This is a genomic window from Pseudoalteromonas sp. B62 (assembly GCF_037162565.1).
Taxonomy (GTDB): domain Bacteria; phylum Pseudomonadota; class Gammaproteobacteria; order Enterobacterales; family Alteromonadaceae; genus Pseudoalteromonas; species Pseudoalteromonas fuliginea.
Genome location: NZ_JARLVB010000002.1, coordinates 3,055,375 through 3,113,045, shown reverse-complemented (window position 1 = coordinate 3,113,045; position 57,671 = coordinate 3,055,375). Strand labels below are relative to the sequence as shown.

General features: G+C 39.4%; 47 protein-coding genes and 6 pseudogenes (2 of these 53 only partly in view). 29 read left to right on the top strand and 24 right to left on the bottom strand.

Annotated elements, in window-relative coordinates:
• The 3 genes in view from kdsB to tcdA are tightly spaced (each overlapping or abutting the next) and all read left to right on the top strand, a layout consistent with a single transcriptional unit that may run on beyond the window.
• Positions 1-931, top strand: partial view of a 3-deoxy-manno-octulosonate cytidylyltransferase gene (gene kdsB, locus P4S71_RS18560; RefSeq protein WP_337151254.1) — the 3' portion only. 17 nt of this gene lie to the left of the window's left edge; the window shows 931 of its 948 coding nt (coding positions 18-948); the start codon falls outside the window, past its left edge; it ends in the stop codon at positions 929-931.
• Entirely contained in the window at positions 928-1,608 is a 681-nt protein-coding gene (locus P4S71_RS18555; RefSeq protein WP_337151253.1) for a TIGR01621 family pseudouridine synthase, read from the top strand. Before kdsB ends, P4S71_RS18555 begins: the two co-directional genes overlap by 4 nt.
• Entirely contained in the window at positions 1,609-2,427 is an 819-nt protein-coding gene (gene tcdA / locus P4S71_RS18550; protein WP_337151252.1) for a tRNA cyclic N6-threonylcarbamoyladenosine(37) synthase TcdA, read from the top strand.
• Here tcdA and P4S71_RS18545 read toward each other — a convergent pair.
• The 3 genes from P4S71_RS18545 to P4S71_RS18535 form a co-directional block, all read right to left on the bottom strand.
• A complete protein-coding gene (locus tag P4S71_RS18545) occupies positions 2,424-2,840 on the bottom strand; it encodes a SufE family protein (RefSeq protein ID WP_007375745.1) in 417 nt (138 codons plus the stop codon). The genes tcdA and P4S71_RS18545 overlap by 4 nt on opposite strands.
• Before the next feature lie 33 nt (positions 2,841-2,873).
• Positions 2,874-4,100: an aminotransferase class V-fold PLP-dependent enzyme gene (locus P4S71_RS18540; RefSeq protein WP_337151251.1), complete on the bottom strand. Its 1,227-nt coding sequence runs from the start codon at positions 4,098-4,100 to the stop codon at positions 2,874-2,876.
• A gap of 125 nt (positions 4,101-4,225) precedes the next feature.
• Entirely contained in the window at positions 4,226-5,512 is a 1,287-nt protein-coding gene (locus P4S71_RS18535) for a citrate synthase (RefSeq protein WP_007375747.1), read from the bottom strand.
• A gap of 418 nt (positions 5,513-5,930) precedes the next feature.
• Here P4S71_RS18535 and sdhC point away from each other — a divergent pair, with 418 nt between their 5' ends.
• The 8 genes from sdhC (at position 5,931) to sucD (ending at position 15,786) form a co-directional block, all read left to right on the top strand.
• Positions 5,931-6,308 (top strand): succinate dehydrogenase, cytochrome b556 subunit, encoded by a 378-nt coding sequence (gene sdhC / locus P4S71_RS18530; RefSeq protein ID WP_076914908.1) that lies wholly within the window; start codon positions 5,931-5,933, stop codon positions 6,306-6,308.
• A complete protein-coding gene (gene sdhD, locus P4S71_RS18525) occupies positions 6,299-6,646 on the top strand; it encodes a succinate dehydrogenase, hydrophobic membrane anchor protein (protein WP_007375749.1) in 348 nt (115 codons plus the stop codon). Before sdhC ends, sdhD begins: the two co-directional genes overlap by 10 nt.
• Positions 6,647-8,419, top strand: coding sequence for a succinate dehydrogenase flavoprotein subunit (sdhA, locus tag P4S71_RS18520; protein WP_007375750.1), 1,773 nt, complete (start codon positions 6,647-6,649; stop codon positions 8,417-8,419). It begins immediately after the preceding gene.
• A gap of 10 nt (positions 8,420-8,429) precedes the next feature.
• Positions 8,430-9,146 carry a succinate dehydrogenase iron-sulfur subunit gene (locus P4S71_RS18515; RefSeq protein ID WP_007375751.1) on the top strand — a complete coding sequence of 239 codons (717 nt, stop codon included), beginning with the start codon at positions 8,430-8,432 and terminating at the stop codon, positions 9,144-9,146.
• Between the two features lie 91 nt (positions 9,147-9,237).
• A complete protein-coding gene (gene sucA / locus P4S71_RS18510; RefSeq protein WP_337151250.1) occupies positions 9,238-12,057 on the top strand; it encodes a 2-oxoglutarate dehydrogenase E1 component in 2,820 nt (939 codons plus the stop codon).
• A gap of 3 nt (positions 12,058-12,060) precedes the next feature.
• A complete protein-coding gene (gene odhB, locus P4S71_RS18505) occupies positions 12,061-13,572 on the top strand; it encodes a 2-oxoglutarate dehydrogenase complex dihydrolipoyllysine-residue succinyltransferase (RefSeq protein ID WP_337151249.1) in 1,512 nt (503 codons plus the stop codon).
• A gap of 175 nt (positions 13,573-13,747) precedes the next feature.
• Positions 13,748-14,914, top strand: coding sequence for an ADP-forming succinate--CoA ligase subunit beta (gene sucC / locus P4S71_RS18500; protein ID WP_007375754.1), 1,167 nt, complete (start codon positions 13,748-13,750; stop codon positions 14,912-14,914).
• Complete coding sequence (gene sucD, locus P4S71_RS18495; protein WP_002961811.1) at positions 14,914-15,786, top strand: succinate--CoA ligase subunit alpha; 873 nt, start codon at positions 14,914-14,916, stop codon at positions 15,784-15,786. Before sucC ends, sucD begins: the two co-directional genes overlap by 1 nt.
• 58 nt (positions 15,787-15,844) lie before the next feature.
• Here sucD and P4S71_RS18490 read toward each other — a convergent pair.
• Positions 15,845-16,914: pseudogene (locus P4S71_RS18490) on the bottom strand (DUF3083 family protein).
• A gap of 218 nt (positions 16,915-17,132) precedes the next feature.
• On the opposite strand from P4S71_RS18490, the gene glnS reads away from it, so the two are divergent.
• Positions 17,133-18,791: a glutamine--tRNA ligase gene (gene glnS / locus P4S71_RS18485; protein WP_337151248.1), complete on the top strand. Its 1,659-nt coding sequence runs from the start codon at positions 17,133-17,135 to the stop codon at positions 18,789-18,791.
• Positions 18,792-19,063: 272 nt separating this feature from the next.
• On the opposite strand, the gene fur is transcribed toward glnS, so the two are convergent.
• The 5 genes from fur to P4S71_RS18460 form a co-directional block, all read right to left on the bottom strand.
• A complete protein-coding gene (fur, locus tag P4S71_RS18480) occupies positions 19,064-19,507 on the bottom strand; it encodes a ferric iron uptake transcriptional regulator (RefSeq protein WP_002962922.1) in 444 nt (147 codons plus the stop codon).
• A 186-nt stretch (positions 19,508-19,693) separates the two neighbouring features.
• A complete protein-coding gene (fldA, locus tag P4S71_RS18475) occupies positions 19,694-20,221 on the bottom strand; it encodes a flavodoxin FldA (protein WP_007375757.1) in 528 nt (175 codons plus the stop codon).
• Between the two features lie 14 nt (positions 20,222-20,235).
• Positions 20,236-20,514 (bottom strand): LexA regulated protein, encoded by a 279-nt coding sequence (ybfE, locus tag P4S71_RS18470; RefSeq protein WP_002962928.1) that lies wholly within the window; start codon positions 20,512-20,514, stop codon positions 20,236-20,238.
• Positions 20,515-20,516: 2 nt separating this feature from the next.
• Positions 20,517-20,738: a DUF2788 domain-containing protein gene (locus tag P4S71_RS18465; protein WP_002962930.1), complete on the bottom strand. Its 222-nt coding sequence runs from the start codon at positions 20,736-20,738 to the stop codon at positions 20,517-20,519.
• A 95-nt stretch (positions 20,739-20,833) separates the two neighbouring features.
• Positions 20,834-21,601, bottom strand: coding sequence for an alpha/beta fold hydrolase (locus tag P4S71_RS18460; RefSeq protein WP_337151247.1), 768 nt, complete (start codon positions 21,599-21,601; stop codon positions 20,834-20,836).
• A 220-nt stretch (positions 21,602-21,821) separates the two neighbouring features.
• On the opposite strand from P4S71_RS18460, the gene seqA reads away from it, so the two are divergent.
• From seqA to P4S71_RS18425, 7 genes and pseudogenes are all read left to right on the top strand, one after another.
• Positions 21,822-22,418 carry a replication initiation negative regulator SeqA gene (gene seqA / locus P4S71_RS18455; protein ID WP_007375759.1) on the top strand — a complete coding sequence of 199 codons (597 nt, stop codon included), beginning with the start codon at positions 21,822-21,824 and terminating at the stop codon, positions 22,416-22,418.
• A gap of 9 nt (positions 22,419-22,427) precedes the next feature.
• A complete protein-coding gene (gene pgm, locus P4S71_RS18450; RefSeq protein ID WP_337151246.1) occupies positions 22,428-24,065 on the top strand; it encodes a phosphoglucomutase (alpha-D-glucose-1,6-bisphosphate-dependent) in 1,638 nt (545 codons plus the stop codon).
• Positions 24,066-24,186: 121 nt separating this feature from the next.
• Positions 24,187-25,239, top strand: a complete 1,053-nt coding sequence (gene astE, locus P4S71_RS18445) for a succinylglutamate desuccinylase (protein WP_337151245.1) — start codon at positions 24,187-24,189, stop codon at positions 25,237-25,239.
• Between the two features lie 265 nt (positions 25,240-25,504).
• Positions 25,505-26,718 (top strand): annotated as a pseudogene (locus P4S71_RS18440) (thiamine pyrophosphate-dependent dehydrogenase E1 component subunit alpha).
• Positions 26,718-27,695: an alpha-ketoacid dehydrogenase subunit beta gene (locus tag P4S71_RS18435; protein ID WP_337151244.1), complete on the top strand. Its 978-nt coding sequence runs from the start codon at positions 26,718-26,720 to the stop codon at positions 27,693-27,695. The pseudogene P4S71_RS18440 and the gene P4S71_RS18435 overlap by 1 nt, the downstream one beginning before the upstream one ends.
• Before the next feature lie 8 nt (positions 27,696-27,703).
• Positions 27,704-29,290, top strand: coding sequence for a dihydrolipoyllysine-residue acetyltransferase (locus P4S71_RS18430; protein WP_337120404.1), 1,587 nt, complete (start codon positions 27,704-27,706; stop codon positions 29,288-29,290).
• Between the two features lie 152 nt (positions 29,291-29,442).
• Entirely contained in the window at positions 29,443-29,802 is a 360-nt protein-coding gene (locus P4S71_RS18425; RefSeq protein ID WP_033014910.1) for a DUF805 domain-containing protein, read from the top strand.
• Positions 29,803-29,871: 69 nt separating this feature from the next.
• Here the strand turns inward: P4S71_RS18425 and P4S71_RS18420 are convergent.
• Positions 29,872-31,046: pseudogene (locus P4S71_RS18420) on the bottom strand (putative manganese transporter).
• Positions 31,047-31,288: 242 nt separating this feature from the next.
• The gene (locus tag P4S71_RS18415; RefSeq protein ID WP_337151243.1) at positions 31,289-32,914 is read right to left on the bottom strand and encodes a M28 family metallopeptidase; all 1,626 of its coding nucleotides are present in this window, start codon (positions 32,912-32,914) and stop codon (positions 31,289-31,291) included.
• Between the two features lie 112 nt (positions 32,915-33,026).
• On the opposite strand from P4S71_RS18415, the pseudogene P4S71_RS18410 reads away from it, so the two are divergent.
• The 6 genes and pseudogenes from P4S71_RS18410 to P4S71_RS18385 all read left to right on the top strand — a co-directional run bounded on the left by P4S71_RS18410 (position 33,027) and on the right by P4S71_RS18385 (position 39,904).
• Positions 33,027-33,838: pseudogene (locus P4S71_RS18410) on the top strand (DUF3025 domain-containing protein).
• The gene (locus tag P4S71_RS18405; RefSeq protein ID WP_337151242.1) at positions 33,835-34,623 is read left to right on the top strand and encodes an ABC transporter ATP-binding protein; all 789 of its coding nucleotides are present in this window, start codon (positions 33,835-33,837) and stop codon (positions 34,621-34,623) included. The pseudogene P4S71_RS18410 and the gene P4S71_RS18405 overlap by 4 nt, the downstream one beginning before the upstream one ends.
• The gene (locus tag P4S71_RS18400; RefSeq protein WP_096793171.1) at positions 34,616-35,824 is read left to right on the top strand and encodes an ABC transporter permease; all 1,209 of its coding nucleotides are present in this window, start codon (positions 34,616-34,618) and stop codon (positions 35,822-35,824) included. The genes P4S71_RS18405 and P4S71_RS18400 overlap by 8 nt, the downstream gene beginning before the upstream one ends.
• Before the next feature lie 1,077 nt (positions 35,825-36,901).
• Positions 36,902-38,398 carry a PAS domain S-box protein gene (locus P4S71_RS18395; protein WP_337151241.1) on the top strand — a complete coding sequence of 499 codons (1,497 nt, stop codon included), beginning with the start codon at positions 36,902-36,904 and terminating at the stop codon, positions 38,396-38,398.
• A 37-nt stretch (positions 38,399-38,435) separates the two neighbouring features.
• A complete protein-coding gene (locus P4S71_RS18390) occupies positions 38,436-38,690 on the top strand; it encodes a sensor histidine kinase (RefSeq protein ID WP_337151240.1) in 255 nt (84 codons plus the stop codon).
• A 23-nt stretch (positions 38,691-38,713) separates the two neighbouring features.
• Positions 38,714-39,904 carry an ATP-binding protein gene (locus tag P4S71_RS18385; RefSeq protein ID WP_337151239.1) on the top strand — a complete coding sequence of 397 codons (1,191 nt, stop codon included), beginning with the start codon at positions 38,714-38,716 and terminating at the stop codon, positions 39,902-39,904.
• A 29-nt stretch (positions 39,905-39,933) separates the two neighbouring features.
• On the opposite strand, the gene P4S71_RS18380 is transcribed toward P4S71_RS18385, so the two are convergent.
• The 6 genes from P4S71_RS18380 to P4S71_RS18355 form a co-directional block, all read right to left on the bottom strand.
• Positions 39,934-40,779, bottom strand: coding sequence for a UDP-2,3-diacylglucosamine diphosphatase (locus P4S71_RS18380; protein WP_337151238.1), 846 nt, complete (start codon positions 40,777-40,779; stop codon positions 39,934-39,936).
• Positions 40,780-40,996: 217 nt separating this feature from the next.
• On the bottom strand, positions 40,997-42,721 hold the full coding sequence (locus P4S71_RS18375) for a proline--tRNA ligase (RefSeq protein ID WP_337151237.1): 1,725 nt from the start codon (positions 42,719-42,721) through the stop codon (positions 40,997-40,999).
• 89 nt (positions 42,722-42,810) lie between these two features.
• The gene (tsaA, locus tag P4S71_RS18370) at positions 42,811-43,515 is read right to left on the bottom strand and encodes a tRNA (N6-threonylcarbamoyladenosine(37)-N6)-methyltransferase TrmO (protein ID WP_007375775.1); all 705 of its coding nucleotides are present in this window, start codon (positions 43,513-43,515) and stop codon (positions 42,811-42,813) included.
• A gap of 178 nt (positions 43,516-43,693) precedes the next feature.
• Complete coding sequence (locus tag P4S71_RS18365; protein WP_337151236.1) at positions 43,694-44,263, bottom strand: outer membrane beta-barrel protein; 570 nt, start codon at positions 44,261-44,263, stop codon at positions 43,694-43,696.
• 270 nt (positions 44,264-44,533) lie between these two features.
• On the bottom strand, positions 44,534-44,998 hold the full coding sequence (locus tag P4S71_RS18360) for an acyl-CoA thioesterase (protein ID WP_007375777.1): 465 nt from the start codon (positions 44,996-44,998) through the stop codon (positions 44,534-44,536).
• 132 nt (positions 44,999-45,130) lie between these two features.
• Positions 45,131-46,777, bottom strand: a complete 1,647-nt coding sequence (locus P4S71_RS18355) for an electron transfer flavoprotein-ubiquinone oxidoreductase (RefSeq protein WP_033039053.1) — start codon at positions 46,775-46,777, stop codon at positions 45,131-45,133.
• 221 nt (positions 46,778-46,998) lie between these two features.
• Between P4S71_RS18355 and P4S71_RS18350 the strand changes: the two genes are divergently transcribed.
• Positions 46,999-47,748: an electron transfer flavoprotein subunit beta/FixA family protein gene (locus P4S71_RS18350; RefSeq protein WP_290294379.1), complete on the top strand. Its 750-nt coding sequence runs from the start codon at positions 46,999-47,001 to the stop codon at positions 47,746-47,748.
• A complete protein-coding gene (locus tag P4S71_RS18345) occupies positions 47,749-48,675 on the top strand; it encodes an electron transfer flavoprotein subunit alpha/FixB family protein (RefSeq protein WP_337151235.1) in 927 nt (308 codons plus the stop codon).
• Between the two features lie 140 nt (positions 48,676-48,815).
• Here the strand turns inward: P4S71_RS18345 and asnS are convergent.
• Positions 48,816-50,212, bottom strand: a pseudogene (gene asnS / locus P4S71_RS18340) (asparagine--tRNA ligase).
• Positions 50,213-50,509: 297 nt separating this feature from the next.
• On the opposite strand from asnS, the gene P4S71_RS18335 reads away from it, so the two are divergent.
• The gene (locus P4S71_RS18335) at positions 50,510-50,944 is read left to right on the top strand and encodes an AAA family ATPase (protein ID WP_008133749.1); all 435 of its coding nucleotides are present in this window, start codon (positions 50,510-50,512) and stop codon (positions 50,942-50,944) included.
• A gap of 4 nt (positions 50,945-50,948) precedes the next feature.
• Here the strand turns inward: P4S71_RS18335 and P4S71_RS18330 are convergent, their stop codons facing one another.
• The 6 genes and pseudogenes from P4S71_RS18330 to bioA all read right to left on the bottom strand — a co-directional run bounded on the left by P4S71_RS18330 (position 50,949) and on the right by bioA (position 57,457).
• Positions 50,949-51,578 (bottom strand): Vat family streptogramin A O-acetyltransferase, encoded by a 630-nt coding sequence (locus P4S71_RS18330; RefSeq protein ID WP_337120396.1) that lies wholly within the window; start codon positions 51,576-51,578, stop codon positions 50,949-50,951.
• A 35-nt stretch (positions 51,579-51,613) separates the two neighbouring features.
• A complete protein-coding gene (locus tag P4S71_RS18325; RefSeq protein ID WP_337151234.1) occupies positions 51,614-52,630 on the bottom strand; it encodes an ABC transporter ATP-binding protein in 1,017 nt (338 codons plus the stop codon).
• Positions 52,631-52,644: 14 nt separating this feature from the next.
• Positions 52,645-54,144 (bottom strand): ABC transporter permease, encoded by a 1,500-nt coding sequence (locus P4S71_RS18320; RefSeq protein ID WP_002961234.1) that lies wholly within the window; start codon positions 54,142-54,144, stop codon positions 52,645-52,647.
• A pseudogene (locus tag P4S71_RS18315) lies at positions 54,144-55,183 on the bottom strand (extracellular solute-binding protein). The gene P4S71_RS18320 and the pseudogene P4S71_RS18315 overlap by 1 nt, the downstream one beginning before the upstream one ends.
• Positions 55,184-55,996 carry a hypothetical protein gene (locus P4S71_RS18310; protein WP_337151233.1) on the bottom strand — a complete coding sequence of 271 codons (813 nt, stop codon included), beginning with the start codon at positions 55,994-55,996 and terminating at the stop codon, positions 55,184-55,186.
• Between the two features lie 159 nt (positions 55,997-56,155).
• Positions 56,156-57,457 (bottom strand): adenosylmethionine--8-amino-7-oxononanoate transaminase, encoded by a 1,302-nt coding sequence (gene bioA / locus P4S71_RS18305; protein WP_337151232.1) that lies wholly within the window; start codon positions 57,455-57,457, stop codon positions 56,156-56,158.
• A gap of 94 nt (positions 57,458-57,551) precedes the next feature.
• Between bioA and bioB the strand changes: the two genes are divergently transcribed.
• Positions 57,552-57,671 carry the beginning of a biotin synthase BioB gene (gene bioB, locus P4S71_RS18300; RefSeq protein ID WP_442961696.1) on the top strand. The gene runs 795 nt beyond the window's last position, so only the first 120 of its 915 coding nucleotides appear in the window; it begins with the start codon at positions 57,552-57,554; its stop codon lies beyond the right edge, outside the window.

Here is a 57,671-nt window from a genome sequence, read left to right as displayed (position 1 = left end):
ACTACTCGAGATAATTGCTTGCCCAGTAGGCAAGGGTAAATTACGTTTTGATAGAGAAAATAACGAACTAATTAGCACGGCAGCTAAACTTGCTTATCCTGTAAAAGATGATATTCCAGTATTGCTTGAAAATGAAGCGCGTGAGTTATCTTTAGAAGAGGTTGAAAAAGTGGAATTCGTAGTTGTTATACCTGCGCGTTTTGCATCAACCCGACTACCAGGAAAACCACTTGCCGATATATGCGGTAAGCCAATGGTTCAACATGTTTACGAAAAAGCATGTTTATCAGGGGCTAGCAAAGTTATTGTAGCAACCGATCATCAAAAAGTATTTGATGCAGTAAGTTTATTTACTAGCGACGTAGTAATGACTCGCGAAGATCACCAGTCTGGTACTGAACGGTTAGCAGAAGTAGTTGATTTACTTGAACTTGATAACGATACAATTGTGGTTAACGTACAAGGCGATGAGCCATTACTTGCACCAGAAAACGTATCTCAAGTTGCTGCACTATTAAGTGATTCAACAGCACCAATGGCAACGTTAAGTGTTGCTATTGAAGAGCGTGATGAAGTATTTAATCCTAATGCCGTTAAAGTGGTGAGTGATATAAATAAAAATGCCCTGTATTTCTCTCGTGCAAGTATACCGTTTGATAGAAATACAATGATGGATGATAGCACGGCTCTTAATTTATCACCGTTCCAACGCCATGTAGGTATTTATGCGTACAGAGCGGGTTTTATTAAACAATATATAGAACTGAGTGTATCACCACTTGAATTGCTTGAATCGCTTGAGCAGTTACGTGTCTTGTATCATGGTTATAAAATCAAAATAGAACAAGCTCAAATAGCTCCCCATGCAGGTGTCGATACGCCCGATGACTTAGCTAAAGTGATAGCGCATATTAAAAGTAAAAACGTGTGAGTGAGCAAGTAAGTAAGATATTAAACGTTGTTTATACACATAACGATTTTTATATTTTAGAAAAGCCAGCAGGTCTTAATTTTCATTCAGAAGAGGTGCCTGGTTTTGTTGTGTTAGCCGAACAACAATTATCGCAAAAGCTTTATGCCGTTCATCGTTTAGATAAAGTGACATCAGGGCTTATTATTTTAGCAAGAAACAAAGCCTCTGCAGCCGCCTTTACTGTTATGTTTACTGAGCATGCGATTAATAAATTTTATTTAGCGATTAGTGATGCTAAACCTAAAAAGAAGCAAGGGTGGATAAAAGGCGATATGGCTAAATCTCGCCGTGGCTCATTTAAGTTACTAACGAGTACACTTAACCCTGCAATCACCCGATTCTATTCTCTGAGTTATAAGCCAGGATTTAGAGGGTATATTTTAAAACCTTATTCAGGAAAGACGCATCAATTAAGAGTGGCACTAAAAAGTGTGGGCGCAGCTATTTTTGGCGATGCAATGTATTCAGGCACGCCTTCAAATCGTACCTATTTACATGCATATGCGTTAAGCTTTTTATGGCAAGGTGAACAAATACAGCTAACTTTATTACCCGATAGTGGTGATGAGTATTTGGCGTTAATTAAACATCAAGATTTTCAAGCATGGCAATCGCCATGGCAACTGGATTGGTAAATGAGCGAAAAAGTTACAGATATACGTTTTGGCGGGATCAAACGTCTATATGGTCATCAACAGTTTGATTGGCTTCAAGAAGCACACTTTTGTGTAGTAGGTATTGGTGGTGTAGGAAGCTGGGCGGTTGAAGCGCTCGCGCGTACTGGTGTTGGTAAAATAACATTGATTGATTTGGATGATATTTGCGCCACTAACGTAAATAGGCAAATTCATGCGTTAACGGGCACTATTGGTCAAGCTAAAGTCGATGCAATGAAAGCGCGCTGCGAGCTTATTAACCCAGAATGCCAAATTAATGTAATAGATGATTTTATTACACTTGATAATATTCAAGAACATATTCAAGGTTTTGATTATGTGATTGATTGTATTGATGCAGTTAAAGAAAAGGCGGCATTAATAGCGCATTGTAAACGTAATAAACTCCCTATAATTACAACCGGTGGTGCTGGCGGGCAAACTGATCCTAGCCAAATAACTTTTGGTGATGTAGCTAAAACTACGCAAGACCCATTACTTGCAAAAGTGCGCTATATTTTGCGCAAGCAGTATAATTTTAGTAATAACCCTAAGCGTAAGTTCAATATTGATTGTGTTTACTCAACAGAGCAATTGGTTTACCCAGGAAGCGATGGCAGTGTATGTCATGCTAAGCAAAGTGCTGATGGCTCGATGAATATGGACTGTAATAATGGTTTTGGATCTGTGACTATGATCACAGGAAGCTTCGGCTTTTTTGTTGCGGCAAAAGCTGTTCGAAAATATTTGGATAAAAAGCAGCGTCTACTTACAACGCTTGATTGTGATAGAGCTTAGAGCACTTTTTGTTGTGCCATGGTTTTTATTTTTTCAATCATGGCTTTAATTCCATTGCCACGAGAAGGGCTTAAGTGACTAATTAAGCCTAATTTTTCAAACTCTTCATACGCATCAATTTTAATTACCTGCTCTGGTGTTAAACCGTTATACAGCGCTAATATTAAGGCTAGTAAGCCTTTTACAATACGTGTATCTGAGTCACCTATAACGACTAAAGAGCTCTCTGTTAAATCAAACTCTACAAACATCCACACTTTACTTTCGCAGCCTGGTACAAGGGCATCATCAATTTTCAGCGATTCTGGTAATATAGGTAATGTTTTACCCAACAGCATTATTTCACGATATTTTTGCTGCCAAGCGGGTGCATTTTTTATAGATTCAGTGACTTTTTTAAACGTATTTGTCATGAGTTATCCTAATTAATTCTATTAAAGTGACGTTTAATCCAATAAAGCGATACATTTTTTAAGCGAATGGATAAATACATCTACATCTTCAAAGGTATTGTAAAAGGTTAAACTAGCTCTAACTGTTCCATTAACGCCTAAATGTGCCATTAAAGGTTGTGTACAATGGTGTCCGCTCCTTACTGCAACCCCATATCCGTCAAGTAAAGTTGCCAAATCGTAAGGATGTTCATTATTAAAGTTAAAACAGAGCGTACCAATATTGTCAGATAGGTTGCTATACATTGTAATACCCTCAATCATTACCAATTTTTTTGCTGCATAATTAAATAATTTTTGCTCGTAGCGCTGAATTTTACCGTGGTCTAATTCATTTAAATAGTCTAATGCAGCACTAAAGCCTAAAACGCCGGAAATATTCGGTGTGCCGGTTTCAAATTTTGCAGGTGCTGGGCGATAAGTACTGTGGGTTAAATATACTTTATCGATCATTTCACCGCCTGATTGATATATATCTAAGGCGTTTAATTCCTCATATCGACCATAAAGTACACCTAAGCCTGTTGGACCAAGCATTTTATGGCTTGAGCAGACATAAAAATCACAGTTTAATTCCCGTAAATCAGGTTTTAAATGCAGTGCACCTTGCGCACCATCGACTAAAACAACTGAATTCACCTCTTTTGCAGCTACAATTAGTGGCTTTAAATCAGTGATATTACCGAGTGTGTTCGATGCTTGTGTAATAGCTAATAAAGCAGGTTCTGTTTCTTTTATAAATTCACAGCATTCTTGTGTGTTTAGCGTGCCGTTTTTATTAAGCGGCAGCGATACTAATTTAGCACCTGTTTGTTGACTCACTATTTGCCAAGGCACTATGTTTGCATGATGCTCAAGTGGAGATATCATTATGGTATGACTTTTATCTAAACGCTTTTTTAAGCCGTTAGCGACCAAGTTTATTGCCTCTGTAGCGCCTTTTGTCCAAACAATCTCGTGGCTGAACACATTAAAATACTGAGCCATTTTATCTCGTGCTTGCTCGTATAAATTAGTAGCTTGTTCGCTGAGCGAGTGACGGCCACGGTGTACATTTGCGTTTTGAGAAGTGTAAAACTCAGTAATTGCATTAATAACTGATTGAGGCTTTTGCGAGGTTGCAGCTGAGTCTAAATAAACAAGCGGGTAGCCGTTTATAGTTTGATTTAAGGTAGGGAAGTCACTTCGAATTTTATTTATGTCAAACTCTAAAACAGTCATTAGCTTCATCAATGTAGTCATTTTAAGGCGAGAATTGTAGACACTTTTTTATTATTCTCAAGTAACAAATAATAAAAAAGGCCGCAAAGCGGCCTTTTAAAATATTCAAACAATACTAAAGCGGATTAGCGCTTATCAGTTGATACGTAGTCACGTGCAGTGTAACCAGTATAAAGCTGACGAGGGCGGCTTATCTTATGACCAGGTTGAGATAACATCTCGTCCCAGTGAGTGATCCAACCAACAGTACGTGCCATTGCAAAAATAACAGTGAACATGCTTGTTGGAATACCAATCGCTTTTAAGATAATACCTGAGTAGAAATCTACGTTAGGGTAAAGTTTCTTCTCTACGAAGTACGGGTCTTCTAGCGCGATTTTCTCAAGTTTCATTGCAATATCAAGCAATGGATCTTGGATATTAAGCTCAGCTAAAACTTCATGACACGTTTGACGCATTACTGTAGCGCGTGGGTCAAAGTTTTTGTAAACACGGTGGCCAAAGCCCATAAGGCGGAACGGGTCAGCTTTATCTTTAGCTTTTGCTACATATTCATCGATACGGTCAACAGAACCGATTTCTTCTAACATGTTTAAGCATGCTTCATTAGCGCCGCCGTGAGCAGGGCCCCAAAGAGAAGCAATACCAGCAGCAATACAAGCGTATGGGTTAGCACCAGATGAACCTGCAAGACGTACTGTAGACGTTGATGCATTTTGTTCATGGTCAGCATGAAGCATGAATATTTTATCCATTGCTTTAGCTGTTATAGGGTTAACTTTATATTCTTCAGCAGGTACAGAGAACATCATATGTAAGAAGTTTTCTGCATAACTTAAATCATTACGTGGGTATACAAACGGTTGGCCGATGTTTGTTTTATAAGCCATTGCAGCAATAGTTGGTAACTTAGCAACTAGCTTAACTGCGCTTGTTTTACGTTGTTCTGCATCAGTAATATCAAGGTCTTCATGATAAAAAGATGATAACGCACCCACTACACCACAAAGCATTGCCATTGGGTGAGCGTCAAAGCGGAAACCTTGGAAAAAGTTAGCAATCTTCTCGTCAAGCATAGTGCTTGTAGTGATTTCATTCTTAAAAACTTCGTATTGTTCTTTAGAAGGTAATTCACCATTTAACAGTAAATAACATAACTCAATGTAGTTTGAGTCGTCAGCTAATTGTTCGATTGGGTAACCGCGGTGAAGTAAAATGCCTTTACCACCATCAATGTAGGTGATTGCAGATTCACAAGAACCAGTCGACATGAAACCTGGGTCATAAGTAAAGTGACCATGTGAACCGAGCGTTCGTACGTCGATTACATCTTGGCCAGCAGTGCCTTGATAAATTGGAAGTTCGATTGGATCTAGTCCATCAATTTGGACTGTGGCTTTTTTATCTGCCATCGTTATGTATCTCCTATTAAGATATCTATTCTGATTTTTAGATTTTTAAAGTTCTGAAATCTGTTTTAAGCACATCTTTGCATTTTAACGTGAAAGAGGGTGTAAAGTCAATTTTTATAAACATTATGCATATATGTATAATAAATATTCTGTATTAATTAAATATAATACCATTGGCTAATTCGCAAACATCTATAAATAAACAAGAATTGTAAAAAGCCCTGTGGGTATATATACTAACAGTGGTTTTAAACCGCATTGTATTTGGGTAAACATTTTTTTACAGCTTAACTTTTGCTTAAATGTGAACTTTAACTGTTTTAATACGTTTACTTTGATAGTTCCACCAGTAATATTTGGTGGGTTTTTAGAAAAGCAAGTAGATGAGCTCCACTGCGAGCAAGATGGGCAAGTAACTGTGAAAAAGCAAAGACCTGTAAATCTAGATCTAACAACTATATCTATGCCGGCAACGGCTAAAGCGTCAATATTTCACCGCGTCACCGGTGTTGCATTATTTTTTGCTTTAACGTTTGTCATTTGGGCTTGGTCTGAGTCTCTCTCTTCAGCTGAAAGTTTTGAATTCGTCAAGGGTCTGTTTAACGGATTCATTGCCAAATTTATAGCTTGGGGCACTGTTTCTGTATTAGGTTATCATCTTATTGGTGGTATCCGTCATATGATTATGGATATGGGACATTGGGAAGAACTCGAATCAGGTAACCTCAGCGCTAAAGTTTCAATGGCTCTTGGTGTTGTGTTTGCCGTATTGGCAGGGGTGTGGATATGGTTTTAAATCAAGCAACTCTTAAACGTGATGGTGTACAAGATTTCGTATCTTTACGTACCACGGCATTAATAATCAGCGCTTATGCGATTTTTATTATCGGCTATTTTTTAGCGACGCCAGAAGTCACTTTCGAAGCCTGGACAGGCCTCTTCTCTAACCTAGCAATGAAAGGGTTTACATTAATTACCCTTGTGTGCGTTATGGTTCATACCCGCATTGGCCTTTGGCAAGTTCTTACAGACTATGTTAAGTGTGCGAAGTTACGTGCTGTTTTAGGTTTTATATTAAACCTAATGGCCGTTGCGTACGTAGCTATTGGTCTAATTGTATTATGGGGTGTTTAAGTGAAATATTCTGTTCGTGAATTTGACGCCGTAGTAATTGGTGCAGGTGGTGCAGGTATGCGCGCTGCTTTAGCAATTACTGAATCTGGCAAAACGTGTGCATTAATTTCTAAAGTATTTCCAACTCGCTCACACACTGTATCTGCACAAGGTGGTATTACAGTAGCGCTTGGTAATTCACACGAAGACAACTGGGAATGGCATATGTACGATACCGTTAAAGGTTCCGATTTTATCGGTGACCAAGACGCTATTGAATACATGTGTCAAACTGGCCCAGAAGCGATTACCGAATTAGAAAACATGGGTTTACCATTTTCTCGTTTTGAAAATGGCCGTGTTTACCAACGTCCTTTCGGTGGTCAATCGAAAAACTTTGGTGGTGAACAAGCCGCACGTACTGCAGCAGCTGCTGACCGTACTGGTCATGCTTTATTACACCTTCTATATCAACAAAACGTTAAAAACAAAACAAATGTATTCTCTGAATGGTATGCACTTGATTTAGTTAAAAACGATAATGGTGATGTGGTAGGGTGTACTGCAATTGAGATTGAGACAGGTGAAGTTACCTTCTTCAAATCTAAAGCTGTTGTATTAGCTACTGGTGGTGCAGGTCGTATATTCGCATCAACCACTAATGCTCACATTAACACTGGTGACGGTGTTGGTATGGCAACACGTGCTGGTATTTCTATGCAAGACATGGAAATGTGGCAGTTCCACCCAACGGGTATCGCAGGTGCTGGTACGCTAGTAACTGAAGGTTGTCGTGGTGAAGGCGGTTATCTTTTAAATAAAGATGGCGAACGCTTCATGGAACGTTACGCACCAAACGCAAAAGACTTAGCGTCTCGCGACGTTGTTGCACGTTCAATGATGACTGAAATCCGTGAAGGTCGTGGTTGTGATGGTCCTTGGGGTCCACATCTTAAGTTAAAACTTGACCACTTAGGTGAAGAAACACTTAACTTACGTCTTCCTGGCGTATGTGACCTTGCTAAAACATTTGCTCACGTTGACCCTGCAAAAGAGCCAATTCCAGTAATTCCAACGTGTCATTATATGATGGGTGGTGTTCCTACTAATGTAAATGGACAAGCGCTACAAATCGATGCTCAAGGCAACGAAACAGTAGTTCAAGGTTTATTTGCAGTAGGTGAGATTGCCTGTGTATCTGTACACGGTGCAAACCGCTTAGGTGGTAACTCATTACTTGATTTAGTTGTGTTTGGTCGTGCTGCGGGTAACTTCTTAGGTAAGTACCTAAATGACGTTGAAATATCTAAAGCTGCTTCAGAATCAGACTTAGAAGCGTCTCTTGCACGTTACAATCGTTGGGAAAATTCAACGGCTGGCCAAGGTGAAGATCCAGTTCAAATCAAAAAAGACCTACAACAATGTATGCAGCTTAACTTCTCGGTATTCCGTGAAGGTGACTCAATGGCTGCAGGTCTTCAAGAACTTAAAGAAATTCGCGAACGTCTTCAACATGCTCGTCTTGATGATAAATCATCAGACTTCAACACGCAGCGTATCGAATGTCTTGAACTAGACAACTTAATGGAAACAGCTTACTCAACTGCAGTAGCTGCAAACTTCCGTACAGAAAGCCGTGGTGCACATTCTCGCTTTGACTACCCAGATCGTGATGACGAAAACTGGTTATGTCACTCAGTATTCAATCCTGTAACGGATGAAATGAGCAAGCGTGATGTAAACTATGCGCCTAAAACGCGTGAAGCTTTCCCACCTAAAGCACGTGTTTACTAGGAGATAGACGATGGCACAAGTACAATTTTCAGTTTATCGTTATAATCCAGATGTTGACAACGCTCCTCGTATGCAAGAATACACCTTGCAAACAGAGGAAGGTCACGACATGATGGTGTTGGATGCACTTATTCTTTTAAAAGAACAAGATCCTACATTATCTTTCCGTCGTTCATGCCGTGAAGGTGTGTGTGGATCTGATGGTGTTAACATGAATGGTAAAAATGGTTTAGCATGTATTACTCCCTTATCTACGCTACAAAAAAATGGCAAAGGTAAAATCGTAGTACGTCCATTACCAGGTTTACCTGTGGTTCGTGACCTTGTTATTGACATGAGTCAGTTCTACACTCAATACGAAAAAGTAAAACCTTATTTAATTAATGATCAGCCTGCTGCAGGCGAACGCCTTCAAACCATCGAAGAGCGTGATAAATTAGATGGGCTTTATGAGTGTATTTTGTGTGCATGTTGTTCGACATCGTGTCCTTCGTTCTGGTGGAATCCAGACAAGTTCATTGGTCCAGCAGGGCTTCTTCACGCTTACCGTTTCTTGGCTGATAGCCGAGATACAGCAACTGAAGAACGTTTAGCGGATTTAGACGATGCGTTCAGTGTGTTCCGTTGCCACAGTATCATGAACTGTGTTAGCGTTTGTCCTAAGGGTCTTAACCCGACTAAAGCAATTGGGCAAATCAAATCTATGTTATTAAACCGAGCGGTTTGATTACTTAGTAAACGTAAGATGGCTAATACAGATTATTAGCCATCTTGTTATGATAACTATTAATTTCTGCGCTAAAGAAAAGGGCTTATAAATGCACGAAGGTGTGATGAAGGCATGGCTAGAATCTTCACATTTAAACGGCGGTAACGTTGCTTATGTAGAAGAGCTTTATGAAGCGTATTTAGACGATGCGACTTCTGTGCCAGAAGAATGGCGAGAAGTGTTCGAACAATTACCTAAAGTTAATGGTGTGGATGTTGAAGTAAAACATTCAGAAGTTCGAGCGCAGTTTGCACAGCTTGCCAAAAACAAGCATAGAGAAGTAGTGGTAGCTGAGGGTAGTGGCGGTGACCTTAAACAGGTTAAAGTTCTACAACTTATTAATGCTTTCCGTTTTCGTGGACACCAAAATGCAAACCTAGATCCATTAGGTATTTGGGAACGAGAACGTGTACGAGATTTAGAGCTAGATTACCACGACTTATCAGCAGCTGATTTTGACCGCGAATTTAATGTAGGATCGTTTGCCGTTGGCCGCGATACTATGCCTTTAGGTGAACTATACCAAGCACTAAAAACTACATATTGTGGTTCGATTGGCGCCGAGTATATGCACATCACATCGACAGAAGAAAAACGTTGGTTACAACAGCGTTTAGAATCTGTTCAGTCTAGGCCTAAATTCGAAAAAGAAGAAAAGCTGCGTATCCTAAAAGGATTAACGGCAGCTGATGGTCTTGAAAAATATTTAGGGGCTAAGTTCCCAGGTGCTAAGCGTTTCTCACTTGAAGGTGGCGATGCATTAGTTCCAATGTTAAAAGAGCTTATTCACCGCGCTGGTGAAAGCGGCCAACAAGAAGCTGTTATAGGTATGGCTCACCGTGGTCGTTTAAATGTGCTTGTGAACGTACTAGGTAAAAACCCATCAGAGTTGTTTGATGAGTTTGCTGGTAAACACAAAGAAACATTAAGTTCTGGTGATGTTAAATACCACATGGGTTATTCATCTGACTTTGCTACTAAAGGTGGCAATGTTCATATGGCGCTTGCGTTTAACCCGTCTCATCTTGAAATTGTAAATCCAGTAGTTATGGGCTCAGTCCGTGCTCGTTTAGATCGCTTAGGTGATAGCTCTGGTATTAAAGCGCTACCAATCACAATTCATGGTGATTCTGCGGTTACAGGTCAAGGTGTTGTACAAGAAACGTTTAACTTATCACAAACTAACGCGTTTAGTTGTGGCGGTAGTATTCGTATTGTTGTAAATAACCAAGTTGGTTTTACTACATCAAAACAAGACGACGTACGCTCTACTGATTACTGTACTGACATTGCTAAAATGGTTCAGTCACCTATCTTCCACGTTAATTCTGATGACCCTGAAGCAGTTGCATTTGTTACTCAACTTGCACTTGATTTCAGAAACCAGTTTAAGCGTGACGTAGTAATCGATTTAGTGTGTTACCGTCGCCATGGTCACAACGAAGCTGATGAGCCTAATGCTACGCAGCCTTTAATGTACCAAAAAATTAAAAAACATCCAGTTCCACGTTTAATCTATGCCGATCAACTTATTGCTGAAGGTTCTTTTTCTGAACAAGAAATAAAAGCCTTAGCCGATGAGTATCGTAACGCATTAGATGAAGGAAATTGTGTTGTTTCAGAAATTCAGCCAGAGACATCACATTCTTCAGATTGGGCAAAGTATGTTGGCCATGAATGGGATGTTGATTACGATGCCAGCGTACCTGTTGAAGAGCTTAAGGCACTTGGTGAGAAAATTGCTTCTTATCCTGAGCAATATAAAGCACAGTCACGCGTTAAAAAGATTTACGATGATCGTAAGTTAATGGCTTCTGGTGAGAAGCCTCTTGATTGGGGTATGGCAGAAACACTTGCTTATGCAACAATTGCAACTGAAGGTACTGACATCCGTTTGACGGGCCAAGATTCAGGTCGTGGAACATTCTTTCATCGTCATGCTGTTGTTCACAGTCAATCAGATGGTGCTACTTATACACCTCTACAGCACTTAAGTGAAGATCAAGGTACTTTCCAAGTATTTGACTCTGTTTTATCTGAAGAAGCTGTCGTTGCTTTTGAATATGGTTATGCAACAGCTGAGCCTACGTCATTAGTACTTTGGGAAGCGCAATTTGGTGACTTTGCCAACGGTGCACAAGTTGTATTTGACCAATTTTTAAGTTCTGGTGAGCAAAAGTGGGGCCGTTTATGTGGTCTGACAATTTTGTTACCACATGGCTACGAAGGTCAAGGTCCAGAGCATAGTTCAGCACGCTTAGAGCGTTTTCTACAACTATGTGCTGATCACAACATGCAAGTATGTGTTCCGTCTACTCCGGCACAAGTTTACGCTATGCTTCGTCGTCAATCAGTTCGACCACTTCGTCGTCCACTGATTGTTATGACGCCTAAGTCGTTACTGCGTCACCCTCTTGCTACTTCATCGCTTGAAGAGCTTTCGCACGGTGTTTTCCATAATATGATCGACGAAGTTGATGATATTAACCCTGAGAAAGTAGAACGTGTTGTATTTTGTAGTGGTAAAGTTTACTACGAGCTATTACAAGAGCGTCGCAAACTTGAACAAGATAATGTTGCTATTGTTCGTGTTGAGCAGTTATATCCGTTCCCACACGACGAAATGCAAACAATTATGGAGCGTTACCAACACGTAACTGATTTTGTATGGTGTCAAGAAGAGCCACAAAACCAAGGTGCATGGTACTGTTCACAACATCACTTTATTGATGCAATCCCACAAGGTGCTAAATTAAAATATGCAGGGCGTAAAGCGTCTGCATCACCAGCGTGTGGTTACATGTCAGTACATACTAAAGAACAACAAGCGCTCGTTGCCGACGCGCTTACTATAGAAAATAAAGGATAAGCAATGAGCACAGAAATTAAAGTTCCTGTTCTTCCTGAGTCGGTTGCAGATGCTACCGTTGCTACATGGCATGTAAGTGTTGGCGACAAAGTAACTCGTGATCAAAACTTAGTAGACATTGAAACAGATAAAGTGGTTTTAGAAGTTGTTGCACAGCATGACGGTGTAATTACAGAAATATCACAAGAAGAAGGTGCAACCGTACTTGGCGATCAAGTTATGGGTTTACTTGGTGATGCTGATGCAGCGCCAGCAAGTGAAGGTTCATCTAAAGAAGAATCAGCACCCGCTAAATCAGAAGACGCGCCAGCGCCGCAATCAGCACCAGAAGGTAAAGAAGTGGACATTAAAGTACCTGTACTTCCAGAATCAGTTGCAGACGCAACAATTGCTACATGGCATGTACAACCAGGTGACGCAGTAACACGCGACCAAAACTTGGTAGATATTGAAACAGATAAAGTTGTTCTTGAAGTAGTAGCTCAAGAAGATGGCATCATGGGTGATATCATTCACAACGAAGGCGATACTGTACTCGGCGAGCAAGTAATTGGTTCGGTTAAAGCAGGCGGTGCACCATCGGCTCCAGCTGCAAAAGCAGACGCAGCGCCAGCAGCAGATTCAAGCGAAAGTTCTGATGTGTTAACACCATCAGTTCGTCGTTTAATTGCTGAGAAAGGCCTAGACGCTTCTAAAATTAACGGCACAGGTAAAAATGGCCGTGTAACTAAAGAAGACGTTGATACATTCTTAAAAGCACCCGCACCAGCGGCTAAAAAAGCAGAAGCTTCAGCTCCTGCGGCATCGATGGGCGACCGCACTCAAAAACGTGTTCCTATGACTCGTTTACGTAAAACGATTGCTACACGCCTTCTTGAAGCTAAAAATTCAACTGCAATGTTAACAACATTCAACGAAGTGAACATGGAACCAATCATGAGCCTTCGTAAGCAGTACCAAGAAGTATTTGAAAAGCGCCATGGTATTCGTTTAGGTTTCATGTCTTTCTACGTGAAAGCGGTAACTGAAGCACTTAAACGCTTCCCTGATGTTAATGCATCAATTGATGGTGACGATATTGTTTACCATAACTATTTTGATATCAGCATTGCAGTATCTACTCCACGTGGACTAGTTACTCCGGTACTTAAAGATTGTGACAAACTATCTGTTGCTGAAATCGAAAAGGGTATTCGTGAATTAGCACTTAAAGGTCGTGATGGTAAGCTAACGCTTGCAGATATGACCGGCGGTAATTTCACTATCACTAATGGTGGCGTATTTGGTTCATTACTATCTACACCTATCATTAACTTGCCACAGTCTTCAATCTTGGGTATGCATAAAATTCAAGACCGTCCAATGGCTGTAAATGGTAAAGTTGAGATACTACCTATGATGTATTTAGCGCTTTCTTATGATCATCGCATCATTGATGGTAAAGAATCTGTTGGTTTCTTAGTAACTATTAAAGAGTTACTTGAAGATCCAACACGCTTATTGCTAGATGTTTAATCTAGTTGTATGAAATGTAAGCTGTGAATGAACATTCACAGCTTTTTTTGCGCCTTTGGTCGTACTGGGGTTTTCATGTTAAGCCTTGGGATCTATACTAGGTGCGCAATTTGGGATAGTTGTTTATTTTCAAAAATATTCAGCTCTTTTAGTATAAAAAATTGGATAAAGCATCATGAATTTGCATGAGTATCAGGCAAAACAACTTTTTGCCGAATATGGTTTACCAGTTTCTCAAGGTTTCGCTTGCGATACACCTGAAGAAGCTGCAGCAGCTGCTGAAAAAATCGGCGGTGATATGTGGGTTGTTAAAACTCAGGTTCACGCAGGTGGACGTGGTAAAGCTGGCGGTGTAAAGCTAGTAAAAACTATCGACGAAGTAAAAGCGTTTGCAGCTAACTGGTTGGGTAAAAACCTAGTTACTTACCAAACAGACGAGAAAGGCCAGCCAGTAGCTAAAATTTTAGTTGAAAGCTGTACTGACATTGCTAACGAATTGTACCTAGGTGCAGTAGTTGACCGTGCATCTCGCAAAGTAGTTTTCATGGCGTCTACTGAAGGCGGCGTTGAAATTGAAACTGTTGCAGAAGAAACACCAGAGCTTATCCACAAAGCTGAAATCGACCCGTTAGTAGGTCCTCAAGCTTACCAAGCACGTGAACTAGGCTTCAAATTGGGTCTTAACCCAGTACAAATGAAGCAGTTTGTTAAGATCTTTATGGGTCTTGGTAAAATGTTTACTGATTTTGATTTCGCACTACTTGAAATCAACCCGTTAGTAATTACAGACGAAGGTAACCTTCACTGTCTTGACGGAAAAATCGGTATTGATGGTAATGCACTTTACCGTCAACCTAAAATCCGTGAGTTCCACGATCCATCTCAAGAAGATGCACGTGAAGCACACGCAGCAAGCTTCGAGCTTAACTACGTTGCTCTAGATGGCAATGTTGGTTGTATGGTTAACGGTGCAGGCCTAGCAATGGGTACTATGGACATCGTAAACCTACACGGCGGCAAACCGGCTAACTTCCTAGATGTTGGCGGCGGCGCGACTAAAGAACGTGTTTCTGAAGCATTCAAAATCATTCTTTCTGACGACAATGTTAAAGCTGTTTTAGTTAACATCTTTGGCGGTATCGTTCGTTGTGACATGATTGCTGAAGGCATCATTGGCGCAGTTAAAGAAGTTGGCGTAAACGTACCTGTAGTTGTACGTTTAGAAGGTACTAATGCTGAACTAGGTCGTGAAGTTCTAGCTAAGTCTGACCTTAACATCATCGCTGCTGAATCACTAACAGACGCTGCTGAGAAAGTTGTTGCTGCTGCGGAGGGCAAATAATGTCTGTATTAATCAATAAAGATACAAAAGTTATCTGTCAAGGTTTCACTGGTGGCCAAGGTACTTTCCACTCTGAGCAAGCGCTTGAGTACGGTACACAAATGGTTGGTGGTGTAAGCCCTGGTAAAGGCGGTCAAACGCACCTTGGTCTTCCTGTATTCAACACAGTTCGTGATGCTGTTCAAGAAACTGGCGCAACTGCTTCAGTTATCTATGTACCAGCTCCTTTTTGTAAAGATGCAATTTTAGAAGCTATCGATGCTGGCATCGAGCTGATTGTTTGTATCACTGAAGGTATCCCTACACTTGATATGGTTGACGTTAAAGTTAAACTAGATCAAACAGGTACTCGCATGATCGGTCCTAACTGTCCAGGTGTTATTACTCCTGGTGAAACTAAGATTGGTATCATGCCTGGTCACATCCACAAACCTGGTAAAGTAGGTATTGTTTCTCGCTCTGGTACTTTAACGTACGAAGCGGTTAAGCAAACTACTGATGCTGGTTTTGGTCAGTCTACGTGTGTTGGTATTGGTGGTGATCCAATTCCAGGTACTAACTTTATCGACGTTTTAGAAATGTTCGAAAAAGATCCACAAACTGAAGCAATCGTAATGATTGGTGAAATTGGTGGTACTGCAGAAGAAGAAGCTGCAGAGTACATCAAAGCTAACGTAACTAAACCTGTAGTATCTTACATTGCTGGTGTTACTGCACCAGAAGGTAAGCGTATGGGTCACGCTGGCGCAATCATCGCAGGCGGTAAAGGTACTGCTGATGAGAAATTTGCTGCATTAGAAGCTGCGGGCGTAAAAACTGTACGTTCACTTGCTGAAATCGGTAAAGCACTTAAAGAGAAAACAGGCTGGTAATTGCTTGTTCCCTCTGAAAAGGCCCGCTTATGCGGGCCTTTTTGTTATTGGGTTAAATTTAGAATGGATAACTAATGTGCTGAAAGAAGCGCACAGACAAATCTTGTCGTTGTTTATTTATAGCAAGCTCTTCACATAAAGCGTGAACCGTTTTTTCTACTTGGTTCATGAAGCGCCCATACCCAATCTCATGCTTATCTTGGTTTGTCGCAACGACAACGAAATGGATGGTTTCTACTAGTTTAGTTTCATCATAAAAATATTTAATCTGACTTTCATTTGATTCAACATCAAAACTTAATTTCTGCAATTCTACATTGCCTTCATTTTTATCTATTTTACTGTTACGGATAATTGGTATTGCACCATTGGCAACCATTGCGCCATGCGTTAGTTTATTAATTTCACATGCGCGTTTAAAGCTATCAGCAAAGTAGTCATAAAACTTTTTAAAATCCTGATCGTTTACCATTGTTTGAAACTGTGTTTTGATTGCACGAGAAATTGGAATAGTAAAAGTCGTGTAAGTCATTTCAGCATAGTCACCCGGTATATTGCATTGCCTCGACTGATAACGAGGGTAGAGGCTTCTTAGCTTATAACCATAACTTTCTTTATTGCCTTTGTCTTTAGCAAACAAATCGTAAGTAAGATGCTGGTGATCGCGAAGTTTAAATTGAGGTTGATTTAGAAATAATTGCTCTTGTAAAAGGGTCAATACTTTTTGTACTTTATTGTGAAACAAAGCTGAATTCGCACGTAAGTCCTCACCGGTGGCTAAAAAAGTAAACGTATTTTTTTACTTTTCGTGTTTGGTGTGTAATAAAGTTTATGCGCTTCGTGATAGCGAGGATTATAAAAAAACAGCATCTGCTTATCCGTTTCTAACTGGTATGACTCATCATGAAATCGTACAACCGGTAGCTTATCGTTGGCAAGTAAATGTACATTATGAAGCTCATATTCATCACAACATGCAAATAGTTGACGCGCAATGCGCTCGTAGCAACAATCTATAGTGGTAAAACTACTGTAAAACGCTTCACTAGGTGTTATTTCAGCCAATAAATAGTGATTAGCGCGTGCGTTTGTTGGAATATATACGCGGTGTTGATTAAGTGTAGCCATCTTCGGATCCTTATAAAGTAGGTTATTCGATTACTATAATCGGTTTTGATGACTTAAATATTGCGTTAAAACAAATTTTATTCATAAACAATGGAACCTGTGGATTAAAGTTAATCAATCTCTAAAATAAACCTTAATCTATTGCTGTATGTTAGTGACTGTTTTTGTAATAATGCATTAGTTTTGTTATTACGTAATATTTAGAGGATCACACTCCTATGGCGGAAATTGAGAATCGCCCAAGTAACTTTATTAGAACCCGAATTGATGAAGACTTAGCAAGCGGGAAACATGCTACAACGCATACACGTTTTCCACCTGAACCAAATGGTTTTTTACATATTGGTCATGCAAAATCAATTTGCTTAAATTTTGGTATCGCAAAAGACTACCACGGTTTATGTAACCTACGTTTTGACGATACAAACCCTGAAAAAGAAGACATTAACTACGTAAATTCTATTAAAGAGGATGTACAGTGGCTAGGTTTTAATTGGGATGGCGATATAAAGTATTCTTCTAATTATTTTGATACTTTATATGGTTACGCAGTTGAGCTAATAAATAAAGGCTTAGCGTACGTTTGTTTTTTAACTGCAGACGAAGCGCGACAGTACCGTGGTACATTAAAAGAGCTAGGTAAAAACAGTCCATATAGAGACACGTCAGTTGAAGAAAACCTAGCGTTATTTGGAAAAATGCGTGCTGGTGAATTCAAAGAGGGTGAATGTGTTCTGCGTGCTAAAATTGATATGGCAAGCTCATTTATGGTGCTTCGCGATCCAATTATTTACCGTGTGCGTTTTGCTCACCATCATCAAACAGCTGATAAGTGGTGCATTTACCCTATGTATGACTTCACGCACTGTATTTCTGATGCGCTTGAAGGTATTACACATTCGTTATGTACATTAGAGTTCCAAGATAACCGCCGTTTATACGACTGGGTACTTGATAACATCAGTTTAGAATGTCACCCGCAGCAAATTGAGTTCTCACGTTTAAATCTTGAATATACAATTATGTCTAAGCGTAAGCTTAGTGATTTAGTGGTTAATAACCATGTAGAAGGGTGGGATGACCCACGTATGCCTACAATTGCAGGTTTACGTCGTCGTGGCTATACACCAGGTTCAATTCGTGAATTTTGTTTGCGTATTGGTGTAACAAAACAAGAGAATATGGTCGAAATGGGCATGCTTGAAGCGTGTATCCGTGAAGACTTAAACGAAAATGCACCACGTGCAATGGCCGTACTCGATCCTGTTAAAATCGTTATTGAAAACTACGATGCAGACAAGGTTGAAATTTTATCTGTGGCTAATCACCCAAATAAAGAAGAGATGGGTCGCCGTGATGTACCGTTTACGCGTGAAATTTATATCGAACGTGAAGACTTCAAAGAAGAAGCAAACAATAAGTTCAAACGTTTAGTACTTGATAAAGAAGTACGCTTACGTGGTGCTTATGTTATTAAAGCCCTGCGCGTTGAAAAAGACGAAAATGGCGAAATCACAACTATCTTTTGTACTTACGACAGCGAAACACTTGGTAAAAACCCAAGTGATGGACGTAAAGTAAAGGGCGTTATTCACTGGGTTTCAGCACCAGAGTCTATCACTGCAGAAGTGCGTTTATACGACCGTTTGTTTAGCGTACCAAACCCAGCAGCTGCTGATGAGTTTGAAACAACACTAAACCCGAAGTCATTGGTTGTTTTGCCAAACGCTAAATTAGAGCCATCGCTTGCTGATTCTCAAGCAGAGCAGGGCTTTCAGTTTGAGCGTACGGGTTATTTTTCTCGTGATTCTAAATCAGAGAACGTTGTATTTAACCAAACAGTGGGTCTTCGTGATTCATGGTCTAAAACTCAATAAATAATACCAATCTGTTTAATTAAGTGAGCTATTTTGAGGTAAAAAAAACTTGTCGATAACAAGGCAAAAATTTCGTTATTTAGTTGTTCTATATCAGAGATTTTTAACACAGTTAGCGTCAGGTTTAATCCCTCAAATTGATCAAGTATTATTGCGGATTGGTATAGTACTTAAAATATCCCCAGGATTTACTGGGTATATTCATTACTATCGTCTTTTAGGCACAAAAAAACCTGCACTTAGCAGGTTTTTTATTGCTTTTAAAAGCGGTATTAGCTGTTAGCGTCGCTAAATTCTTTACACGCTGCTTTATCATTACACTCACCGTATAAATATAAAGAATGGTTTGTAAGTGTTATACCATTTTCTTCAGCAATCTCAAGTTGACGACGTTCAATCATATCATCTTCAAACTCTACCACTTTGCCACATTTCAAACATACTAAATGATCGTGGTGCGTACTTCCAGAGAGTTCAAATACTGATTTTCCACCTTCAAAGTGATGACGGCTTACAATACCTGCATCATCAAATTGGTTAAGTACGCGGTATACAGTTGCAAGACCAATTTCTTCACCTAGATCCAAAAGAATTTTGTAAACATCTTCAGCACTGATGTGTTGGTTATCTGGAGATTGTAAAATCTCTAATATTTTAATACGCGGTAAAGTTACTTTTAAACCGGCTTTTTTAAGTTCCAAGTTATGATCAGTCATTAAATCTGTCTCAATTTTATTTGGTTATACTAGACATCTTGCAAAGATGTACACGACACATTAGCAATAAACAGGATAACGTGCCTAAGCGTTAAGTGCAAAGAACAATTGATTTATATTGCTATTAAAGCTTAAATCGCTAACTGTTTGATAGTTATTTAAACAGCTCGCGATATATGTAGAAAATTAGTCAGCTAATTCACTTAAACACATTTCTTCATACACTTGAGCCGACCATGCTTTAACACGTTGCTCAGTTAGCTCTGGTTGACGGTCTTCATCGATACCCAAGCCTACAAAGTGCTTCTCATCAGCCATGCCTTTAGACGCTTCAAAGTCATAGCTTTCGCTTGGCCAATGGCCCACAACAATAGCGCCACGCTCAGTAACTATATCGTTGATCATGCCCATTGCATCTAAAAAGTACTCTGCGTAATCTTCTTGGTCTCCACAACCAAAAATAGCCACAAGCTTACCTTCGAAGTCCACTTCCTCAAGCTCAGGGAAAAAGTCGTCCCAGTCACATTGCGCTTCGCCGTAGTACCAAGTCGGAATACCGAATAAGATTAAATCAAATTCAGCTATCTCTTCTTTAGAGCTTTTTGCAATATCATGAACAGCCACTAGCTTTTTACCCAATTCTTTTTGGATCATTTTTGCTACGTGTTCTGTGTTACCTGTGTCACTTCCGAAAAAAATGCCTACACTTGCCATGGATTTAAAACCTTTTATGTATCAATAGCCAATCTTTCTTGTAAAATCGTTTCAATCAGCGCACTGCGGCTAATATTTTGTGCATCTGCCATATCACTTAATGCTTGATATAACTGTGATGAAACTTTAAATTCAACACGTTTTAAACCACGTGCTTTATCTCTTTTTATTTGATTACGTTTATTTACCTTTAACTGCATATCCCGTGAAAGGGGATTGGTTTTAGGCCTGCCTGGGCGTTTTTCGTATTCAAATAAATCGAGTGTAGTTCTATCTGTTTCTGACTTCGCCATGCTTAACCTACACCTGCGCCTTGCCAAAATACTTGAATAAGCCCTTTAGCAATAAAGCCTGAACAACCTAAAAAGAGCACGCCCCAGACAATGTATTGTCCGAACTTTGGTACATTACCACTTTTTAGTACGTCTTTAATTGCCATGCCGATGAATATGAAAATACCGGCTAAGCCAAAATACAACCCTAGGGTATCAAATTCGTTAATTAACTGACTGACCATCAACGTATAACCTTTAAATTAAACGGCGCGTACTATAGCATATAAATATTCATATATTTAGTGCGCAGAATCAAAAACACGCGATTAAAATTACTTTAAATCGCAGTTAAAAAGTCATTTATCGCTTTATTAACAGCAAGGGGCTTTTGAGCATGAAGCCAATGACCTGCTCCATGAATAATTTTAGCCTTGGTGTTTTTAAAGCGTGTTGTAATTGCAGTACGATGTTCGGGTAAAATATAGTCAGAATCGTTGCCTTTAATGAAAAGAGTATCGCATAAACAAGAATTATTTTCATTAACATTGGATGTGATTGTCGAATATTTTTCATTGAGCACATTTAAGTTAAATCGCCACGCAAAACGACCTTCTTCATTTTTAGCGAGGCTTTTAAGTAAAAATTGTCGAACTCCAAGCTCTTCGATAAAAGGCTGCATAATTGCATCAGCTTGTTTTCGATCGTCGATTGATTGTGCTGAAACTGCTTTTAATGCTTGCAGTATTTTTGTGTGGCGAGCGGGGTAACTAACAGGTGCAATATCAAGTACAACCAATTTATTTACCAGCTCAGGATGGGTAAGCGCTAATTCCATTGCCACTTTACCACCCATAGAGTGGCCAACTAAATGGGCCTTGTCTATGTTTAAACGGGCTAATAACTCAACAATATCTTGTGCCATTGCTGGGTAATTCATTTCATCGCTATGAGGTGACAGACCATGGTTACGCAAATCAACGTTTATAACATTAAAGTGTTCACTTAATGGGTTTGCAATAACATTTAAGTTTTCTAATGATCCAAAAAGCCCGTGGATCAAAATAACGTTAGGACCTTGCCCTTGTTGCTTGTAATTTAACTGCATACTAGCCTCCTGAAAATTTGGCCATAGTTTGCCGAGCATTGCTCTAAAAAGCAAAAAATACAGCGACTATTTATTCAATTGGGCTTTTGTTTGTTAAATCAACAACAATCAAGTAAATATTAATATGTTTACGGGAGTGCTTGTTGTAACTCGCATTTCTGATTGGTTTGGGTATAATCACACGGGAGAAAGAAATGTGACCCGTAATGACAGGAATAACATGAAACAAATCGACATAGACGACGAATTATATCAATATATTGCAAGCAATACGCAAAGTATTGGTGAAAGTGCATCCACTATTTTACGTCGTTTATTAAATCTGAGCGGCGAAAAAATTCTAACCGCAAACGTAGAACTAACTCAAAACAATCAAACTGCGACTACGTCCACTGCTACATTAAAAAGCTCAGACCCAACGGCTGCTGAGACTACAAAAAAACAAACACCTGTAGCTCACGCACCTGTGCAGCAAAAAAGTGATAATATTTTTAATGTACTAAATAAAGAAGAGCTGGCAATGCAAAAGGGCGTTGTTGGACGTTTTTTGTTTATTTTAAGTGCATTTTACCGTACACATAAAACTGATTTTTCGGCTGTATTAGATATAAAAGGCCGCGACCGTGTTTACTTTGCTACCAGCAAAGAAGACTTAGTTAATAGCGGCAGTAGCATGAATCCTAAAAACATAACTGATAGTGAATATTGGGTTATGACGAATTCTAATACAACGCGTAAAAAAATGATGCTTCATGAAGTGGCTCTTTGCCTTGGTTACAGTGCAGAGCAAGCTGAAAAAATTCGCGATTACCTGTAAGGAAATATAATGGCTATTCACTCAGGCGCAGGTAAAACTGCTCCACAATCGGCACTGGTTAATGTTCCAAAATTAGTATCTGCCTATTATTTAAATGAACCAGATCTTGAGCAGAACCCTGAGCATTGCGTTGCTTTTGGTACATCAGGCCACCGTGGGTGTTCTTACGATGTTAAATTTAACGAATCACACATTTTGGCGATTACTCAAGCTATTTGTGATTACAGAAAACAAAATGATATTTTTGGTCCGTTATTTTTAGGTAAAGATACGCACGCATTGAGTGAGGCCGCATTTAACTCCGCCATTGAAGTACTCGTTGCTAACGAAGTGCAAGTGATAACACAAGAAGACGGTGATTTTACACCAACACCCGTTATTAGCCATGCCATCGTTAGTCATAACAAGCTACACCCAAATGAGCTTGCAGACGGTATTGTAGTTACCCCGTCGCATAACCCTCCTGAAGATGGTGGCTTTAAGTACAACCCACCTAATGGCGGACCTGCTGATACCGACGTCACTAAATGGATCGAAGACAGAGCTAATCAACTTTTATTAGAAGATTTAGTTGAAGTTGAGTTATTCCCATTCGCTAAAGCATCGCGTTCAGGTTTTATCCGCTACGAAGATTTAATGACTCCTTATATTGATGATTTAGCAAATATCGTTAATTTAAAAGCAATTAGCGATGCAGGTATTAAAATTGGTATCGATCCACTTGGTGGTTCGGGTATTAATTTTTGGCCTGTTATTGCTAAAAAATATAATTTAGATTTAACCGTTGTTAATGATGTTGTTGACCCACGTTTTGCTTTTATGCCACTTGATAAAGATGGCAAAATTCGTATGGATTGTTCATCACCTTATTCAATGGCGAATCTTATTGCATTAAAAGATGATTTTGATGTGTCTATTGGTAACGACCCTGACTACGATCGCCACGGTATTGTAACGCCAGATGGTTTAATGAATCCAAACCACTTTTTAGCAGTGGCAATCGATTACTTACTTAAACACCGTGATTGGAATGAAACCGTAGAAATTGGTAAAACATTGGTTTCTAGCTCTATGATTGACAAAGTAGCTGCTCGTAACAGCCGTAAAGTTAAAGAAGTACCCGTAGGCTTTAAATGGTTTGTTGAAGGCTTAAGTAAAGGCAAACTTGCGTTTGGTGGCGAAGAAAGCGCCGGTGCGGCATTCTTACGTTTTGATGGCTCTGTATGGTGTACAGATAAAGACGGCTTCATAATGGGGCTACTCGCTGCAGAAATACTTGCTGTGACAGGTAAAACGCCATCAGCGCTTTATAAAGAATTAGAACAAGAGTTTGGTTCTCCAATTTATAAACGCCTAGATGCACCTGCTACAAGCGGTCAAAAATCACGTTTAAAAGCATTGAGTGCTTCTGATGTTAAAGCAGATACACTTGCTGGCGAGCCTATTTTGCAAAAATTGACTCATGCACCAGGTAACGATGCGGCAATTGGTGGTTTAAAAGTGGTCACTGAAAATGGCTGGTTTGCAGCGCGTCCATCGGGTACTGAAGATATTTATAAAATATACCTTGAATCATTTAAAGGTGAAGCGCATTTAGCGTTACTTGAAAAAGAAGCTAAAAAGCTTGTAGATTCAGTTATAAGCTAACTTAATCTAATAATTTTAAAACGGCTGATTTATTCAGCCGTTTTCGTTTCTATACCTTGTGTATTTATAAAAATATATGCATAAGAGTCTACTCTCACATTATTTTTAAAGGGCTTATTATATGTCAGCCAATCCATCTTACTTAAATGAATTAAAACAAACTGGCGATTTTTTAACGCTTAGTCGTGACAACGAATGGCATTTAGATGCAGGTGAGTTTGTTTTAGATAATGGGACTCGTGTAAATATCCACGATACCGGAGTCATTGAGTTTCAACCTGCTGTTACAACGTCAAAAGATGTAGTTTATTCAAGCGCTGTACACGGTAACGAAACTGCGCCAATTGAAATTTGTGATGCGCTCATTAAACAAATTATAAAAGGCGAGCTGATACTTAAGCAGCGCGCTTTGTTTATTTACGGTAATCCACAATCAATTAATATTGGCCTGCGTTTTGTAGAAGAAAACTTAAATAGATTATTTAATGGTCACCATACAGTTGAAGGTGTACCAATGAATAATGAACGAAACCGCGCTGCAAAGCTTGAGCAATACGTAAGCGATTTTTATGCCCGTGGCCAGCAAGGCAGTAGCCGATGTCATTACGACTTACACACTGCAATTAGAGGCTCTAAAAACGAAAAATTTGCTGTGTATCCATTTTTACATGGTAAGCCATGGAAAAAGTCACAGTTACAATTTTTATTGAGCTGTGGTGTAAATACCGTACTTATGATGAAATCACCCGCAACAACGTTTAGCTATTATTCGTCGTTTGTTCATGGTGCGGACTCGTTTACGGTAGAGCTGGGTCAGGTTAAGCCATTTGGCCAAAACGATATGACACGTTTTGAAAAAACAAAGCAAACACTGACTGCATTAATTAGCCAAAATGAAGTTAAATACCCTGATTTTAATGCAAGTGAGTTTGAGTTATTTGCAGTGCACCGCACAATTAATAGAACGCAGGATGATTTTAGTTTCCCTTTTTCTGATGATGCTGAGAACTTTACTGGCTTTGCGAAAGGTGAACTACTTGCAACCGACGGTGATACAGCGATTTACGCTGACGTTGAAGGAGAGGCTATTATTTTTCCAAATGCGAGCGTAGCATTAGGGCAAAGAGCACTCCTTACTGTTATTCCAATGGATATTGATAGTAATTTCATCTAATTTGACTCATCAGACCACTAGTAACTTAAAGTTAACTATATGATTACTATTAATTAAAGTAGCCGTATCGTTAACTTGCCACTTATTTAGCCAGTATTTGCTTTTGTTTCGTCCCAGATTTGTTGAATAACACTTTACGTTAACGTAAAGTGTTGGCAGCTTTAATTAAAGATAGTGCAGATGTTGCAAAGTTTAACCAGCAACAATCACCCACAATAATAATTTAAAGGGGCACTGTTTTACCGACAACAAAAGAAGGTAGGTTATGAGTAATCCAAATAACGTATCGCTGAATATTAACCACGCGCTTGAATTTATTGATGGCCAAGCACTTAATATTCCAACCCTTAGTATTTTAACTGAGGACGGCGACATTCATCCTAGTGCAACCGCACCTGACATTTCAAAACATACCGCTATTAAGTTATATGAAACAATGCGTTTTATACGTTTGTTAGATGAACGTATGCAAGGCGCGCAGCGCCAAGGCCGTGTTAGTTTTTATATGCAATGCCTAGGCGAAGAAGCCGCAGTTACAGCCTCTGCTGCTGCACTTGATCAAGACGATATGATCATGGCGCAATATCGTGAACAAGCTGCATTGCATTACCGTGGTTTTACACTTGATCAATTTATGAACCAAATGTTTTCAAATGAATTGGATTTAGGCAAAGGTCGCCAAATGCCAATCCATTATGGCTCTAAAGCGCTAAACTACATGACGATTTCATCGCCATTGGGTACGCAAATACCACAAGCAACGGGTTATGCATATGGCCAAAAAATAAAGCACATCGACGCTAAAACAGGCGAGCTTGCCAGCACAATTGATAATGTGACTATTTGTTACTTTGGCGAAGGTGCTGCATCAGAAGGTGACTTTCATGCCGGTTTAAATATGGCCGCTGTTCACAGAGCGCCGGTTATATTTTTGCACGTAATAACGGCTATGCAATATCAACCCCTGCTGATGAGCAGTTTAAAGGCGATGGTATCGCCTCGCGTGGTGTTGGTTATGGTATTAAAACAATTCGTGTTGATGGCACAGATGCACTTGCAGTGTATGCAGCGACCAAAAAAGCACGGGAAATAGCCTCAACACAAGGTGAACCTGTACTTATTGAATCAATTGCTTATCGATTAGGCGCGCACTCTACATCAGACGATCCAAGTGGTTATCGCTCTAAAGATGAAGAAGCGAATCATCAAACGTGTCCTATTGATAAATTTAGAAAATGGCTGGTCAAGCAAGACTGGTTAAACGAAGAAGACGACATAAAAGCAAAAGAGTCGATTCGTGAAGAAATTTTAGCAGCGCTAAAGCGTGCTGAAGTTGTTGCCAAGCCTGCTTTAGAAGAATTGGTCTCAGACGTTTACGATACACCTATTCCCTTATTGCAACGCCAGTACGAACAATTAAAAGAACATATAAAGCAGCATCCAGATGCTTACCCAGTAACCGCAGGGAGAATTAAGTAATGGCTAAAATGAACATGCTTCACGCAATTAACTCTGCCCTGGATATTACGATGAACGAACACCCTCAAGCCTGTATTTTTGGCGAAGATGTTGGTTACTTCGGTGGTGTATTTAGAGCAACATCAGGCTTGCAAGAAAAGTACGGTAAGCATCGTGTTTTTAATACGCCTCTAACCGAGCAAGGTATTTTAGGCTTTGCTAATGGTTTAGCGGCATTTGGTGCACCTGCATTGGCAGAAATTCAATTTGCTGATTATATTTTTCCAGCGTTCGATCAAATAGTAAATGAAGCTGCTAAATTTCGTTACCGTAGTGGTAATGAATTTAATGTGGGTAACTTAACTATTCGTACGCCTTATGGCGGTGGTATTGCAGGCGGCTTATATCACTCGCAATCACCCGAAGCTTATTTTGCGCATACACCGGGCTTAAAAGTGGTTGTACCGCGTAACCCTTATCAGGCTAAAGGTTTATTACGTGCTGCAATTAAAGATGATAACCCGGTCATATTTTTTGAGCCTAAGCGTTTATACCGTGCATCAACAGGCAAAGTGCCTGAAGAAGATTATAGTATTGAATTAGGCACGGCTGAAGTAGTACAAGAGGGTACCGATATTACGCTTTTAGCGTGGGGTGCTCAAATGGAGATTATTGAAGAGGCAGCACAGCAAGCAAGCGAGCAAGGTATAAGCTGTGAAGTAATAGATCTTCGTAGTATTTTACCATGGGATGTTGAAACGATTGCTAAATCGGTTATTAAAACCGGCCGTTTAATCGTGAGCCATGAAGCCCCCATAACTAATGGCTTTGGTGCCGAGATAGCAGCAACAATACAACAAGCGTGTTTCTTGCATTTAGAGTCGCCAATTTTACGTGTATGTGGCTTAGATACACCATACCCGTTGGCACTTGAAAAAGAATATGTACCGGACGCACTAAAAGTGTTGGCTGCAATTAAACAATCAATGGATTTTTAGGGGTTACCATGGCTAAAGATTTTATATTACCCGATATTGGTGAAGGCATTGTTGAATGCGAAGTTGTTGAGTGGCTAGTTCAAGAAGGCGATACCGTATCTGAGGATCAGCCAATTTGTGATGTGATGACAGACAAAGCATTAGTACAAATTCCGGCAGTGCATGATGGTGTTATTACAAAGCTATATTATCAAAAAGGTGAAATTGCTAAAGTACATGCCCCTTTATTTGCTATGGATGTAACTGGTGATAGTACGAGTAATGAAGTAGTAGAAGAGCTAGTACAAGCTGAAAATCAAACTTATAACAATGCATCTGATGTAGTTGAGGACTTTATACTACCAGATATTGGTGAAGGTATTGTCGAATGTGAGATTGTTGATTGGCTAGTCGCAGAAGGCGATGAAATAGAAGAAGACCAAGCGGTTTGTGACGTAATGACCGACAAAGCATTAGTACAAATTCCGGCAAAATATACAGGCACAGTGCAAAAGTTATATTACCAAAAAGGTGAAATAGCAAAAGTACATAGCCCGTTGTTTCAAATGACAATTGCAGGCAGTGCAGTAAAGCCAAGTGTTGATATAAACCAAGCGGTCGTAAAGGCTCAAACTAATGCTGTCGCTGAAAAAGTTGCCACTGTTAAAACAGAGCAAGCTGTAAAAGTTATCAATCAAAAAGCGGTGGCGTCGCCTGCGGTTCGCCGTAAAGCACGTGAACTTGATGTTGATTTAACGTGTGTACCAGGTAGTGGTAAAAATGGTCGAATTTACAAGCAAGATATTGAAGAGTTTGTAAAAGGCGAAGTGCCAAATACTATTGATACTTCACCGCTTAATAGCGATGCTTCTCAAAGTGCAGTGCAAAACCAAACGCAGAATCAAAGCGGTGGCGTACGAGTAGAGCAAATTAAAGGCATTAAAGCGGCCATGGCCAAGCAAATGGTGGCATCGGTTTCAATTATTCCGCACTTTACGTTTAGTGATGAAATCGACTTAACACAGCTAATCGCTTTGCGCAGCTCTTTAAAAGAGCAGTACAAAGCACAAGGCGTAAAGCTCACCATGATGCCATTTTTTGTAAAAGCACTCTCGCTAGCAATGAAAGAGTACCCTGTACTGAATTCAAAAGTGAATGATGATTGCTCAGAGCTTACCTATTATAACGATCACAATATTGGTATAGCGGTTGATTCAAAAATTGGCTTGTTAGTCCCTAATATCAAATCGTGTCAGAGTAAAAGCATTGTAGATGTGGCAAATGATTTAACTCGCTTAACTCATTCAGCGCGAGAAGGGCGTGTTGCACCGGATGATTTAAAAGGTGGGACGATTAGCATCTCTAATATTGGTGCAATTGGCGGCACTATCGCAACTCCTATCATTAATAAACCAGAAGTGGCTATTGTTGCGCTTGGTAAACTACAGCATCTACCACGTTTTAACGAAAGTGGGCAAGTTGTGAGTAAAGCTATTATGCAAGTGAGTTGGTCTGGCGATCATCGCGTTATTGATGGCGGGACTATTGCTCGTTTTAATAACCTATGGAAATCGTACTTAGAAAATCCATCGGTAATGATGATGGCTATGAGTTAATAACTCAATTGTTAGTGTGTAATAAAAAACCAGCTTTAAGCTGGTTTTTGTTTTAATATGAACTGTTTTTAATTAAGATACAATTGTTACTAAAAAGTAATTGAAATCAAGCCCATTAGGGAATATAAAAAATAACATTAAGGAATATTATTATGGAATATTATATGGATGCGTTGCGTAGCTACGCAGATTTTTCAGGTCGTAATCGCCGCAAAGCTTTTTGGATGTTTTATTTGATTAACTTTTTAATCGCTTTAGCATTATCAGTAGTTGATGAAGTACTTGGTATAGCTCTTATTGGCACTATTTATAGCCTTGCACTATTAATTCCTCAATTAAGCGCCGGTGCTCGTCGCCTTCATGATACTGGCCGCTCTGGTTGGTGGCAGCTACTTTGGTTAGTACCTATTATTGGTTGGATAGTTATAATCATCTTTTTAGCACAAGATTCTCACGAAGGTGAAAACGATTTTGGCCAAAACCCTAAAGAAGGTTTTGTAGCAGCAGAGTAAGTTACTATATTTTAGCAAAAAGCTCAGCAATTGCTGAGCTTTTTTGTGTTTATAATTTACAGTATATCTTTAGATATCAACTAAAAAATAGAGTCCATAGCCTACAAGTAAAGCAGGAATAGATGTATAAAGCGTAGCTATCACTGCAGCTCTAGGAGCCATTGCTATTGCTGGAAATAACGCATCACCATCGTTAGAAATCGCGTTTCCTGCTAAAGCACTAAAGGGAATAATGCCTTGAATATACAATGTAGTGACAATTATTTGCGGGCCACAGCCAGGTAAAAACCCAATAACAACTGCAATAAGCGGTGCTAAATAGGCGTAATGTACAAACCACGTTTTTAAGTTCAGTCCTGCAATATTGACTAAAATTTCAAATAACATAAAAGAGGCTACTACCCATGCAGTTACAAAGTGTGTGTCTTGTAATACTTTAATTATTTTAGAAGGAGGATTGCACGTAACATCTTCTGAGGTCACTTCTTGATAACTTTCACCCTTTGACGAAAATGCCCAAATACTGACAACAAAGAGTGCCATTGCGGCACCAAAAAACTGATCATAGTATCTATATTTGTGCCAAATTTTGTGAAGTCGACATTAAATGCAATTAAGAAAGCAATCATTAAGCTAGGTACAATTGTTATCATCCACACAGGTTTACTAATTTTAATAATATTAGTGGGTAAAATTTTAATTTGATGTTTTTGTTCTTGCGCTGTTGGGCGTAAAAAATCTTTACTGTGAATTGTATTAACAAGTAATCCACTTACTATACCGACGGTTAATCCTATCCCCATAATAATTAAACCTTCAGTAGGGCGTGTGGCAAGTAGCAAAAAAGCAGCATCGCCCATCGTTGCTGTTAGCACAGCAACAATAGAGCCAAAGCTCGCTTGACCTTTAGTAAACTGCGTAACAACTATAATAGCGCCACCACAGCCAGGTAATGCACCTAAAACAGCAGCAAAACTAATTTCTAAAATAGGCGACTTAGCACTTAAATAACTCAGCTCTAGTTGAGGTAAATGCTCTATAGCGTAGTAATAAATCAAAAGGGTAGCAGCAACAAACACACTCACTTGAAAAAAAGCATCGCTTAATGCAGTCACAGTAATTTCACGTAAGGTAGGTAATGCTAAGCAAACCAATATAAATAAAGGTAGCAATAAACGTTTGTTTTGGCCTATAAACTGTCTTGACGCGGGAGTTATTAAACCAAAGTGAGAGAGTAGAATCATACAATGCGACCTAATAAATTATCTAAGTCACACTGTATATTTTAATTAAACGATAATCAATATCATTTGCATTAATTAAATCGAATGCTTGTTTGAATTTCCGATTAAAATAAAACAATGTGCGTATCCATTTATGTGTCAATATCACCTACTTGTGGGTTATAACCACAATAGGCTACCTAACCTAAAAATAAAAAACACATTGCTGTAAATTTAACCTTTGATGGTAAACACGACTTATATTATTTACGTTGAAATTCTGAATTTGTATTCCACGTTGGCCATTGCTCTTGCTCAGAAATATCAAAACCTACCTTATAAAACAATTGTAAGTCTTGAACAGCACCCGATAAATCCCATTCATCTCTATAACGATCACATGGTTGATGGTAACAACCGCGAAGTACTAAGCTCATACGTTTACGGTAATTAGCCGTTTCTTCATCAGCAGCTACTGTGCCGCCACCGGCGTACATGGCTGGAATACCCATGTTAGCAAATGCAAAGTGATCAGAGCGGTAATAACCACCTGATGATGGTTTAGGATCGCCTGATATTGTTCTGCCTTGCTCTTTAGCTGCAGTTGCTAAAAACTCATCCATTTGTGATTTACCAATACCAACCACATTCATGTCTTTTACTTTGCCTAATAAATTTAAGCTATCCATGTTTATGTTAGCGACTGTTTTATTCGCTGCAATCACTGGGTTTGCTGCATAGTATTTAGAGCCAAGTAAGCCTTGCTCTTCAGCAGTTACCGCTAAAAATGTCATTGAACGGCTAGGGTGCTTAGGTAACTTAGTAAAGGCTTCAGCTACTTCAATTAGCCCAGCTGTACCCGTTGCGTTGTCATGAGCACCGTTATAAATTTGATCGCCTTTACGTGTTTTGTCTGTACCTAAGTGATCCCAGTGAGCTGAGTAAATAACATGCTCATCTGGTTGCTCGCTTCCTGGTAACGTGGCAATAAAGTTATACGACACTGATTTTTTAATCGTATTTTTAACATTAACAGAAGCAGTTAAATCGCCCATATCAACATGGTAAGCACCTTTAGCAGCATTTGTTTTAACGGTATCAAAATCTAAACCTGCTTTAGTGAAAAGCTCTTTTGCTACGTCAGTTGTAACCCAGCCTTCAACAGCTACACGATCCATATTGTTGTTTTCTTTTTGAAAACCAAACTGCTCACCACTCCAAGAGTTTTCAACTACTGACCATGGGTATGACGCAGGTGCTGTTTCGTGAATAATAATTGCGCCAGCTGCACCTTGTCGACTTGCTTCTTCATATTTGTATGTCCAACGACCGTAATAAGTCATTGCGTCGCCAGTAAATAAAGCAGGGTCTTTTGTTGCAAAGCCCGGATCGTTAACCAGCATTACAACCGTTTTGCCCTTAACGTCTAACCCTTCGTAGTCATTCCAATTGTACTCAGGTGCATTAACGCCGTAGCCCACAAATACGAGTTCAGAATTTTCTATGCCTTCTTGTGCGCTAATGCGGCTGCTACCCATAACCATGTCTTTTTTATATTGATAGTCTTTACCACCAATACTAAGGGCCATATTCGAATCAGCTTCTAAAGAAACCAATGGCACTTCTTGTAAGTAACTGTCGCCATTACCGGGTTCTAAGCCTAAAGCTTTAAACTGCGCAGTTAAATAATCAAGCGTTAGCTTTTCGCCAGGTGATGAAGGAGCACGGCCACCAAACTCATCCGATGCGAGTACTTTTACATGTTTAGCCAATTCATCAGCTTGAATACTGTTATAACCATTTGTCACATCAGTAGGGGTAATACTTGTTGTTGCGCAACCTGCTAAAACAGCCGTAGCGAGGAGTGTGAGAGAGAAATAATGTTTCATGTCAGCTCTTTTTTGTTTTAAGTTGTGATTAGTATATTAACTTCTATTAAGCAGAACCAGTTTTTGCGGTAAACTTCTCGTAAATTATAGGCATAAATTGTTAAAGGTTTAAATGAAGCGTTTTACTCCCCCGAGCAGTGGCAAATCAGTAGTTTAGAAACAGGTGCATTTGCGCATTTACGTGAGCTATTTAAAGTTAACGAACTAACAGATTGGCCGGCGCCGCAGTGGTTTTCTCCATTTTTAACCGCTATAAATGAGAATAATATTCCTATTACTTTTGAAGATGATGCAAAGGTAGAGTTTGGCGATCGCTATTACGAGCAAGTAATTTTTGAAACGGGTGTTGTACCTACACGCAGTGAAAATTGGCATGACTTATTTGGTGGGTTTGTATGGTGTTTATTTCCAAAAACAAAAGCGTTAATAAACCATCGACATGTGCAAGATATAGCTGAGCATGGACTGCAACAGCGTACCAAGCATCGTAATGCACTAACGCTTTTTGATGAATGTGGCGTTGTATTAGCTATAAGTGAGAGTAAATGGCAGCAGTGGCTTTGCGATCACCAATGGAAAACTGCATTCGTTGAACACAGACATGAGTGGGGTAAAACAATAAAACCTTTTATGTTTGGTCATGCTAATTATGAAATGCTAACAAAGCCTTATATAGGTTTAACGGGTAAAGCGTTATTTGTTTGTGTACCTAATGAAATATTTTGTAAAGATTTAGTAACTCAATACCAGTACCTTGACCAAGCCCTTTATGAGATGATTAATACAGATAACTGCTTAGCCGATAACAAAAAGCTTTCACCACTGCCTTTATTAGGTGTGCCTGGCTGGCATGACGAAAACAAAGACGACTCTTTTTACAACAATACAGATTATTTTAGATCGAAACGAAGGATGCGAACATGATAGAAGTTGCTGGGCTTAAAAAGAAATTTAAGCTAACTAAAGTTCACAAAAAAAATAAAATAGACGACATCGATCCTCGTGAAGATAAAGACTACTTTCACTCAGTACGAGACGTTAGTTTTAGTTGCGCTAAAGGTGAGGTACTTGGATTGCTCGGCCCAAATGGTGCGGGTAAAACGACGACACTTAGAATGATTTCAACCGCGTTAAAGCCCGATGAAGGCTCAATAACGATTGCCGGAAACGATATTGTAAAAAAACCGCTACTGGGCCGTAAGTCTATTGGATTTTTATCAGGCTCTACGGGGTTGTATGGCCGCTTAACTGTAAAAGAAAACATAGAGTATTTTGCAAAGCTTCATGGCATGAACAAAAGCGATATAGCATCGCGTTGTGATGAGCTATTTACATTGCTTGATATGCACAAATTTGTAGATAAACGGGCAGAAAACCTTTCAACAGGTATGAAGCAAAAAGCAAATATAGCGCGTGCAGTTGTTCATCGCCCAGCAGTTGTGGTACTTGATGAGCCAACAACGGGCCTTGATATAATGACAACACAAACCGTTATTAAATTTATCAAAGGTTTAAAAGCGCAAGGGACGCCTGTTATTTTCTCAACCCATCATCTAGATGAAGTTGCACTTTTATGTGACAGTGTCGCTGTAATTAACGAAGGTATTAGCTGTTTTGACGGGACAGTAGAAGAGTTTAAACAAGCAGGTAATAGTGATGAGCTTAACCAAGCGTTTATGAATATATTAACGGAGAAACATGATGTTTGAGGTATTTAAAAAGGAATTAAGAGAGTTATTACGCGATAAAAAAACGCTATTATTTGTAGTCGCGCTCCCTGTTGCTATATTTCCGTTATTGTTTGCCGTAATGGCATTTATAAGCTCGCAAGCTGCAATGGACGCTGAGCAAAAAGTAAACACTTACGCGATTATCAACGGTGACTACGCACAAGAGTTTACAGATAAAGTGTTTTATCACAAAAGTTTTGAGCTTTATAAAGGGGATAAAACCTTTAACAATATAGATGAGCTTAAAGCAGGTGTAATCGCTGGCGATATTGATATGGGTATTTATTTACCAAGTCATGCTGTGCAAACATTGGACGATGGAAAACAAAGCCAGTGGCAGGTTGTTTTTAACGATTCAAAATCTATCAACTTTTTATTCGAACGCGTTAAAGAACTCGCAAAAGAATACAGTGACGTGCTGCAAACTCAAAAGCTAATCAGTTTTGGTATTGAAGAGTCTGTTCAAAAATCTATTCTTAATCCGATTGAAGTCATAAAAGTGGATACAGCCGATAAACGTGAAAACCTTGGCGAAAAAATTGGCGGGTTTTTACCTTATTTACTTATTCCATTAGTATTGATGGGGGCAACTTATCCCGCTATTGATTTAGGCGCTGGCGAAAAAGAACGCGGCACGCTAGAAACACTCCTACTTACACCTATTACGCGTACAGAGCTGGTGCTTGGTAAATTTATAACCTTGTTAACTACATCCATTGCCTCCACAACCATAACGGTCTTAAGTATGGGCTGCTGGATAGCACTGGCGCTCGCATTTGCCGATCTTGATTTTATTAAAGCGGCATTTAGTACATTAGCAGTTACCGACTTACTGATGATATTTTTACTATTATTACCGGTTGCAGCTATATTTTCGGCCTTAGCTCTGGCTATATCTATCTATGCTCGCACGTTTAAAGAAGCGCAAAACTATATGGCACCACTTAGTATGGGCGTATTTTTCCCGATTATTATTTCAATAATGCCAAATATGGAACTCACTGCTAAAACAGCATTTATTCCAGTTACAAACGTGGCTTTAGCGATTAAAGAAATAGTAAAAGGGACTGTTGATTACACATTCATAGGCTTAATATTTTTAGCCACTGCAATCATTGCTGCAGGGCTACTGGCCTTTTGCGTTAAGTGGTTTAATCGCGAAGATGTACTTTTTAGATGATATAAAGTTATCCTGGCTTTGGTAATTTATTACCAAAGCCAGTAATCGTATATTTAAGTTTTATAGCAGCGTTTAGCTGCTATTTTTATATGTTGATTTTAATTATGGAAATCATCAATAATACCAATACCCTTAATTACGTGATCTATTTTTAAGTAAGAAAATAGTGTTGATAACAAAGCAAAAACTTCTTTATTTAATTGTTATCACTAATTGCTCTACCTCCTGCATCCATGCAGTCGCATAACAGAAATTTTAACGCAGTTAAAGTCAGATTTAATCCCTGAAGTTGATCAAGTATTATTGCGGATTGGTATAAAAAATCTTTTAAACAGCTGTTTATGAATGTTGCTCTCATGGTCATTAGTTCCCAATGTTCAGATCTGTTCAGAACGTATTAACGTACTCTATGCTTATAATTACCTCGGTGTTTATTAATTTAAGTTAGGCGTGTTGAACTTTTGTGGGTGAAATCTCAAAAATAGACCTGTTTTTTAGTCAAAATACAGCCTAAATAATGTGGTGTCACTTATAAGGGATTATTTATAAATAGGCGATAGCGCAGCATAAATGCCAAACATACGCTGCCAATTGCATTCTCCCTTATGACTATTGACTCTTTGCCGCTTATATTGAGATAGGTAAAGCGCGTTAGTAATCTGCAGACATTTTACTTATTCTTAATGTAAGTCAGTAAGGTAACGCAGAAGCAGCTAGCTAGCCCAAAGGTTATAAACCATGTGCCGCGATATAGGCCCTTGACGGAACAAATTTCAATCTTGAATGATAAACAGGGCGTAATGCTGAAAAACTATACGTAAATAGTTACCCGTTACTAATAAAATAATTGCACGGTTAATACATAAATGGATTTACGATGCCATCTCAGATTATCAATCTTTAAGTAACTAAAAGCTAAATATTGAAAATTACCCCTTATAGACCTGTAAGCTCTGGTTTTTAGGATATTTAATTGTTTAATACTCTATACTGTTTAGTAGTTCAATTTAGTGGCGAAAGTAAATGTTAAAAAAGAATATTTTTTTAAGAAGCACAAAAAATAACAAGCTGATACTTTTGGTAGTAATAACATTTATAGTTATTTCATTACCCTCGCTTTATTTATTTGAGAAAAAAGTAAGAAGTGACGTTTATAATACGGCTCAAATTGAATTAAAAAGAGAATTAGAAACAAAAACGCTGTCTTTAAAAAAGCACTTTAAAGACAGCGTTACTGCTATCCGATTTCTAGATGCTACACCACCAATCCAAGGTATTTCTCGCGCCTCAGAACATAAATTGATAGATCCACTATTGGGTACGCCAATTGCGGTCTGGCAAGAGCGCTTAGCAAGTATATTTTCGGGTTTTATGCGCACAGACGAAAGCATATTACAGGCACGTTATATTACACTAGCAGACGGTGGCCGAGAAGTTGTTAGGGTCGATCGCACTGAGCTCGGCAGCCTAGTTAGGCTCGATGGAGAACAATTACAACAAAAAGGACAACGTGACTACGTAATTAAAGCCAGTATATTAGATGCAAATTCAGTTTACATTTCCCCTATAAATTACAATCGAGAAAATGGCGAAATACAGCAGCCTTACATTAGTACTTTTCGAGTTGCTAAACCTGTTTTCGACGAACATAAGCAAGTGTTTGCAGTACTAGTCACTAATTATTTTGCAGACGAATTATTTAAAAGCTTAATTGTAGAGTCTCCAAGGGGCATTGCTATTTACTTAATGAATAATGAAGGTGAATTTTTATACCATCCAGATACTGACTTACGATTTGGCTTTGAGTTTAACCAAAGTAGGACTTGGGATGATGAATTTAATGAAGCCGAAGAAATGTCTGTTGGCAATACACTGCCAATAAATAGTTACCCTCAACAATACTACTTAAAAAAACGGATTTATTTTGAAGGAGATATCGCGATGCTCCCTCTTGAATTAGCTGTTAGCTTAAATACTCATGATTTATTATTGAAAGTGAGTGAAAGGCGACAAAATTTCATTATTTTACTCGTAGTGTTTTTTAGCATATTTTTAATAATAACCTCTATATATCAAAGATTCATAAACCGTAAATTACTTATACATTCATTGAAAGAGCAAAATAACAAAGTAATAGAAAATTCTTTGGACGCTATTTTTACAATTGAAGAAACGGGACAAATTGTTCATTTTAATAACACGGCTAAAAATGTATTTGGCAGTACTCTCAAGGACAAAGAAAACGATTTCATTTCACTATTCAACTTAAATAAAGCGGATATTAATTGTATTGAAGAAACTATAATTGATGGGGCAAAAATGCCCTTCGAAGCTATTTATACTGATGCATTTGGTAACAAGCAATTTTATTCGATAACACTCAGTAGTATTTTTGATGTGTATAACAACCGCTATCAAGTTGCTGCGATTTTAAGAAATATTACTTCACTGAAAAACATACAATCAGAACTTGAAGGTTTAAATAGTACTTTAGAGCTTAAAGTATCCCAAAGAACCATAGAACTAGAACGCGCTATGAGATCAAGCCCTAGCAGCGAGCCAAGCAAAAAGTGACTTTGTTGCTAACATTTCTCATGAAATTCGTACCCCAATGAACGGCGTATTAGGCATGCTAGAAATGTTAAAAGAGGAGGGGCTATCTGAGCAACAGCATCATTATTTAAAATTAGCTAACAGCAGTGCACATTCATTAATGAACTTAATTAATGACATCTTAGACTTCTCTAAAATTGAAGCCGGAAAACTCGATATTGATAATCATACTTTTGATGTTGTCACCGTATGCAGTGATATGATTACTTCTTTAGCATTGCAAGGACAACGAAAAGGACTTGAAGTTTTTTAGATACAAAAGACGTTATCGACCGGATGGTGATTGGTGACAGTCACCGCTTAAAACAAATTTTGATAAACTTAGTTAATAATGCCTTTAAGTTTACCCACAAAGGTGAGGTTAGCTTAACAATTGGCTCTAAGTACATCACCAATTCTAAACTGTTAATGAGTTTTACGATCAAAGATACCGGGATTGGTATTGCTCCTGAAAATTTAGATAGATTATTCGAGGTGTTTACACAAGAGGATTCAAGTACGACTCGTCACTTTGGTGGAACAGGTTTAGGTTTATCTATTTGCAAAAAGTTAGCCCAGTTGATGGGAGGTAATATTACGGTTACTAGTAAAAAAGGGATTGGCAGTGTTTTTATTGCTACGGTAGAGTTGCATGTTGCACAGCAGAAAAAGTTAAATACCAGCATTGAATTAGCGACATCAATTAACGTGGCAACATTAATTGCGCGTGATAACGTATTTAACAACGTCACAAATTTACTAGTACACGCGTGTAAAATAGATAAGGATAAAATTGTCCGCTTAGATTATTTTAGTGGACATAGTGCATTTGATGCCGACTTATTAATTATAGATGATGAGCATCCACAAATTGATGCCCTCATTAGTTTTTGTAATCAATATGATAAGAAATATGTGCTGATTTTACGTGATATGGTAGTAAACAAGCAGTCTACGATAGTGGCCGAATATAGCCATATTTTAAATAAACCACTTACCCAAGATCAGTTTAGCTACAAGTTAGCGAGTTTATTCGGCGCAAATAATGAACTTGTGGTTGCAGCAGCTAACTATTTAATTGAAGAACCTATAGAGCCAGACTTATCGAATTATAATGTATTATTAGTTGATGATAATATGATCAACGTTGAAGTTGCTAAAGCTATTTTAAAACATACGAAAGTAAAAATAACCACCGCATCAGATGGCTTAGAAGCATTAGAGGTATTAAAACTACATGAGCGTAAAACCTTCGATATTATTTTAATGGATTGTCAAATGCCAAATCTCAACGGTTACGATGCTACTAGCGCAATAAGAAGTGGTAAAGCGGGAAGTGAATATTCGTATGTGCCAATTATTGCTATGACAGCAAGTGCGATGGAAGGCGACAGAGAGCGCTGTTTAGCTGCAGGGATGAACGATTATATTACTAAGCCAATAAAGCCACAAACGCTAAAGAGTAAGCTATTAACTTGGTTAAACTGAATCACATCCATTGTGTAAGTGTTCAGCTGCTATGCAGCTGATTTTTTTGGTTTAGCTTCTACTGAGCTGACTATCGGTGCAGCTAGTTTTGTAATATCAGCACTGTCGAGCACGGTTTGCGTATCTGACCAATGTAATAACTCAATTTTTCCATCTTTTTGCTCTACAAGTGCCGTGCAGCTCTCAATCCAATCCCCATCGTTGCAATACATAATCCCATCATCCACTTTTATTTTAGGGTGATGAATATGTCCACAAATAATACCATCTACTTTTTGTTTTTTAGCTTCGCGGATAGCGGCATCCTCAAAGGCTTCAATAGCTTCACGGGCTTTGTGTACTCGCGCTTTGATCCACGCGGCAAGTGAGTAGTAATTCCCACCAAATATTTTACGTATACGATTGGTCCAGCGATTTAAAAATAATAAAAAGTCGTATCCTGCATCCCCCGCAATACTAACAAGTTTGTTATAACGAGTCGCTGAATCAAAGTCGTCGCCGTGTATAAGTAAAAACCGTTTATTAGCTTTAGTGGTGTGAATAAACTGCTGGTGGATTTCAACACCAAATAATGTTTGATTTATATAGTTTCTAAACGCTTCATCATGATTACCGGGAATATAAATGACACGTGTACCGCTAGCTGCTTTTGTTTGTATGCAGTTTAATACTTCATAATGAGAAGGGTGCCAATAAAACTGTCGCTTCATAGACCATAAGTCAATAATATCACCCACTAAGTAAAGTGTGTCAGATTCTACCGAGTTTAAAAAATCAAGTAAGTAATCAGCTTTACAATCTTTGTAACCTAAATGAACATCAGATATCCAAATGGCTGGATAATGTTGTTTTTTACGCAGTTGATTGTTTGTCATGCCCGTCATCCATAGTGTAATAATTAAACACTGTAGATAAATCTAATGACACTTATGAGACACTTTAACGAAGCCTCCATGACAATTTATACCAAGGCACGTAATTAAAAGATTTCTACAAAGCTAGGAAAGGTGAGTCATTGAGCAGCTATTATTACGCATAAAAAAGGCCGCATTTTAAATGCGGCCTTTTAGTCTATTTTGAGCGTGCGTGTTATTAACCTTTAACAGCCGCTTTAATTGCTTCAATTGCAGTGTCAATATCAATCATTAGCTTTTCACCGGTGCGGCGGTTTTTAAGCTCAACTTTATTCTCGTCAAGGTTACGCTCACCAATTACCAGCGTAAATGGTACACCAATTAGCTCCATGTCATTAAACATAACACCAGGGCGCTCTTTACGGTCATCAAATAACACATCAAGACCAGCATCTTTTAAACCTTGGTAAAGGTTATTTGCAATATCAGGAATACGATGCGATTTGTGCATGTTCATTGGAACAATCGCTAAATCGAATGGTGCGATTGATTTTGGCCAAATGATCCCGTATTGATCGTTGTTTTGCTCAATAGCAGCAGCAACAATACGTGAAACACCAATACCGTAACAACCCATGGTCATGGTTTGGTTTTTACCACCTTCGTTTAATACTCCCGCTTTCATTGCTTGTGAGTATTTAGTGCCAAGTTGGAATATATGACCTACTTCAATACCGCGTTTTATTTGTAAAACGCCTTGGCCACATGGGCTCATATCGCCTTCAACAATATTACGAATATCAGCAACTTCGTAATCAGTTACGTCACGATCCCAGTTAATACCGCTGTAATGCTCGTCGTCTTTATTAGCACCGGCAACAAAATCAGCAAGGATATTAGCGGCTCTATCAACAATAATAGGCATAGATAAGCCCACAGGGCCTAATGAGCCAGGTTTTGCACCAATAACAGCAACAATATCTGCCTCTGTTGCCATTTCAAGCGGAGAGTCTACTAATGGGTGCTTTTCAGCTTTTAATTCATTTAAATCATGATCGCCACGAAGTACAAGCGCCACTAAACCACGTACTTCGTTTTCATCAGGCGTACCATAAACAATTAACGTTTTAACACCGCGATGTGGCTTAACGCCGTAGTGTTTTTTAAGCTCGCTAATAGTTTTAGCGTCAGGGGTTGGAAACGCTTTAAGCTCTTTTGATGCTTCAGGGCGAGGATCGTTTGGTGCAAGCGCCTCTGCTTTTTCAATATTAGCGGCATAGTCGCTGCCATCACTAAATGCAATGGCATCTTCACCTGATTCAGCAAGTACATGAAACTCATGCGATACGCTTCCGCCGATAGAGCCTGTATCTGCGATAACAGGACGGTAATCAAGACCTAAGCGCTCAAAAATATTACAATATGCCTTGTGCATCGCTTGATATGTTGCATCTAAACATTCTTCACTTAGGTGAAAAGAGTAGGCATCCTTCATTGTAAATTCACGAGCACGCATCACACCAAAGCGAGGACGGCGTTCGTCGCGTACTTTAGTTTGTACTTGGTATAAAGCAACTGGTAACTGTTTATAGCTATTAATTTCTTTACGGACGAAATCAGTAATCACTTCCTCGTGCGTTGGTCCAAGTGCAAATGTACGGTTATGACGATCAGTAAAGCGCATTAGCTCAGGACCAAACTCATTCCAACGACCAGACTCTTCCCACAAATCAGCAGGTTGAATAACTGGCATTAGCATTTCAATGGCGCCAGCTTTGTCCATCTCTTCACGTACAATGTTTTCTACTTTACGTAGCACACGTAAACCAGAGGGTAACCAAGTGTATAAACCCGAAGCGACGCGACGGATCATACCGGCTCTAAGCATTAACTGATGTGATACGATTTCAGCATCTGATGGCGTTTCTTTAAGTGTTGCGAGTATATATTGGCTTGTACGCATGTTTTTTCCGAAATAGAGTAATTATGTTCTTTTAATAGAGCTTAAGTTTAACAGCGGATGCTTTTACACTAAAGCGCTAAGTGAGTTATTTAGTTTTTTTCTATGCTTGTTACTAGGTTATGCTCGCCATTGACTTGCCAGCGAATATTATAATTGTACAAAGTCATACCGTAGCTTTGCTCGCCATCTTTTTGTTTTTTATAGGCAGGGCGGGGATCTTGTTTTAAAACATTAGCTATAAAATCATGTAAATCTGGGTACTGTGTTTGCGCATCAACAAACTCAATTGCCTGAGGGCTAAATTCAACCGTCATTTGTGTTTCTGGGCGTGTATCTGCAAAGCCAGCACTGGCGTCAAACATAGCATCTGAATAAGGTAAGTACGGTTTAATATCGATAATGGGTGTGCCATCAAGTAAATCAATGCCAGCGAGTAATAAACTAAGTTGTCCGTTTTTATACTCAATACCTTCGAGCTTTACTGCGCTCATACCAATCGCGTTTGGTCTAAATGTAGCGCGGGTAGCAAATACACCTTTTCGCTCATTCCCACCTAAACGAGGTGGGCGAACCATGGCAGAATAACCTTTATCGGCCGTTTCATGAAAACGAAATAATAACCAAATATGAGTAAATTCATCTAAACCACGTACAAACTCTTCGCGATTAAAATCAGGTGCAAAAATAAGTTTTGCCTTGGCTTGTGGCACTAAACGAGGTTGCCTAGGTATAGCAAACTTTTGTTTATAAGGGGATTCAATGTGGCCAATAGCCGAAATGGTATAATCGCTCATAGTACTCGGATACAAATAAAATAGAGCGCTATTCTACCTTTATTTAGCGGCTATGGCATTAATGTGAATAAGTTTATTATTTATAGGCTGCTTGGTTTATATGATGAAAATTAACAGGCCTTAAAACAAAAAAGGGTAAGCTCTTAAGCTTACCCTTTTAATACATGTTAAAGACTCATTAAAACATGTATTGAACTGATACAGATGCTACATCCATGTCTGGATCAATATCATCGTCAAGTTTGTAACGTTCATACTCTAAACGAAATTGAACATTTGTTGTAAGCGCATATTCAATACCTGCACCGTAAAACGCATCTCCACCATCTGTAGAGGTTGATATACTTCCTACTGGTAGGTCTTGTGTGTAGTCTGCGTCCCATTCAAGCCAACCACCTTTTGCGTATACAGTGAAGCTTTCAGATAGAGGAAGCCCTAGGCGTGCGGCAAGTGATACGCCATCAATCTCAGCTTTACTCTCTATGTCACTAACTTCATCAAAGTTTTGGTAAGCAAGCTCTAAGCTTAAGTACTCGTTAAATTGAGTACCAACATACCCTTTGAGCATTTGTGCATCGTCGTCAAAGTCAGTGTCGTTGTCACTGTCTTCAAACTCAAAAGAATATTGACCGTAACCGATACCAGTATAAATACGTGGAGAATCAAAATCAGAAATATCAGCGTGTGCTGCTGTGTTAAAACCCAGTGTTGCTAATGCAAGTGCAGAAAGAGAAAGTGTTTTAATCATTGTGAATAGCTCCTTTACAAATTAAAAATTAATGTTCGATTAAGTCAATCAAACTTCAATTTAATAAGTGCAGTGAACATGCCAATTTTAAAAACAAGTAAAAACCCCTCATAATACCTACTTTAGTACTGGTTATCGCAAAGGGGTTGTTTGGTTTTTAAGCAATGCGAGCTTTTGTAGTGATTTGTTTTCTAAGCAGTTTTGTACGTTTTACAAAACAACATGAGTTTTTTACAAAGCTACATTTTGAATTTACAGAACAGCTAAAAGTTATACATTGTGTAACAGGTTTTCAGTTTCAATTGCTATTTCTTTCATTTTAATAGCGTAGTTTTCTAATTTTAAATCTTCGTCTGTCACAGCTTTAAATTCAGGCACTTCTACTGGATAACCCGTTTCATCCATTGCGACAAAACTTATAACACAGTGATTTGTTTCAACCATATTTTGTGTTTTTGGATCGCCACAACGTACTTGAATAAATATCTGCATACTTGTTTTACCGGTATGCGCTATTTTAGCTTCTACTTCGACAATTTGCCCTACTAATATTGGACGTCTAAATTTAACCCCAGCAACTGACACAGTCACACAATAATGACCACTCCAGCCAGCTGCACATGCATAACCAGCTTGGTCAATCCACTTCATGACGACTCCACCATGAACTTTACCACCAAAATTTACATCGGTAGGCTCTGCTAAAAAACGAAAAACAACTTTTGACGACGGCATAGATATTACTCATTTATTAATACTGCATATGAGCATAGCGCAAAAAAGGGGCCGAAGCCCCTGCAATTTAGGATATGTTTATAATTTATATGTAAAAAACGTAGTTATACAACTATACGACGCATAATTTAGTTACATATTAGGGTAATTTGGTCCACCAGCGCCTTCAGGTGTTACCCACGTAATGTTTTGGCTGGGGTCTTTAATATCGCAAGTTTTACAGTGCACACAGTTTTGGGCATTAATAACAAACTCTTTATTGCCTGCTATTTCTTGTACTTCGTAAACGCCAGCAGGACAATAACGTTGTGCGGGTTCATCAAATTTAACTAGGTTTACGTTAATAGGAATTGACGCATCTTTAAGCTTTAAATGACACGGCTGTGATTCTTCGTGGTTAGTATTTGATAAAAACACACTTGAGAGTTTATCAAAGCTAAGTTGTCCATCTGGTTTTGGATACGCAATTTTGTCAGCAGCTTTTGCATCAACAAGGGTAGAGTGATCGGGCGTATTATCTTTAAATGTAAACGGTAAACCGCCATTAAAAATATTTTGATCAAGCGTGTTATACGCACCACCTATAAACTTACCAAGTTTGTGCATTGCAGGGCCAAAGTTACGAGATTGATATAGCTCTTTATATGCCCACGATTGCTCAAACGCTGTCTGGTATTTAGTTAAATCGGTATTTGCTAACTCATTTTGCAGCGCTTCGAAAATAACCTCAGCGGCAATCATTCCCGATTTCATTGCTGTGTGATTACCTTTAATTTTTGCAAAATTAAGTGTGCCTGCATCGCACCCTACAAGTAAACCACCAGCAAAATGCATTTTTGGTAATGAATGCAAGCCACCTTTAGCAATAGCACGCGCACCGTAAGCAATACGTTCAGCGCCTTCAAGTACGTTTTTAAAAACTGGATGGTGTTTCATTCGCTGAAACTCATCAAACGGACTCAAATGTGGGTTTGCGTAATTTAAATCAACAATTAAACCAACAACGACTTGATTGTTTTCACTGTGATACATAAATGCACCACCATTAGTATCGCCGCTAAGTGGCCAACCTGTACCATGAACTACCTTGCCAAGCTCATGTTTACTTTCATCAATTTGCCAAATTTCTTTAAAGCCTAAACCGTAATGCTGCGGCGATGAACCTGCATCAAGTGCAAACTCATTAATTAATTGTTTACCTAAATGACCACGGCAACCTTCTGCAAAAATAGTGTATTTTGCACGAAGCTCCATGCCTGGCATGTAACCGTCTTTTTCATTACCGTCTTTGTCTACGCCCATATCGCCAGTAATAATCCCGTTTACTGCTTTATCTTCAATTATTAAAGAGTGTGCGCTAAATCCTGGAAAAATCTCGACGCCTAAGTTTTCAGCTTGCTCTGCAAGCCATCGACACACGTTACCCATAGATACAATGTAGTTACCATCATTATGAAATGTTTTTGGTGTAGCAAAGTGGGGGATTGATGTCGCTTTTTGCTCGTTGTTAAACCAATAAATTTCATCGTTAGTTACTTTGGTTGTAACCGGTGCGCCAAGCTCTTGCCAATTAGGTAGTAGTTCATCCAAAGCTTTGGTTTCAAAAATAGCCCCAGAGAGTACATGTGCACCTACTTCCGAACCTTTTTCGACTACGCAAATCATGCACTCTTGTTGTTTTTCTTGTGCTAATTGCGCGAGTTTAATTGCACTTGAAAGCCCAGCAGGGCCTGCACCAACAATTACTACATCAAATTCCATGGTTTCACGTTCGACCATAATAACCTCTTTATCTATGACGGACTTATTTGAATGTTTACTACGCATTTAAATAAGGTGTACAGCCTATTTTTAACCTTGCAAATTAAACGTTACAGACTGTGAATAGTTAAAGGTTATTTTAGGTTGACGTTTACGTCAACAGGAAGTAGTCTAATTTCATAAAATAAATAGGTTGACGTGCACGTTACCTTGTAGGTTTAAATAATTATGGAGTTCCTATGAAAGTTCTCGTACCAATAAAAAGAGTGATTGATTACAACGTAAAAGCACGCGTTAAAAGTGATAACAGCGACGTTGATTTAACCAACGTAAAAATGGCAATGAACCCGTTTTGTGAGATTGCCATAGAAGAAGCAATTCGCCTCAAAGAAGCCGGCACAGCCAGTGAAGTGGTTGCCGTAACTATTGGTCCTAAAGCATCGCAAGAACAATTACGTACAGCATTAGCATTGGGTGCCGACAAAGCCATTCACATCGAAACCGATGAAAAGCTCGAGTCACTCCATATTGCAAAGCTACTCGCTAAAATTGTAGAGCAAGAAACGCCTGAACTTGTAATTTTAGGTAAACAGTCAATCGATTCAGATAATAACCAGACAGGTCAAATGCTAGCGGCTTTAACTAAACGTGGCCAAGGTACATTTGCATCCAAGGTTGTTATTGAAAATGGCAAAGTAAACGTGACCCGCGAAGTTGATGGGGGCCTGCAAACGGTAGCACTTAACTTACCAGCGGTTGTTACAACTGATTTACGCTTAAACGAGCCTCGTTACGCATCACTGCCAAATATTATGAAAGCCAAACGTAAGCCGCTTGAAGTAATAGCAGCTGATTCTCTTGGTGTTGATTTAACACCGCGTATTCAATTAATAAGTGTAGAAGAGCCAGCTAAACGTACCGCAGGAATTATTGTTGAAGACGTTGCACAGCTTGTAGAAAAATTAAAAACAGAGGCAAAGGTGATTTAAATGAAAACACTCGTAATTGCAGAGCACGACAACGGTGCCTTAAAACCAGAAACCTCAAAAACTATTAACGCTGCAGTAAAAATGGGTTTTCCTATTGATGTGCTTATTGCAGGGAACAGTCTAAGCGCAATGAGCTCACAAGTGGCCAGCATTGATGGCGTAGCTAATGTTTTAGTTGCCGATAATAGCGTTTATGAACATCAGTTAGCTGAGAGCATGACCGATTTAGTGTTATCACTTAGCGACACCTACAGCCACATTGTTGCAAGTGCTACTACAACAGGTAAAAACTTTATGCCACGTGTTGCTGCGTTATTAGATGTTGCGCAAATTTCTGAAATTATCGCAGTACTGGACGCCGATACATTTAAACGTCCAATTTATGCAGGTAATGCAATCGCAACAGTTAAATCACTCGATAGTAAAAAAGTAATTACCGTACGTGCAAGTAGCTTTGATTTACAAGGTGAGCAATCAGCTGCTGCTATAACAAGCATTGATACAGTGTCTGATTCGCAATTAAGTAGCTTTGTAAGTGTTGAACAAACAGAGTCTGAACGACCTGAACTTACAGCAGCTAGTGTGGTCATATCGGGTGGTCGCGGTATGCAAAACGGTGAAAACTTTGCACTACTTAATGGTATTGCCGATAAACTCGGTGCTGCGATTGGTGCGTCGCGCGCAGCGGTTGATGCAGGCTTTGTACCTAACGACATGCAAGTAGGGCAGACCGGTAAAATTGTAGCGCCTAACTTATACATTGCCGTGGGGATTAGCGGTGCTATTCAGCATTTAGCGGGCATGAAAGACTCAAAAGTAATCGTCGCGATTAATAAAGACCCCGATGCACCTATTTTTCAAGTCGCTGATTACGGTTTAGTGGCTGACTTATTTGAAGTACTGCCACAGCTTGAAGGCGCTTTATAACGCTTAATCGAGCAAAATTTATTCTGGTTGAAAGCCGTGGTGCTCTTTGAGTGCTGCGGCTTTTTTATTCGGTTAATTCAAGACACAAAAAAACCAGCCAATTGGCTGATTTTTAGTATTTATAAACATCTTACTAAATATTAGTAAGTTGCGCTGCCTTTAGTACGAGGGAAGGCAATAACGTCACGTACGTTGCCCATACCCGTTACATAAGCAACTAAGCGTTCAAAGCCTAAACCAAAGCCTGAATGTGGCACGCTACCGTATTTACGTAAATCGCGGTACCAGCTGTAATCTTCTTTGTTTAAGCCCATTTCTTCTAAGCGTGCATCAAGCACATCAAGGCGTTCTTCACGTTGTGAACCGCCAATGATCTCACCAATACCAGGTGCTACAACGTCCATTGCGGCAACGGTTTTACCGTCTTCGTTTTGGCGCATGTAGAATGCTTTAATATCACGTGGGTAGTTTTTAATAACTACCGGTGCTTTAAAGTGCTCTTCAGCTAAGTAACGCTCGTGCTCAGACTGTAAATCTACGCCCCATTCAACAGCGTACTCAAACTTTTTGCCACAGTTTTTAAGGATTTCTACAGCGTCTGTGTAGTCAACTTGTGCAAAGTCTTTATCTACAAACTCTTCTAAACGCGTAATTGCGGTTTTTTCTACACGTTGTGCAAAAATTCCATGTCATCACGGCGCTCTTCAAGTACCGCTTTAAACACATACTTAAGCATGTTTTCAGCCAGTTTTGCTATATCTTCTAAATCAGCAAACGCAACTTCTGGCTCTACCATCCAAAATTCTGCAAGGTGGCGAGATGTATTTGAATTTTCTGCGCGGAATGTAGGGCCAAATGTATAAATTTTTGACATTGCAGACGCGTAAGTTTCGCCATTTAACTGACCAGATACAGTAAGGAATGCTTCTTTACCGAAGAAATCTTCGCTGTAATCAACATCGCCTTTGTCTGTAAGTGGTAAGTTTTGCATATCAAGCGTTGATACACGGAACATTTCTCCAGCGCCTTCACAGTCACTTGCCGTAATAATTGGCGTGCTGATCCAGTAAAAGCCTTGCTCGTGGTAAAAACGGTGAATAGCTTGTGCTAAACAGTTACGTACACGAGTTACCGCGCCAATCATATTTGTACGAGGGCGAAGGTGAGCGTGCTCACGTAAGTACTCAATGCTGTGGCGCTTTGCCGACATTGGGTATGAATCTGGGTTTTCTACCCAACCTAATACAGTCACTGAGTTAGCTTGAATTTCGTAAGATTGACCTTGGCCAGCAGATTGAACTAAAACACCAGTAACCGACACAGAACAACCGGCTGTTAAGCTAGTAACTTCATCATAATTATTCAGTGAATTAGGAACTACCGCTTGAATAGGATCAAAACACGAACCGTCATGAACGGCTAAAAATGAAATTCCTGCTTTTGAATCGCGGCGAGTACGGATCCAGCCCTTAATTGTTACTTGGCTGTCTACCGCAACATTGCCTTTTAATAGCTCTGAAATCGCTAAATGGCTCATCTTCACTCCAATGATATAAGTTGCCTAACTATTTTATTTTAACTGTGCGCAACGCTCGGGCATTAATTGCACATAAACGGCGCTGCACTTGAACCCTGTATCTTACCTAGTAAAGTTAAATAAAAAAACTATTGTGGGCAACTCTTTAAAAGTTTTTATGCATGCGGTTTATTTTTAAGCAGTTTTAGAAGGTTTATTACTTCTAATGTTATTTGTTACTCTCAAATTTAGTGATTTTGTGGCATTATTAACAAACTAATTAAATTTATTTTTATTCACACTTAAAAAATCGATGCTATGAAACAAGTTTTTATATTACGTGGGCTACCTGGAAGTGGTAAGTCTTATTACGCGCAAAACCTTGCCGACGAATTAGGCGGCGCTGACGAAAGCCAGTACCTAATTTGCTCAACAGATGATTACTTTATTAATGAGCAAGGCGAGTATCATTTTGACAAGTTTAAGTTGCCGCAATTTCACAATTTAAATTTAGCGCGTTTTATAAATGCACTTTCCCAAGGCACGCCTTTGGTAATTGTAGATAACACTAATATTAAAAAGTGGGAATTTGTAGCGTATTCGCAAGCGGCTATCGCTTTAGGTTATCAAGTAAAAGAAGTGATAGTGGGTGAAGTGAAAGACAAATCAATGCAGCATTTATACGCTAAACGCAACTCCCATCACATCCCACTTAAAACGATTAGCAAAATGGCGTACATGTTTGAGTGGTAATCACTTAGAGATTAGATAAGGCTTTTATATCGCATTGTGTAATGGCATCTAAATGAGCAGTGATTTTTTCATTGCTCCAATCCCACCAAGCTATATCTAGCAGCGTATTTATTGTTTTATCGTCAAATCTGGTTTTTATCACTTTAGCGGGATTTCCACCTACAACGCTATAAGCAGGTACATCGCAGGTAACAACTGATTTACTGGCAATAATAGCGCCACTGCCAATTTTTACCCCGGGCATAATTGTAGCGTTATAACCAATCCAAACATCATGACCAATTTCTGTATTGCCTTTAAAGGGTAAATCATTTGATTTTGGTGCAAATTTTTCCCAGCCATTACCAAATATAAAAAATGGATAAGTAGAAAATCCAGAAGTTTGATGGTTAGCGCCATTCATTATAAAAGTAACGTCTTTAGCTATCGCACAAAACTTACCTATGATCAGACGATCCCCAATAAAATCGAAATGGTAAAGCACATTTTTTTCAAAATTCTCAGGACCATCAGGATCGTCATAATATGTATAATCGCCTACTTCAATATTGGTAGAAGTAATATAGTTTTTTAAAAAACCTACTTGAGGAAAACCTTCCATTGGTGAAGGATTATTGGGGTTTGGTCCGTTCATGAGGTTTCCTCTTAATTTTGAGTTAGGTATAGATATTAATCTATAGATTTATAAACGGCTAGTGGGTGCGATGTGCTTAGTGATACATGCACTTCATCGCCAGGGTTTACCACAACTTCATGGCTTACTCGGCTGGTTACAACAGTAGAGCATGCAAGTTTTACAGCGCACAAGCGGCTGCCACCTTCAAAACGTACCCAAATTACTTCGCCGTTATTGCCAACACTGCTTTGAACAAGTAACACATCGTCTGGTCGAAGTAGTACATCAACGTCGCCACTTTCACAGTCAACGCCATGAGCGGGAGCATTACCAATTGAGGTAATGGCTTGTCCTTGGCTAAATTGGCCGCTAATAAAGCTGGCTTCACCTAAAAAACGTGCTACAAAGCGATTGTTTGGGGTACTAAAGCAGCGCTCGGGTGTATCGATTTGCTGAATTTTACCGCCTTTAAGCACACCAACACGATCGCCAACTGAGAGTGCTTCTTCTTGGTCGTGTGTTACCCAAATCGCAGGTACGCCAGCGGCTTTAAGTGCGTTTCTAATATCCCAACGAAGCATGTCTTTAAGGGCGGCATCTAAGTTTGAAAGCGGCTCATCAAGCAATACAAAATCAGGTTGGTGGGCAAGGGTGCGCGCAAGTGCAACACGTTGCTTTTGTCCGCCAGAAAGCGTTGCTGGTTTTTTATCTCTAAAATCGTTCAGTCCAAGTAGGTTTATCCAATACTCGGCAGGGGCTGTATCTTTTAATCTAAAGCAAATGTTTTGCTGTACGGTTAAGTGCGGAAATAACGCAAAATCTTGAAACACCATACCTACACTGCGTTTTTCAGGAGGTAGTGTTAATTTGGGAGTAGCGCGCCATTTACCCGTGTTTATTTCGCCTTCGCTAATAGGTATAAGGCCAGCAAGGGCTTGTAAAATTGTACTTTTACCACAACCTGTTGGCCCTACAAGCATAAGGATTTCGTTTTCACCCAGCGAAAAGTTTAAATCGCTTACTACGCGGTTACTGCCATAATCTATAGACAACTGACTTACAGATAGCATTATTTTTTAAATCCTTAATGTTCAAACTGGTTGCGTTTTTCGCCAGACATCATAATAGCTAACCCGCAGGCAGATATCACTACTAACAATAACCCTGGAATAGCAGCGCGACCAAAGTAGCCCGCTTCGTATACACGCCATAAATAGGTAGAGAGTGTTTCAAACCCTGTTGGGCCAAGGAGTAGCGTGGCTTCTAGTTCGCGCATTGACTCTAAAAACACCAATGCTGCACCGGCAATAATACCGCGCATAGTTAAAGGCAGTGTTATACGAGTAAATACTTCACGTGGGCTTGCCCCTAATACGCGCGCAGACTTTACTAAGCTTGGATCTAAGTGTTCGGTGCTTGTTCTAACAGAGCCTACAGCAAGTGGTAAAAATCGCAGCATATAAGCAATAATAAGCAATCCCAGTGTTTGATATAAAAACGGTAACTGCAAACCACCGTAAACAAGCGCTGTGCCCATTACTATGCCCGGAATACCAAAACCAAAGTAAGTAACACGCTCCATTATACGACCCGCTTTTCCACTCAGTGCGGCATGTGCAACGGGGATCGCAACGATAACAGCTACAATTGCCGCAATACCTGATGCATACGTAGAGTTCCATGCAATATTAAAATCAAATGAGCTAAAACCATCGCGAGCTAACCAAAGCGAAAATATAGCCAAAGGCAAGCCAATAGCGAGTAGTAAAACAGGTGCAAACGTAACAAACATGGCACTTAACTGTAATTTACTTGGAAATAAAATTAACGGGCGACCATGGCGCTCAGGCGCTGTTTTTATTTGTGATTCAACTAAAAGTAAAAAACCGACAATAACCATCAGTTGAAGTGAAAGCATTGCAGCGCGTCCTAACGCAAAAGCGTTGTATTCAACGTAAATTACGCGGGTAAACGTATCTAAGCGCATCATTGCGGGCGTACCAAAGTCTGATAACGTATAAAGGGCGACTAACAAAGAGCCTGCTGCAATACCGTTAACTACGCGCGGTAGTATTACTTTAAATATACTTTGCGTCATCGACATGCCCAGCGTACGCGCGGCATTAACCATGCTCGCGTCAAGGCTCAGTAAAGATGAGCGAGTTGTCATCATTACAAACGGGAAGGTATACAGCGTCATTACAATGGCGGCACCTGTTAGGCCATACATTGATGGTGTTTCTATTCCTGTTAAGGTATTTATTTCGCCACCGGGGCCAAAAGCAGCATAGAGTGTAAATGCGCCAATATAACTGGGAATTGCCAGCGGGGCTGCAAATACAACCAGCCAGAGCTTTTTAAATGGTAAATGCACATACGCGCTAATAAACGCCAGTGGCACTCCAATTAAAATAGATCCGAGTACCGTTAAACCCATTAACGATAACGTGTTACCTAAAATTTGCAGATTGTGGGTGTCAAACACTGAGCTTGCATCGCTTGCAAGCACAATTAATACATAAACAGGGGTTAGCGCAACAAGCGCTGCAAGCAGCGCCATTGGATAAGAGGCAGGTATTTTCATTACAATACGCCGCTGCTTCGCATCAAATCTATAGTAGGGCGTAAATCAGCTAGCTGTGTTAAATCTACTTTAGGTGGGGAAATATTAGCAAGTGACGGTAAACCCTCTGGTTGGGTAATACCATTTACTAACGGAATTTCGTACGCTTCACTGGCTAAGTAACCTTGTACTTCTTTACTTAGTAAGTAACGCATAAAGTTAGTAGCAAGCGGATCGTCGTTAAGCGCTAATACACCCGATGCATTAACTAAACAGCCCGCATCATTTTGTGTAAATGCTAAATCTAGCTTGGCATCAGGCTTACCTGATTTTAAACGCAAAGTGTAATAGTGATTTGCAAAACCAATATCAACTTCACCGCGCTCAACGCCCATAACAACACCTAGCTCGCCGGCGTATGTTTTAGCACGTTTTTGAATCTTTTTAAGCCACTTAGCGGTTTTGTCGTCGCCTTCTAAAATTCGCATTGCGGTTACAAACGATTGAAAAGAAGCGTAGGCGGGCGCCCAGCCAATACTTAAATCGCTGTCGGCAATTTCCATAATACTTGTTGGAATTTGCTCTTTGGTTAAACGCGACGTGTTATATGGCAATGTACGAATACGGCCAGTTACAGGTGCCCACTCTTTATATCTAAATTGTGGTTGTAACTGAGCAGATAAATCACCTGGGATAGGTTGTGCAAGACCTGCATCGGTTACCAAACCTATAGCACCTGAATCAACCGCCCAAAATAAATCAGCGCGGCGAACACCGGCTTTAGCTTCTGCAACAATGGTATTCGCTAAAGCAGCAGTAGGACCTCGGCGAATGCCTAACTTAAAGTCTGGATTTTTTTCTGGATTGCTTGTAATACGTTTTCATACAAGCCACCTTCGCCTCGGCCTAAATAAAGGGTTAACTCACCTTTAAGCTTTGGTAAATCGTCAACAGAAACAGGGTTTGCTATATCAGCGGCTAGCGCACGAGAAAGAGGCAGTGGCAATGAGCCAACCACCCCTAACGCAGCTAGGCCTTGAATAAAGGTCCTACGCTTCACTTAAAATACATCCTTACGAGCTTTTTCGGCTTTTTCTATTAAAACCTTAGCGCGGTCTAATTTTGTTTGCATATCACTGATCACATCGCGTACTTCGTCTACGCTTTTGCTGTTTTTAATGGCTTGTGGCAGTGTTACGTTAAAGTCTTTTTCCAGCACTTCAACTAGTTTTGCATCTTGTTCAATAAGAGTACCTTCAACGCCTTCAAACAGGTGCAGATAAGTATCGTGAACAATTTCAGTTGCTTCGTCTCGTAAACGCTCAGCAAATTTAGCTACTACACGGTCTAATTTGTGCTTAATTTCATCAATTGTGGCACTTTGTGTCATTTCTTTTGTAGCGGTTGCTTTTACAGTGTCTAACAAGCCTTTTTGCTGGAATTTTGCAGCAAGCTTAACAGCCCCAAGACCTTGCCACAAGGCTATGTTCATCGCTTTTTGTTGTTTACGAACTTCCTCAGCAGGCTGCTTATTATCAATGGCCATTTTTACGCCATAAAGACCCTGCCAAATAGAAGCGTATACCGGTACAAAGTTAGTTTCTATTGCGCTGTGAAACTTAACTGATTCCCAATATTCAATTAAATCATCAGTTTTTACAGATTTTGCGCCTTTAGTATCGTAGTCGCTTACCATGGTATCAACTTTGCCTACCATCCATTCTACTTCTTCTGCGTAACTTTTAAGGTTAGCTTGAAGATGATTAACATGCTCGCCAATAGGGCCGTTAGCTAATACTGGTTGAGCCATAAACGCCGAGGCTAGTAAAAGGCTTGCACCTAAAGTTTTGGCTGGTTTAAATAGTAATTTCATAGCAAAGAAGTCCAAAAAGGTAATTGTAAATGATAGACATTATCATATAGCTAATAGCTAACGAGATCAATAACTACAAACTCGCTTAATAGATAAAAACACTAAATGTAGCGGTAGGTTACAGTAAATAGCGCTATAACCTGTATTCACTACCGGCTATTAAGCGTAATGCTTGCCTTTAATGGCATTATAAATGGCATCACACAGTGTTTTTATACTGGTGTCGTCACTTATATACGGTGGCATAAGGTAAATTAGTTTACCGAATGGACGTATCCATACACCTTGTTCTACAAAATAAGCCTGAATTATAGCAACATCAACATTGCCAGCAGCCTCGTTTAGTTCAACAACACCTATTGCACCTAAGGTACGCACATTGGAAACCGCATCTAGTTCACTGCATTTATTAAGTTTTTGTAGCTGGGTGTTTATTTGGTTTATTCGTTGTTGCCAGTTTTGCTCAAGTAATAAATCAATACTTGCGCAGGCTGCTGCACAGGCAAGCGGGTTGCCCATAAAAGTGGGGCCGTGCATTAAAACACCTGCTTCACCTTCGCTTATGCCAATGGCTATTTTATTGCTAGTGATAGTGGCCGATAGCGTCATTGAGCCGCCAGTTAATGCTTTACCAATACACATTATATCGGGCTCTATATTGGCGTGCTCTACAGCAAATAATTTACCTGTACGGCCAAAGCCTGTGGCAATTTCGTCGCAAATTAGCAGTACGTTATATTGGGTGCACAATTTACGTACGCAGGCTAAATAATCAGGGTGATAAAAGTTCATACCACCTGCGTTTTGTACAATAGGCTCAATGATAAAGGCGGCTACTTGGTTGTGGTTTGCTTTAAAGTATTCTTCAAGCTCTTGGGCTTCTGCTTGGTTAAACTCGCCCCCAAATTGACTAACCGGTGCAGGTACAAAAACGTGTTCAGGTAAAAAGCCTGAATATAAACTATGCATTGAGTTAACGGGGTCGCATACGCTCATGGCTGCAAAGGTGTCGCCATGGTAGCCCTTGTAAGGCGTCATTAATTTTTGTTTTGTTGTAATGCTTTGGCTTAACCAATATTGCAGCGCCATTTTAATCGCTACTTCAACACTTACTGAGCCGCTGTCGGCTAAAAACACTTTAGTTAAACTAGGCGGCGTTATATTTACTATTTTTTTGCACAGCTCTACCGCGCTGTTATGCGTAATACCGCCAAACATAATGTGGCTCATATTATTAATTTGCTCAATCATGGCGTTATTTATAACAGGGTGGTTATAGCCATGTATTGCGCTCCACCACGAGGCCATGCCATCGATTAATTGCTCACCAGTTTCGAGGTGAATAATATTGTGATTAGCATGTGTAACGGGGTATACCGGAATTGGCTTAGTCATAGATGTATATGGGTGCCAAATGTGATCACGATCAAAATCAAGGTCAATCGTATTCTTTTTAATCATATGTAAACTTTAACTTGGTGGGCTTCGTTGACAATGTTACTTCAACTCGTAGACTAAGCCAATATCACCGATATGAAAAAAATAAGAGAGTATTATGGAACTTGCACCTGTTCGTCACGATTGGACCCACGCTGAAGTTAAAGCATTATTTGAAATGCCATTTAACGATTTACTGTTTGAAGCCGCATCAGTTCACCGTGCTAACTTCAACCCA

Coding starts and splice junctions, on each gene's coding strand:
- tcdA (WP_337151252.1), top strand. CDS start 1,609: ATGAGCGAAAAAGTTACAGATATACGTTTTGGCGGGATCAAACGTCTA.
- P4S71_RS18545 (WP_007375745.1), bottom strand. CDS start 2,840: ATGACAAATACGTTTAAAAAAGTCACTGAATCTATAAAAAATGCACCC.
- P4S71_RS18540 (WP_337151251.1), bottom strand. CDS start 4,100: ATGACTGTTTTAGAGTTTGACATAAATAAAATTCGAAGTGACTTCCCT.
- P4S71_RS18535 (WP_007375747.1), bottom strand. CDS start 5,512: ATGGCAGATAAAAAAGCCACAGTCCAAATTGATGGACTAGATCCAATC.
- sdhD (WP_007375749.1), top strand. CDS start 6,299: ATGGTTTTAAATCAAGCAACTCTTAAACGTGATGGTGTACAAGATTTC.
- P4S71_RS18515 (WP_007375751.1), top strand. CDS start 8,430: ATGGCACAAGTACAATTTTCAGTTTATCGTTATAATCCAGATGTTGAC.
- sucA (WP_337151250.1), top strand. CDS start 9,238: ATGCACGAAGGTGTGATGAAGGCATGGCTAGAATCTTCACATTTAAAC.
- odhB (WP_337151249.1), top strand. CDS start 12,061: ATGAGCACAGAAATTAAAGTTCCTGTTCTTCCTGAGTCGGTTGCAGAT.
- sucC (WP_007375754.1), top strand. CDS start 13,748: ATGAATTTGCATGAGTATCAGGCAAAACAACTTTTTGCCGAATATGGT.
- sucD (WP_002961811.1), top strand. CDS start 14,914: ATGTCTGTATTAATCAATAAAGATACAAAAGTTATCTGTCAAGGTTTC.
- glnS (WP_337151248.1), top strand. CDS start 17,133: ATGGCGGAAATTGAGAATCGCCCAAGTAACTTTATTAGAACCCGAATT.
- fur (WP_002962922.1), bottom strand. CDS start 19,507: ATGACTGATCATAACTTGGAACTTAAAAAAGCCGGTTTAAAAGTAACT.
- fldA (WP_007375757.1), bottom strand. CDS start 20,221: ATGGCAAGTGTAGGCATTTTTTTCGGAAGTGACACAGGTAACACAGAA.
- ybfE (WP_002962928.1), bottom strand. CDS start 20,514: ATGGCGAAGTCAGAAACAGATAGAACTACACTCGATTTATTTGAATAC.
- P4S71_RS18465 (WP_002962930.1), bottom strand. CDS start 20,738: ATGGTCAGTCAGTTAATTAACGAATTTGATACCCTAGGGTTGTATTTT.
- P4S71_RS18460 (WP_337151247.1), bottom strand. CDS start 21,601: ATGCAGTTAAATTACAAGCAACAAGGGCAAGGTCCTAACGTTATTTTG.
- seqA (WP_007375759.1), top strand. CDS start 21,822: ATGAAACAAATCGACATAGACGACGAATTATATCAATATATTGCAAGC.
- pgm (WP_337151246.1), top strand. CDS start 22,428: ATGGCTATTCACTCAGGCGCAGGTAAAACTGCTCCACAATCGGCACTG.
- astE (WP_337151245.1), top strand. CDS start 24,187: ATGTCAGCCAATCCATCTTACTTAAATGAATTAAAACAAACTGGCGAT.
- P4S71_RS18435 (WP_337151244.1), top strand. CDS start 26,718: ATGGCTAAAATGAACATGCTTCACGCAATTAACTCTGCCCTGGATATT.
- P4S71_RS18430 (WP_337120404.1), top strand. CDS start 27,704: ATGGCTAAAGATTTTATATTACCCGATATTGGTGAAGGCATTGTTGAA.
- P4S71_RS18425 (WP_033014910.1), top strand. CDS start 29,443: ATGGAATATTATATGGATGCGTTGCGTAGCTACGCAGATTTTTCAGGT.
- P4S71_RS18415 (WP_337151243.1), bottom strand. CDS start 32,914: ATGAAACATTATTTCTCTCTCACACTCCTCGCTACGGCTGTTTTAGCA.
- P4S71_RS18405 (WP_337151242.1), top strand. CDS start 33,835: ATGATAGAAGTTGCTGGGCTTAAAAAGAAATTTAAGCTAACTAAAGTT.
- P4S71_RS18400 (WP_096793171.1), top strand. CDS start 34,616: ATGTTTGAGGTATTTAAAAAGGAATTAAGAGAGTTATTACGCGATAAA.
- P4S71_RS18390 (WP_337151240.1), top strand. CDS start 38,436: ATGAACGGCGTATTAGGCATGCTAGAAATGTTAAAAGAGGAGGGGCTA.
- P4S71_RS18385 (WP_337151239.1), top strand. CDS start 38,714: ATGGTGATTGGTGACAGTCACCGCTTAAAACAAATTTTGATAAACTTA.
- P4S71_RS18380 (WP_337151238.1), bottom strand. CDS start 40,779: ATGACAAACAATCAACTGCGTAAAAAACAACATTATCCAGCCATTTGG.
- P4S71_RS18375 (WP_337151237.1), bottom strand. CDS start 42,721: ATGCGTACAAGCCAATATATACTCGCAACACTTAAAGAAACGCCATCA.
- tsaA (WP_007375775.1), bottom strand. CDS start 43,515: ATGAGCGATTATACCATTTCGGCTATTGGCCACATTGAATCCCCTTAT.
- P4S71_RS18365 (WP_337151236.1), bottom strand. CDS start 44,263: ATGATTAAAACACTTTCTCTTTCTGCACTTGCATTAGCAACACTGGGT.
- P4S71_RS18360 (WP_007375777.1), bottom strand. CDS start 44,998: ATGCCGTCGTCAAAAGTTGTTTTTCGTTTTTTAGCAGAGCCTACCGAT.
- P4S71_RS18355 (WP_033039053.1), bottom strand. CDS start 46,777: ATGGTCGAACGTGAAACCATGGAATTTGATGTAGTAATTGTTGGTGCA.
- P4S71_RS18350 (WP_290294379.1), top strand. CDS start 46,999: ATGAAAGTTCTCGTACCAATAAAAAGAGTGATTGATTACAACGTAAAA.
- P4S71_RS18345 (WP_337151235.1), top strand. CDS start 47,749: ATGAAAACACTCGTAATTGCAGAGCACGACAACGGTGCCTTAAAACCA.
- P4S71_RS18335 (WP_008133749.1), top strand. CDS start 50,510: ATGAAACAAGTTTTTATATTACGTGGGCTACCTGGAAGTGGTAAGTCT.
- P4S71_RS18330 (WP_337120396.1), bottom strand. CDS start 51,578: ATGAACGGACCAAACCCCAATAATCCTTCACCAATGGAAGGTTTTCCT.
- P4S71_RS18325 (WP_337151234.1), bottom strand. CDS start 52,630: ATGCTATCTGTAAGTCAGTTGTCTATAGATTATGGCAGTAACCGCGTA.
- P4S71_RS18320 (WP_002961234.1), bottom strand. CDS start 54,144: ATGAAAATACCTGCCTCTTATCCAATGGCGCTGCTTGCAGCGCTTGTT.
- P4S71_RS18310 (WP_337151233.1), bottom strand. CDS start 55,996: ATGAAATTACTATTTAAACCAGCCAAAACTTTAGGTGCAAGCCTTTTA.
- bioA (WP_337151232.1), bottom strand. CDS start 57,457: ATGATTAAAAAGAATACGATTGACCTTGATTTTGATCGTGATCACATT.